General features: G+C 56.7%; 54 protein-coding genes and 1 tRNA gene (2 of these 55 only partly in view). 10 read left to right on the plus strand and 45 right to left on the minus strand.

What is annotated here, in order from left to right:
- The 9 genes from B3M52_RS10430 to prpD all read right to left on the minus strand — a co-directional run.
- Positions 1 to 647, minus strand: the 5' portion of a protein-coding gene (locus tag B3M52_RS10430) for an XrtA system polysaccharide deacetylase (RefSeq protein ID WP_075196120.1). The gene continues 259 nt to the left of window position 1, outside the view; only the first 647 of its 906 coding nucleotides appear in the window; it begins with the start codon at positions 645 to 647; the stop codon falls past the left edge of the window.
- A gap of 47 nt (positions 648 to 694) precedes the next feature.
- On the minus strand, positions 695 to 1,903 hold the full coding sequence (locus tag B3M52_RS10435) for an outer membrane beta-barrel protein (RefSeq protein ID WP_286749528.1): 1,209 nt from the start codon (positions 1,901 to 1,903) through the stop codon (positions 695 to 697).
- 76 nt (positions 1,904 to 1,979) lie between these two features.
- A complete protein-coding gene (locus B3M52_RS10440; RefSeq protein WP_041334830.1) occupies positions 1,980 to 2,894 on the minus strand; it encodes a polysaccharide biosynthesis protein in 915 nt (304 codons plus the stop codon).
- Positions 2,894 to 4,417, minus strand: a complete 1,524-nt coding sequence (locus tag B3M52_RS10445; RefSeq protein WP_075196121.1) for an XrtA system polysaccharide chain length determinant — start codon at positions 4,415 to 4,417, stop codon at positions 2,894 to 2,896. Before B3M52_RS10445 ends, B3M52_RS10440 begins: the two co-directional genes overlap by 1 nt.
- A 40-nt stretch (positions 4,418 to 4,457) precedes the next feature.
- Entirely contained in the window at positions 4,458 to 5,102 is a 645-nt protein-coding gene (locus B3M52_RS10450) for an XrtA/PEP-CTERM system exopolysaccharide export protein (protein ID WP_041336736.1), read from the minus strand.
- A gap of 62 nt (positions 5,103 to 5,164) precedes the next feature.
- Complete coding sequence (locus B3M52_RS10455) at positions 5,165 to 6,577, minus strand: TIGR03013 family XrtA/PEP-CTERM system glycosyltransferase (RefSeq protein WP_036205410.1); 1,413 nt, start codon at positions 6,575 to 6,577, stop codon at positions 5,165 to 5,167.
- Between the two features lie 193 nt (positions 6,578 to 6,770).
- Complete coding sequence (locus B3M52_RS10460) at positions 6,771 to 7,454, minus strand: PEP-CTERM sorting domain-containing protein (protein WP_051946697.1); 684 nt, start codon at positions 7,452 to 7,454, stop codon at positions 6,771 to 6,773.
- 149 nt (positions 7,455 to 7,603) lie between these two features.
- Entirely contained in the window at positions 7,604 to 8,332 is a 729-nt protein-coding gene (locus B3M52_RS10465) for a PEP-CTERM sorting domain-containing protein (RefSeq protein WP_036205409.1), read from the minus strand.
- A 175-nt stretch (positions 8,333 to 8,507) separates the two neighbouring features.
- Complete coding sequence (gene prpD / locus B3M52_RS10470; RefSeq protein ID WP_075196122.1) at positions 8,508 to 9,992, minus strand: 2-methylcitrate dehydratase; 1,485 nt, start codon at positions 9,990 to 9,992, stop codon at positions 8,508 to 8,510.
- Positions 9,993 to 10,291: 299 nt separating this feature from the next.
- Here prpD and B3M52_RS10475 point away from each other — a divergent pair, with 299 nt between their 5' ends.
- On the plus strand, positions 10,292 to 11,011 hold the full coding sequence (locus B3M52_RS10475) for a PEP-CTERM sorting domain-containing protein (RefSeq protein WP_036205406.1): 720 nt from the start codon (positions 10,292 to 10,294) through the stop codon (positions 11,009 to 11,011).
- A gap of 104 nt (positions 11,012 to 11,115) precedes the next feature.
- Here B3M52_RS10475 and B3M52_RS10480 read toward each other — a convergent pair whose 3' ends face one another.
- The 11 genes from B3M52_RS10480 to B3M52_RS10530 all read right to left on the minus strand — a co-directional run bounded on the left by B3M52_RS10480 (position 11,116) and on the right by B3M52_RS10530 (position 26,383).
- Positions 11,116 to 12,729: a hypothetical protein gene (locus B3M52_RS10480; RefSeq protein ID WP_143743860.1), complete on the minus strand. Its 1,614-nt coding sequence runs from the start codon at positions 12,727 to 12,729 to the stop codon at positions 11,116 to 11,118.
- Positions 12,730 to 12,831: 102 nt separating this feature from the next.
- A complete protein-coding gene (gene prpF / locus B3M52_RS10485) occupies positions 12,832 to 14,004 on the minus strand; it encodes a 2-methylaconitate cis-trans isomerase PrpF (RefSeq protein WP_075196125.1) in 1,173 nt (390 codons plus the stop codon).
- The gene (gene acnD / locus B3M52_RS10490; RefSeq protein ID WP_075196126.1) at positions 14,001 to 16,598 is read right to left on the minus strand and encodes a Fe/S-dependent 2-methylisocitrate dehydratase AcnD; all 2,598 of its coding nucleotides are present in this window, start codon (positions 16,596 to 16,598) and stop codon (positions 14,001 to 14,003) included. The genes prpF and acnD overlap by 4 nt, the downstream gene beginning before the upstream one ends.
- 29 nt (positions 16,599 to 16,627) lie before the next feature.
- Complete coding sequence (gene prpC / locus B3M52_RS10495; protein ID WP_036205399.1) at positions 16,628 to 17,758, minus strand: bifunctional 2-methylcitrate synthase/citrate synthase; 1,131 nt, start codon at positions 17,756 to 17,758, stop codon at positions 16,628 to 16,630.
- A gap of 32 nt (positions 17,759 to 17,790) precedes the next feature.
- Positions 17,791 to 18,678 (minus strand): methylisocitrate lyase, encoded by an 888-nt coding sequence (gene prpB / locus B3M52_RS10500; RefSeq protein WP_036205398.1) that lies wholly within the window; start codon positions 18,676 to 18,678, stop codon positions 17,791 to 17,793.
- A gap of 29 nt (positions 18,679 to 18,707) precedes the next feature.
- Positions 18,708 to 19,388, minus strand: a complete 681-nt coding sequence (locus B3M52_RS10505) for a GntR family transcriptional regulator (RefSeq protein WP_036205397.1) — start codon at positions 19,386 to 19,388, stop codon at positions 18,708 to 18,710.
- Between the two features lie 128 nt (positions 19,389 to 19,516).
- Positions 19,517 to 21,103: a glucan biosynthesis protein gene (locus B3M52_RS10510; protein WP_143743862.1), complete on the minus strand. Its 1,587-nt coding sequence runs from the start codon at positions 21,101 to 21,103 to the stop codon at positions 19,517 to 19,519.
- A gap of 28 nt (positions 21,104 to 21,131) precedes the next feature.
- Positions 21,132 to 23,243 (minus strand): glucans biosynthesis glucosyltransferase MdoH, encoded by a 2,112-nt coding sequence (gene mdoH, locus B3M52_RS10515; RefSeq protein WP_075196127.1) that lies wholly within the window; start codon positions 23,241 to 23,243, stop codon positions 21,132 to 21,134.
- Positions 23,236 to 23,493, minus strand: coding sequence for a hypothetical protein (locus B3M52_RS10520; RefSeq protein ID WP_075196128.1), 258 nt, complete (start codon positions 23,491 to 23,493; stop codon positions 23,236 to 23,238). Before B3M52_RS10520 ends, mdoH begins: the two co-directional genes overlap by 8 nt.
- A gap of 15 nt (positions 23,494 to 23,508) precedes the next feature.
- Positions 23,509 to 25,062: a glucan biosynthesis protein G gene (locus tag B3M52_RS10525; protein ID WP_075196129.1), complete on the minus strand. Its 1,554-nt coding sequence runs from the start codon at positions 25,060 to 25,062 to the stop codon at positions 23,509 to 23,511.
- Between the two features lie 145 nt (positions 25,063 to 25,207).
- Positions 25,208 to 26,383 carry a ShlB/FhaC/HecB family hemolysin secretion/activation protein gene (locus B3M52_RS10530; protein WP_036205393.1) on the minus strand — a complete coding sequence of 392 codons (1,176 nt, stop codon included), beginning with the start codon at positions 26,381 to 26,383 and terminating at the stop codon, positions 25,208 to 25,210.
- Positions 26,384 to 26,748: 365 nt separating this feature from the next.
- On the opposite strand from B3M52_RS10530, the gene galU reads away from it, so the two are divergent.
- Positions 26,749 to 27,585, plus strand: coding sequence for a UTP--glucose-1-phosphate uridylyltransferase GalU (galU, locus tag B3M52_RS10535; RefSeq protein WP_036205392.1), 837 nt, complete (start codon positions 26,749 to 26,751; stop codon positions 27,583 to 27,585).
- Positions 27,586 to 27,589: 4 nt separating this feature from the next.
- Here the strand turns inward: galU and B3M52_RS10540 are convergent, their stop codons facing one another.
- Positions 27,590 to 28,006, minus strand: a complete 417-nt coding sequence (locus tag B3M52_RS10540) for a helix-turn-helix domain-containing protein (protein WP_036205391.1) — start codon at positions 28,004 to 28,006, stop codon at positions 27,590 to 27,592.
- Positions 28,007 to 28,140: 134 nt separating this feature from the next.
- On the opposite strand from B3M52_RS10540, the gene B3M52_RS10545 reads away from it, so the two are divergent.
- Positions 28,141 to 29,013 carry a RibD family protein gene (locus B3M52_RS10545; protein WP_075196130.1) on the plus strand — a complete coding sequence of 291 codons (873 nt, stop codon included), beginning with the start codon at positions 28,141 to 28,143 and terminating at the stop codon, positions 29,011 to 29,013.
- On the opposite strand, the gene B3M52_RS10550 is transcribed toward B3M52_RS10545, so the two are convergent.
- The 4 genes from B3M52_RS10550 to B3M52_RS10565 are packed head-to-tail and all read right to left on the minus strand — an operon-like array spanning position 28,988 to position 33,281.
- Entirely contained in the window at positions 28,988 to 29,917 is a 930-nt protein-coding gene (locus B3M52_RS10550; RefSeq protein WP_256713628.1) for a lysylphosphatidylglycerol synthase transmembrane domain-containing protein, read from the minus strand. The two genes, B3M52_RS10545 and B3M52_RS10550, sit on opposite strands and share 26 nt — an antisense overlap.
- A 1-nt stretch (position 29,918) precedes the next feature.
- A complete protein-coding gene (locus B3M52_RS10555) occupies positions 29,919 to 31,865 on the minus strand; it encodes a glycosyltransferase (RefSeq protein ID WP_075196131.1) in 1,947 nt (648 codons plus the stop codon).
- On the minus strand, positions 31,852 to 32,250 hold the full coding sequence (locus B3M52_RS10560) for a 6-pyruvoyl trahydropterin synthase family protein (protein WP_036205386.1): 399 nt from the start codon (positions 32,248 to 32,250) through the stop codon (positions 31,852 to 31,854). Before B3M52_RS10560 ends, B3M52_RS10555 begins: the two co-directional genes overlap by 14 nt.
- Positions 32,251 to 32,282: 32 nt before the next feature.
- Entirely contained in the window at positions 32,283 to 33,281 is a 999-nt protein-coding gene (locus B3M52_RS10565; protein ID WP_075196132.1) for a zinc-dependent alcohol dehydrogenase, read from the minus strand.
- Between the two features lie 157 nt (positions 33,282 to 33,438).
- On the opposite strand from B3M52_RS10565, the gene B3M52_RS10570 reads away from it, so the two are divergent.
- The 7 genes from B3M52_RS10570 to B3M52_RS10600 all read left to right on the plus strand — a co-directional run bounded on the left by B3M52_RS10570 (position 33,439) and on the right by B3M52_RS10600 (position 38,676).
- A complete protein-coding gene (locus B3M52_RS10570; protein ID WP_227517908.1) occupies positions 33,439 to 34,158 on the plus strand; it encodes a CDP-alcohol phosphatidyltransferase family protein in 720 nt (239 codons plus the stop codon).
- Positions 34,155 to 34,757, plus strand: a complete 603-nt coding sequence (locus B3M52_RS10575) for a YceI family protein (protein WP_075196134.1) — start codon at positions 34,155 to 34,157, stop codon at positions 34,755 to 34,757. Before B3M52_RS10570 ends, B3M52_RS10575 begins: the two co-directional genes overlap by 4 nt.
- A 148-nt stretch (positions 34,758 to 34,905) precedes the next feature.
- Complete coding sequence (locus tag B3M52_RS10580) at positions 34,906 to 35,982, plus strand: hypothetical protein (protein ID WP_075196135.1); 1,077 nt, start codon at positions 34,906 to 34,908, stop codon at positions 35,980 to 35,982.
- A 29-nt stretch (positions 35,983 to 36,011) separates the two neighbouring features.
- A complete protein-coding gene (locus B3M52_RS10585) occupies positions 36,012 to 37,097 on the plus strand; it encodes a hypothetical protein (RefSeq protein WP_036205381.1) in 1,086 nt (361 codons plus the stop codon).
- 126 nt (positions 37,098 to 37,223) lie between these two features.
- Positions 37,224 to 38,180 carry a DMT family transporter gene (locus B3M52_RS10590; protein WP_075196136.1) on the plus strand — a complete coding sequence of 319 codons (957 nt, stop codon included), beginning with the start codon at positions 37,224 to 37,226 and terminating at the stop codon, positions 38,178 to 38,180.
- Between the two features lie 55 nt (positions 38,181 to 38,235).
- Positions 38,236 to 38,312 (plus strand) — tRNA-Val (locus tag B3M52_RS10595).
- A 121-nt stretch (positions 38,313 to 38,433) separates the two neighbouring features.
- Entirely contained in the window at positions 38,434 to 38,676 is a 243-nt protein-coding gene (locus B3M52_RS10600; RefSeq protein ID WP_075196137.1) for a hypothetical protein, read from the plus strand.
- A gap of 7 nt (positions 38,677 to 38,683) precedes the next feature.
- Here the strand turns inward: B3M52_RS10600 and B3M52_RS10605 are convergent, their stop codons facing one another.
- The 20 genes from B3M52_RS10605 to B3M52_RS10700 all read right to left on the minus strand — a co-directional run.
- Positions 38,684 to 41,254 carry a hypothetical protein gene (locus B3M52_RS10605; RefSeq protein WP_075196138.1) on the minus strand — a complete coding sequence of 857 codons (2,571 nt, stop codon included), beginning with the start codon at positions 41,252 to 41,254 and terminating at the stop codon, positions 38,684 to 38,686.
- Positions 41,254 to 42,723 (minus strand): LamG domain-containing protein, encoded by a 1,470-nt coding sequence (locus tag B3M52_RS10610; protein ID WP_075196139.1) that lies wholly within the window; start codon positions 42,721 to 42,723, stop codon positions 41,254 to 41,256. The genes B3M52_RS10605 and B3M52_RS10610 overlap by 1 nt, the downstream gene beginning before the upstream one ends.
- Positions 42,723 to 43,127: a hypothetical protein gene (locus B3M52_RS10615; protein ID WP_075196140.1), complete on the minus strand. Its 405-nt coding sequence runs from the start codon at positions 43,125 to 43,127 to the stop codon at positions 42,723 to 42,725. The genes B3M52_RS10610 and B3M52_RS10615 overlap by 1 nt, the downstream gene beginning before the upstream one ends.
- A complete protein-coding gene (locus B3M52_RS10620) occupies positions 43,124 to 43,477 on the minus strand; it encodes a hypothetical protein (RefSeq protein WP_075196141.1) in 354 nt (117 codons plus the stop codon). The genes B3M52_RS10615 and B3M52_RS10620 overlap by 4 nt, the downstream gene beginning before the upstream one ends.
- Positions 43,477 to 46,221, minus strand: a complete 2,745-nt coding sequence (locus B3M52_RS10625) for a phage tail tape measure protein (RefSeq protein ID WP_286749531.1) — start codon at positions 46,219 to 46,221, stop codon at positions 43,477 to 43,479. The genes B3M52_RS10620 and B3M52_RS10625 overlap by 1 nt, the downstream gene beginning before the upstream one ends.
- Positions 46,222 to 46,286: 65 nt before the next feature.
- Complete coding sequence (locus B3M52_RS10630; protein ID WP_075196143.1) at positions 46,287 to 46,745, minus strand: DUF4124 domain-containing protein; 459 nt, start codon at positions 46,743 to 46,745, stop codon at positions 46,287 to 46,289.
- 188 nt (positions 46,746 to 46,933) lie between these two features.
- Positions 46,934 to 47,407: a hypothetical protein gene (locus B3M52_RS10635; protein ID WP_075196144.1), complete on the minus strand. Its 474-nt coding sequence runs from the start codon at positions 47,405 to 47,407 to the stop codon at positions 46,934 to 46,936.
- The gene (locus tag B3M52_RS10640) at positions 47,407 to 48,390 is read right to left on the minus strand and encodes a hypothetical protein (protein ID WP_075196145.1); all 984 of its coding nucleotides are present in this window, start codon (positions 48,388 to 48,390) and stop codon (positions 47,407 to 47,409) included. The genes B3M52_RS10635 and B3M52_RS10640 overlap by 1 nt, the downstream gene beginning before the upstream one ends.
- A gap of 103 nt (positions 48,391 to 48,493) precedes the next feature.
- The gene (locus tag B3M52_RS10645) at positions 48,494 to 48,934 is read right to left on the minus strand and encodes a hypothetical protein (protein WP_278366871.1); all 441 of its coding nucleotides are present in this window, start codon (positions 48,932 to 48,934) and stop codon (positions 48,494 to 48,496) included.
- Entirely contained in the window at positions 48,934 to 49,506 is a 573-nt protein-coding gene (locus B3M52_RS10650) for a phage tail protein (protein ID WP_278366872.1), read from the minus strand. The genes B3M52_RS10645 and B3M52_RS10650 overlap by 1 nt, the downstream gene beginning before the upstream one ends.
- Entirely contained in the window at positions 49,506 to 49,814 is a 309-nt protein-coding gene (locus tag B3M52_RS10655; RefSeq protein WP_278366873.1) for a hypothetical protein, read from the minus strand. The genes B3M52_RS10650 and B3M52_RS10655 overlap by 1 nt, the downstream gene beginning before the upstream one ends.
- Before the next feature lie 58 nt (positions 49,815 to 49,872).
- The gene (locus B3M52_RS10660) at positions 49,873 to 50,862 is read right to left on the minus strand and encodes a major capsid protein (RefSeq protein ID WP_278366874.1); all 990 of its coding nucleotides are present in this window, start codon (positions 50,860 to 50,862) and stop codon (positions 49,873 to 49,875) included.
- 44 nt (positions 50,863 to 50,906) lie between these two features.
- Positions 50,907 to 51,242, minus strand: a complete 336-nt coding sequence (locus B3M52_RS10665) for a head decoration protein (protein WP_278366875.1) — start codon at positions 51,240 to 51,242, stop codon at positions 50,907 to 50,909.
- Positions 51,243 to 51,257: 15 nt separating this feature from the next.
- Entirely contained in the window at positions 51,258 to 52,328 is a 1,071-nt protein-coding gene (locus B3M52_RS10670) for a head maturation protease, ClpP-related (protein WP_278366876.1), read from the minus strand.
- Between the two features lie 3 nt (positions 52,329 to 52,331).
- Positions 52,332 to 53,774: a phage portal protein gene (locus B3M52_RS10675; protein ID WP_278366877.1), complete on the minus strand. Its 1,443-nt coding sequence runs from the start codon at positions 53,772 to 53,774 to the stop codon at positions 52,332 to 52,334.
- A gap of 1 nt (position 53,775) precedes the next feature.
- A complete protein-coding gene (locus B3M52_RS10680; RefSeq protein WP_278366878.1) occupies positions 53,776 to 53,985 on the minus strand; it encodes a phage head-tail joining protein in 210 nt (69 codons plus the stop codon).
- On the minus strand, positions 53,985 to 56,027 hold the full coding sequence (locus B3M52_RS10685) for a phage terminase large subunit family protein (RefSeq protein WP_278366879.1): 2,043 nt from the start codon (positions 56,025 to 56,027) through the stop codon (positions 53,985 to 53,987). The genes B3M52_RS10680 and B3M52_RS10685 overlap by 1 nt, the downstream gene beginning before the upstream one ends.
- The gene (locus B3M52_RS10690) at positions 56,024 to 56,521 is read right to left on the minus strand and encodes a DUF1441 family protein (protein WP_278366880.1); all 498 of its coding nucleotides are present in this window, start codon (positions 56,519 to 56,521) and stop codon (positions 56,024 to 56,026) included. Before B3M52_RS10690 ends, B3M52_RS10685 begins: the two co-directional genes overlap by 4 nt.
- A 186-nt stretch (positions 56,522 to 56,707) precedes the next feature.
- Positions 56,708 to 57,052, minus strand: coding sequence for a hypothetical protein (locus B3M52_RS10695; RefSeq protein WP_286749535.1), 345 nt, complete (start codon positions 57,050 to 57,052; stop codon positions 56,708 to 56,710).
- Positions 57,053 to 57,058: 6 nt separating this feature from the next.
- On the minus strand, positions 57,059 to 57,419 hold the end of the coding sequence (locus tag B3M52_RS10700) for a hypothetical protein (RefSeq protein WP_286749537.1). It continues 1,829 nt past the right edge of the window; the window shows 361 of its 2,190 coding nt (coding positions 1,830-2,190); its start codon lies off the right edge, out of view; the stop codon is at positions 57,059 to 57,061.

A 57,419-nucleotide genomic window follows, 5' to 3' on the forward strand; every position in this document is an offset into this window, starting at 1 on the left:
ATCGAGCCAAGCCCCCATTGGCTGAACCAATAGGGGAACAGACGGAAGTAGCCACCTCCGGCGATTGGAAGGGTGTAGCCCGGCAACTTCAAGGTGCTCAGCGGGAATTCGGCGATCTCCGAACCGTTGTCGGTTTTCAGGCGATGCGGCCATCTGGGTGTACCTGGCATTCCATACCGGTCATGGTGAACGGGGAAAATAGAGGAATCCCACGTGAACCCCTCTTCACACAAAATATCCAGTGCCCAGCGTGACTGGGCCGTGATGGAATAACTTGCAGCGCGATACCCGGTAACCGGTTCACCAATAATGTCTTCGAGGATAGCTCTGGATCTCCGGGTTTCCTCGCGGAACACCTCTGGCGTCTGTTTGTAGATAAGCTGATGGCTGTAACCGTGGCTCGCCACCTCGTGGCCGGCATCGTGTATACGACGGACCAGCGCGGGCGATTTTTCCGCAACCCAGCCAAGGGTAAAAAAGGTGGCTTTCGTGTTGTGATCATCCAATACGGAAAGAAGACGGTCGGTATTGGCCTCAACCCGATATTCCATATCGTGCCAGTCTTTCCGGTCGACGGCTTCGGCGAGCGCGGCTACCTGGAAATAATCTTCTACATCGATCGTAAGTGCGTTACTGATGGTGTTCATGAGTCATAGCGACGGTGCCGCCTCCTCTTGATATTCCGTGGCCAGGTTTAAAAGATCGCATAGGTGAGCCCCAGCGCTATCCAGTTCTCCGTGTATTCTCTGGAGACTAAATCACTGGTCCGTTGCTTATGACCAATCTGGCCAGACACGCTGAGATCTCTGCTTGCCTTGTAGGTTAACCCCACATTGGAATTGAACAGTTCGTCATCCTCGCCCTCATCCTCGTAGCGGTAATGCGTCATTGACGCGCCGACGTTGAAATCAAGCCTGGATCCAAGCGGGCGGGAGTAACGCAAAGATAGCCCGGCCCTTTCTTCCTTGTCGGTCGTCTGCAGGTAGTCAGACCGGCTGGCAGTAAGCCCGATATTGACCGAACTCGCATCACTGAACCGCTTACCCAGTCCGGCTTCCAGCGCTGTTACTTCAACCGTTGTCGTCTCTCGAAGATTGAATTCGAAATCATCGAACTGGATGTCAAAGTCAGAGGTCTGGTCGGTTAACTGCCTACTGGCTTGAAGATAGATTTCGGACGAAGGATTGAGCTCTCGCTCGAGCATCAGGTCACCGACGACCCCATCTGATTCCTGGCTCACGCCGCGAAACCTGCTTTCAATTCGGCTGTTGCCAACAGAACCGGACACTCGCATCGCTGGCCAGCGCTTGTTGAAAACAAGGCTGAGGGTATCCTTATCGATCTCCTCATCGGTATCCAGTTCCGCCCGATCTGTGCTGGCGCTGACCCCACCGGAAAACGTCGGACTGAACAGCCTGTTCCATGCAATTATGCCGATGAGCCGATCACTGTCGGTTTCTTCGGCCTCTTCGAATTGCGTATTTTCGTACTCGGCGGACAACTGAATACTGTCGCGAGGACTCAGTTTAATAGTGTAGTTGGGGCCGGTTCTGAAAACATTTTTTCGAGTGGTGTTGTCAGGCGTGGACGGCCCTCTGCTATCCTGGCTAACATCCCTCACATTATCGGAAACAGCCCAGTTGAGCTGGTGAGCAAGCTCGCACTCCCCGGAAAAATCGGCATTAGTGTAGGTTTCCGGATCAAAGGTATCACTGTGCCAGTAACCGTAACCCAACGTCGCTCCGAGGTTCGATGTGCAGCGACCGGGATCACTCTGATGGGACACGCTCACTCTCAAACGCGTTTCAGTGTCACTTTCCTCGTTGGATGGCGCCTCTCGGGCATTATCGCTGTGCCGATTGTCGATGCCTGCTGACATCTTTAAAGGCTCAGCGGTTGCCACCGAGGACACCGCGGTTGCGGCAGCAACGAAGAGTATAAAGGCTTCTCGCTTCCAGCGTATCGCTGAGCGGATCGTTCTAACCATTGATCACCGCTCCAACAAACTTCTCCGGTTTGAACGCAGTGGCGACATTCTCAACCGTGCCTGCTGTTACCTTGCCATGGGGCACGACGAGCATCGTGTAGTCGCAAAGCTCGGATAGAATCCGGGCGTCTGGTGAATCCGCCACGGAAGCGGTATCCAACACGATAAAGCGATCCGGATATCTACGCCGTATGGCCTGCAGAAACTGCTTCATCCTGAATGATGTGAAAAACTCAGCCGGTGTTTCCCTGCGACTACCGGCGGGAATAAGCCTGAGCCGAGGAATGCCGGTGGGGTATAGAATCCGGCTGATGTCGTAGTCGGAATCATCGAGAAAATCCGTCAGTCCCGTTTCAGGCATGATATCAAGGGTGGAATGAAGCGTTGGTTCGCGAAGATTGCAGTCGATGATTAACGCGGTTTTCGACTGGTCAAACGCAAACGCGGCCGCCAGGTTCAGAGCCACAAATGAGGCGCCTGCCTCCGCTGAAGCACCCGTTACAACCAAAGTAAAATTGTTGCCGCCAGAGTTCTCAAGCAATTTGGTACGTAATGCCCTGAATCGGTTTACCAGGTTGCGGTTCTTCGACTCAGGATAGATTATCCTGCGCTCGTCAAGATCATCAGGCGTAAGCCGACGTGGCTCCTGCATCTTTACGATCTGTTTGCTGATGACATATTTGTCAACCGCACCCGCACCCAACTCCAGCGAACTGGGCACCAACATTCTGGAGTCTTCCCACTCAGAGTATGGCAACCCGCCCTTCTCCGCCTCTTTCGCTATGTCACGCTGAGTGAACCACGATTGCTCGGAACCGGCTTCCCTGGACTGCCCGTCGCCGCTTTCACCACCGGCACGTTGCTTCTGTTCTACCGCATCGTCATCTCGATTCCTTGATTCCGACATCAAACTGCTCCCAATTCAGACGCCACAACAATAGCAACGTAAAAAGCTATCGCAATAACAGAGAGAAACCCTATGGCAATCGTGAGACGTCTGTCTTTTCTTTTTTCATAGGGCGTGCGCACATCAGGAATTTCAGCAAGCACCGGCAGGCCAATGTCTTCCTCAAGTTGCGCACGGGCGCGAATCCTGGGATCAATTTGTAGCAGTCCGGCTATGGCGCCAAACGGTGCGACAAGCCCTAACACCAGCCCTGCCATTGCAAACATCGGAAACTTCGGGCCAACCGGCGACGTGGGGTACTGGGCGGTTTCATTGATCTTGTAATTCATGCCCTGCCCTTCAATGTCCAGGGACATTGACACACGCGCCCTCTCACGGCGCTTCAGAAGATCATCGTATATGCCCTTGTTGACCTCCATATCCCTTGTGAGCTGCGAGTACTCTGTCTTGTTTTCCTGTATTCGCTCCATCCGCTCCTCCTGCTCGGCCATGAGCCTTTTCAGAGAGAGGATTCGAGTCTCAACCGTTTCCATATCAGCACGGGTGGTTGAGAGTTTTGCACTAAGTTCCTGATGCAAGGGGTTAACAATCTCATTGCCTTCCAGCGACCTTTCACCGTTATTTTCCCGATCCGCCAGCGCTGCATTGCGCTGCTTCTTCAGCTCTGCCAACTGCTCCCGCAGGATAATGATATCGGGGTAGGAGTCGTGGTACTGGAGACGGAGGCTATCGAGCCGAGACTGCAACGATGAGATTCTTTCCTGAAATTCGTCCTGAGATCGCCCTTGGTAGATGGTCGGACGCACCTGGGACAGCTGGTTTCGCAGCGATTCCAGCCGGGTAGTGAGCTCAGCGCGCTCCAACTCGGCCAGCTCAAGCTGGCTGCGGAGATTGGCCATCCTTCTGTTGGCGTCTTCTTCGGTCCCATCCTTGTTCGTTGAAAGGAACTCCTTGAGCCGGCGCTCCGCCTCTGCAAGTTGCTGTTCATAGGCTTTGACCTGGCGGTCGATAAACTCATAGGCGCTGCGGCTCTCGGCACGCTTTCGATCTCTGCTCTGTTCGATGAACAGTTGCCCAAGCCGCTGAGCCACCTTGAACGCTTCCATAGGGGATGACGAGGTGAAACCGATACTGAAAAAATTGTCACCACGTGTGCGTACGCTTAGCCCTCCCCTAATGCCAGATATTCGACTTTCCAGGCGCTCAGGCGGCAAATCGACATTATCGTACACGTCACTATCCTTCGCGAGCGTTTCCATGATACTGCGGCCAAGGAGCATTTCCCGCGCCGCAGAAGCTCTGTCATTAATCTCAGTGGTAACGGCACTGCCTTCCATCAACGGGCGGATGATATTGCTGTCATCAACGAATATCACTACTTCGGATTGATACTTGTACGGCCAGAGAAAGCCGGCGGCAAGCACCGCAAAACTAACCAGTACAAACACCAGAAATGCCAGCCACTTCTTTGACCGGACTTCTCGCAGCATTTCAACTGGTAACTGGGATAATGGAAGTGCCATAGCTCAATCCAACAGTCTGACTGTTACAGGGTTTACGTGATCAGAAATTTCGCTCGGGGACGCTCAGAATATCCCCCGGGCGCATGGCGTAGTTTGTCTCTATTTTCCCGCGGTTAAGAATGTCGTCAAGCTTTACAGGGATCGCTACCACTTCACCGTTCATTTTCCGGTAAAGCATTGACCGGTTTAGTGCGGCAAACTCGTTTCCGCCGCCAGCACTCAGGAACATATCCAATACCGTCATTCCATCCCGGTGTGGCTGCGAGACCTGCTGACGCACAGCTCCCGTCACCCGAACACGATCAGTGAACTCATGGCTTCCCATTGAGGTCACCACCACGCTTACCTGGGGTTCCCTGATATATTCGGTAAGCTCAACCCGGATGTCGTCTGCCAACTCTTCCGGCTCTTTGCCACTTGCCTGAACATCACCGATCAGTGGCACCGAGATTTTGCCATCAGGACGAATGGGGACCGAAACACTAAGATCCTCGTTTCGCCATACCGACACCCGGACGACGTCAGTGGCGCCCAGGACATAGCTATTCACACTACCTGACGGCCCAGCGGATAGAGCCTGCTGTATTTTTTCGGGGGATGAAGCAGTGGGGCCTGCACAACCGGAAGCGATAACCATCAGCGAGATGCACAGAGCAAGTCCTGGCAAAGTAGTGATCCGTGACATTTTTATTCCTCTTGAGATATCCATGCTGTATTCCGTTTATCAGTCGACGTAACTGGCTGGAATTATCTTGATCCTTTTTTGAACAATACCACCTCCACTGTCTGAATTATAATCAACAAATCCAGCAAAAGGCTTTGGTTTTTGATGTAATAAAGATCGTAACGAAGCTTCTCCCTGGTGTCCTCTTCGTTGTCAGCATAAGCGAAACAAAGCTGGGCCCAGCCTGTCAGACCAGGCTTGACCCGGTGACGCTCACTATAGAACGGTATCCTCTCGGACAATTTCTCGACAAATATGGGCCTCTCCGGACGAGGCCCTACAAATGCCATGGTTCCGTTGATCACGTTGAATATTTGAGGTAATTCGTCGATACGCACTTTTCGGATAAAGTCGCCAACCCGCGTAACTCGGGTGTCATTTTTACTCGCCCATACTGCCCCATTCTTTTCGGCATCCGTGGTCATGGAGCGAAATTTGTGAACCCTGAAAACTCTGCCGTTAAGACCGACACGTTCTTGACTATAAAATACCGGGGCTGCCAACCCATCTTCAATTTTTATCGCAATAGCAGTAAGCGCCATCAAAGGCAGACCGGCCAACAACAAGATCGTCGCGGCAAGTATATCGAGAGACCGTTTTCCAAATCCAAATACAGATGAGACTGAAAACCCGTCAGAGAACACCAGCCAACCATGGGTAACCATCTCCAAGGCAACTTTACGTGACTCCCGCTCATAGAAAGACGCCGCGTCAACTATCTTTACGCCTTCCATTTTGCACTCAAGCAAATCCTCCATCGGCAATCCTTTGCGGCGGTCATCCGCTGCCACAACTATCTCTCTGACCGGGTGTTTCCGTATATAGTCGTGAAGTGTATTGGGAAGCCTGATGAGGTGCTTTTCTTCAATCTCCGACGACTCATCCGGTAGTGGTACGAAACCCGACAGCGTGAAACCTTTGCGATTGAAAGGTGTAGTCAGGTCTTCAAGCAACTGCCTTGCACGAAACCCGGACCCAAGAACCAGCACTTTGCGCTTGAAAGAGTCCTTGCCGGTAAATGCAAAGAATATTGACCGATAAATCCCTAGAAAAAAGAAACCAAGGACAGAGGCTGAAGTGAGCAAGTCGGTAAAGCCTAGATACCACAACCATTGATCGGCCAAGAGATAAATAGACGCTGATGCCGGCACACCAATGATGAGTGAAAAAATGGTGCGAAGCATCATCCCGGACATACCCTCTTCGAGGCGTGACTGATGAACGCCAAGAGCAACCATAACCAAAAGATTTGCAAGACCGAAGGCTAACGCTGAAGGTAGTAGGAACTGAATACTTTCAAAGAAAAAAGAAGAATCGCCGAAATGGCGGAAAAAAGCGGCGATACAGAAACTAACTGCCAGGACAATTAAGTCAATAAGGCCCAGAATGACGAAGGGAACATGAATGTAGTGCTTGAACAATCTGACGTGGGCCACGCCAACTCCTTTTGCTGTTCACTTTAAACGCGCCTGCGCATCCCATGCTGCAGATCTAACAATGAACAGAGTTTACTGCATTTTAATGATACTGCAATCAGGGACAGTAGAAGGACGGCACCCGACGCGACGCCAGAAACGCAAAACACCCCGCCCCGGAGATCAAGGCAGGGTGTTCGATGGCTTACTTAGCTCAGGCTGACTTGCGACGGCGAGTCATACCGAGGCCCAGCAGGCCAAGACCAAACAAAGCGAGCGTTCCTGGCTCGGGCACCGCTTGCACGTCTGAAATACCAACGATGAGATCGTTGTAATCGAAGTCACCATCAATCAGGTCTTCGAAGGCCACAATCAGTGAGCTGCCAAAGAAGCTGCTGTTCTGGCTGCCAGTCACGTCAAAGATCCGTGTCATGTCAACGCCGCCGTTCAGGCTGGCATCTGAATAGAACGTGGTGTTGCCGCGCTGCAGATAGAAGCCGAACGTAGAGCCAATGTTGGCTGTTCCGAAGTGAGTGGAAGCCGTTCCGGCGTCCAGGTCAAATTCTACCTGGCGACCGCCAGAGCCTTCTGACCCTGAAAACACCTGAAGTGTTTCGTTGGTGTCGTTCAGGTTATAGATACCGAAGTTGTTGATGTTCGCAAAACCTGCAAATTCAAACAGCAGGAAGGCACCGGCTGAATCCTGGTTACCATCAACATCGTTCAGTTTTGCAAAAGAGGCTCCGTTGTCGTAGAACGCGCCTTCACCGAGGGTATCGGTAAACACGTCCGCGCCACCGTCTGTTTTCAGGTCGAAAACGTCCATTGGAGCGGCCTGAGCTACCGAGAACGTTCCCACCAGCATCGCCGCTGCAATCAGCTTTGAAGTCATTTTCATTTTACTGCTCCTTGTCTACATCTTATGATTCTCATCAACCACCCAAACCAATGCAGTTGTCGTGCCAATTATTTATTCGCTATTAAACAATCACTTACGTTGGCATTATTTGGGTTGCGTAAAATATACTGACACACCGCCATTGATCCTCAGCGGTTGCGCTTTGACTTCCGCGAAAGCGAAAGTCCAATCCCTAGCAGTCCCAGCGCGAACAAAGCCAGCGTACCCGGCTCTGTGACATTGGCGACTGTTATGTTGTCGATGCCGTACCCATCATCGGGGTTGTTGGAAAAAATACTGACATCCCCCAAACCCGCTGCGTCATAGAGGCTGACATAGAAAACTCTGCCGTTGCCCAGAGCGGACCCAAATATGTCGTTGAAGCTGAAATCGAACCCGCCAATCGAGAGGCGTCCGCCAGCATCGTTGGGGTCTGTCATATAGAAACCCATGGCGTTAAAACCAGTCGCTGGAGAAATAACCATCTGGCGTGCATCCATACTGTCCAACCAGTTATCCCCGGATACGGAATAGCGCCCGCTAAAGGGACTGGCGCCGGCGTTCAATACGGCAAGACCGCCATTGCAGTTATAGGGACCGCTATCGCACAACCCGCCTGAACCTGGCACCGCACTGGTAAAGGACCCAACACCCACTGAGGACGTGATGGTGCCAGCCTGGCTTCCAACGGTGTAAAAAGAATTATCATCGAACGTTTCGGTGAGATAACCGGAATGCGCAGCGTCCAGGAAGTCCTGTTCCGCGGAGGCGGCCGCTGTAGCGCCCTGGCTACTAATACTGAGAATGGGCGCAGCGCTGGCCCAGTTGCAGGCGCCAAGGAGAACCCCAATGGCGCCGACTGTTTGTAGTGTGTTCATATCAGTACTCCATATAAGCTGACAGAATCGTCTTCGATAGGGAGTAACTGCTGCATAAGACGTGCCACGGCTTCAACTGGTTCATTTTCAGTCAGTTAGAAGCCCGCACATTTTCTCAATGTAAAGTTTTTCGACAACCCCTCGCTATGCCCGGAGAGCAGGCGCTCCAATCAGTTCAGATAACAAACAGATCAACAAATTCGTGTGCGGGGGTCGACTCCAATAGCGCTTGATCTTTACACAGGTTAAAGACCTTCTCGCAGCGCTGACCAGGAAACCGGGTCGCCAGGTTATGGCGGAACTTATCCTCAAGCAGGGGAATCCCCTCCTTTCGGCGACGGCGATGGCCAATGGGATACTCAACTGCCACCTTATCCGTGCTGGTGCCGTCGGCGAAGAACACCTGAATCGCATTGGCAATTGAGCGCTTATCTGCTTCCAGATACTCACGCGTGTATCGCTCATCCTCAACCACGTCCATCTTGTCTCGGAGTTCGTCGATCATCGGATTGGCCTCATGGAAGCTGTCTTCATAATGCTCCGCTGTCAGCCCCCCAAAAATCAACGGTACAGCAGCCATGTATTGAAGGCAGTGATCCCGGTCGGCCGCGTTTGCCAATGTGCCCTGTTTCGAGATGATACGGATGGCAGATTCGTGGGTGGTGATAACGATTCGTTCGATGTCATCCAGGCGGTCTTTTACCTCGGGATGAAGTATGACCGCTGCTTCCGCCGCTGTTTGAGCATGGAACTCGGCCGGGAAGGATATCTTGAACAGAATGTTTTCCATCACGTAGGCGCCAAAAGCCTGGGGTAAAGTAAACTGACGCTTGTCCTCAGGTTTCAGTTTCTGATCTTTATTGGTTTTGCTGAACAGAATGTCGTAGAAGCCCCATTGGGGTGCCGTGAGCACCCCCGGGATGCCCATCTCTCCCCGCATTGCGATATCGGCCAGCCGCACGGCACGGGACGTTGCATCTCCCGCCGCCCAGGATTTTCGGGAGCCAGCGTTCGGCGCATGACGGTAGGTTCGCAGCGCCTGGCCGTCCACCCAGGCATGGGACAAGGCCGACAGCATTTGATCACGACTGGCACCCATCAGTTTTGCGACAACAGCGGTTGAGGCCACCTTGACGAGCACAACGTGATCCAGCCCCACCCGGTTAAACGAGTTTTCGAGTGCAAGCACCCCCTGGATTTCATGGGCCATGATCATAGCCTCCAGGACATCCCGCATGGTCAGGGGCGCCTTGCCCTCCGCCACCCGCTTCTGGGACAGATGATCCGCCACGGCCAGTATGCCCCCCAGGTTATCCGAGGGGTGGCCCCACTCCGCCGCCAGCCAGGTATCGTTGTAGTCCAGCCAGCGCACGATACAGCCAATATCCCAGGCCGCCTTTACCGGATCGAGTCTGTAAGGCGTGCCCGGAACACGGGCGCCATGGGGTACAACGGTGCCGTCAACCAGCGGCCCAAGGTGCTTGGTGCATTCAGGGAAACGCAGGGCCAGAAGGCCACAACCGAGGGTATCTATCAGGCAGTTTCTCGCGGTATTCCAAGCCTCTTTGCTTTTTATCCGATAGCCGAGAGCGTAGTCGGCGATTGCCTGCAGGACGTCGTCATAGTCGGGGCGATTGTTCTGATCAGCGTTGGAGCTCATTGCGAATCCCTTATTGGTTTTGGATCTCAGTGAGAGACTAAGAATGAAAAACAGTCATGCCAAACAGGTTAGTACATCGGCCCGGCCGGGATACAGCCATCCAGATCTTAAGCGTTGACTTTTTATACACTTTTCAATGCCTCTCCGGTGACCAGAGCATTCAGAAAATGGCAACCGGCTGTTTTAACCGAAAAATATCCAAGCTGGCTTTTTTCTTGCTAAAAACGGAGTCCGGAGACCACTCCGCAGGAAACGCGGGGTGAATATGGATATCTGTAAAAACGCAAGGAGAATGAAGTATGAAAGGATTTGACCACAAAATAGTGATTGGCCTGGGATTGGCCGCTGCAATGGCTGGGAACGCTTACGCAGCCCCCATCGTAAACGTCGTCAACTCTGACGGCGACCTCTACAACACCGAAATGCTGACCGGGTATTCAACCGACGGCTCGCTGATGGACGGCATGGAAGTCACTACTTGCTTTGCCAGCGCGGCCTGTGAAACCGTGGCATTTGACGGTACGGTCGGCAGCTCTTCCTACGGCGAAGCCATCGGTAGTGGCTGGAGCTTGTCTATCAATGGAGACACCTACAGCTCCCCGTTTACCTTCAATTCCGTTCAAGACGTCACCAGCATCGTATTGAACGGGCGTCCGGGAAACACGATCTTTGACATTGTTGGTAGCGACTCCCGCTCACCAGATTCAGCCCTAGGCAAGCCTTTTCGACTGTCCAATTCCGGCGATCTGACGGATAGCACAACCGTGAACGTTGAATACTCCGACAAGCTTTCCCTCGATGGTGTATTTTACGACGACCTGTTTACAACCATGGCTATCGATTTCGATGGCAGCCTGTTCTCAGGCATGTTCAGCTTCCTGAGCGATACTGACAACAACGATTTCGACGCCGGTAGCCCGATTACTCCGACCAACCCGGTTCCGGAGCCCAGCACCCTGGCCCTGCTGGGGCTTGGCGCCCTGGGCTTTGGACTGCGTCGCCGTAGTCGCAAGGCGTAAGTAGAGCGCTTCGGCTCCGCAAGCTCGACAGGTGTTTTGCGGAGCCGGAACGTGGGCCTCCAGGCTCGTGCTGGTGAGGCTTTCAGCTTTCCAACCATTACCCTTCAGTTTATTGCCCGCAGATCCGAGGTGACGAAACTCAATGTCCCTCTCTCTAGCTCCAGCTCTTCTATCGCGAAACCATCCTCACAGAAAGACACGACGCTGAGGTGACTGTTAATCGCATAAAGAGAGTCCAGAGAGTAACAATTGTAAGGCAGCGTCATTACCTTGCTTGTTATGTTCCCGGTGGTTTCATTGACGGCCCATATGTCGGGGTTGAGCAATCCCGCGGGGCTGAGCACATCCCTCTCGATGGAAGAGCTCATCGCCAGCACTTTTGCTCGGTCTCCGCCACGAGTCAGGTTCATCGACGTTGCATAGTAGGTTTCCGCGTTAGGCACAACCGGGCCACCGGGCCGGCCTACAATCAGGGTTCTGTTACGACCTGAGAAATCCAGGAAATTGACGAAAAGCAGTGATTCCGTTCGAGAAGCAACAAACGTAGATTCCACCGCCAGAAGCAAATCGACCTCACCCGAACTCAGATCGACGGTATAGACTTCACCGAGAGGGTCTGAGCGATCAGCACCCTGAAAAGTCGTCCATAAAGCGATGGCTTTGTCGCCCATAACGACAACATCGTCGAGCGCCCAACCATCCGCAAACTTATCTGAGAAATCAGCAAACAAAGAGGCAGATCGATTGATTTCATCGACCTTGTGCAACACGCCACGGTCCGCGATGATTGTGTATTTGTCGTCCTCGATCAAAGAGAGTGACGCCAACCTGGCAGACTCAGAAAGTCCCGACAGCACAGGTTGTGCGCCTGCAAGACCGGAGTCCAACAGCATCGCAACTGAGGTCATCAAAAACTCGCCGTCACTGAGCACACCCACAAACGTCTCATCCCGTGTGGGGCCGGGTTCTGCCATGGGGTAGACTCTCGGCACCCAGGTGCTTCCCGCCACCCGCTTCAGCTCAGCGCCTGACTCTCCATACAGGATGATCGTCCTTTCGGCATAGTTATTGGCGACCACAAAATCGATATCGCCGTCGCCGTTGAAGAATACATCCGTGTAGGATGACACCCCATCCGCTTCCCAGACCTCGAGCGTATTGGCTCCCAATGTCCACCAGTAATGCGTGTCGTCGGAATCAACCGAGAGATCGCATGTCAGATTACCGCCGGACATCGCCAGATTGACAAGTCCTGTCGACAGGTCGCTGTTCACGAAACCCTTAACGGAACAAGGTTCCTGCCCGCCACCAATATTCGACAGTTTGACACTTGTTCCATCAACGCGGCTGTGAATCGACACGCTGGTTGAGCTTGCGGTTACGGCGGCTGGAGCGAACAGATTGTCGGTAAAGACACCCCCGGCAAATACCTGCCCACCCACCTTATCTCCTGCCTGCACATAAGCCAGCGAGTGAGATTCAAGATTACGACGATAAACCCGTGGGTTCTCGTTCGTGCCTCGTAAGGAATAGTCGTGCTCAATATAGCCATCCAGTTCAGGCAGGGATTTCGCCGTCACTCCGGGACCAGCGTTGTCTTGCCCAGCTTGCGAAGAATTCGATGATGAGGAGGATCCACCGTCACCACATCCAACCAATGCCAAGGCGATTGAACAAACAATAAGAGGAAGGCCAGACGGACCGAATGGTTGCGACATTTTTCACATTCCGTTGAAATTTCAGCGTTTATCTCTTTTATTCAAAGAGCTTACAAGCGCTGAATTCTGGAATCGTGAAACCTGTCGCAACCAGCGTCACAATTAGATCAAGGGCACCCTCACCCAACCTTCCATAAGCACTCGCGCGCTGCGGCTCATGATGGCTTTGGTGGCTGTCCACTGGCCGTTGACCAGGCTGGCTTCCGCACCAACCTGCAAGGTGCCTGATGGGTGGCCGAAGGTCACGGAGGTTCTGTCACCGCCGCCAGCGGCCAGGTTAACCAGAGTTCCCGGTACGGCAGCTGCGGTAGCAATAGCAACGGCGGCTGTTCCCATCATCGCGTGGTGGAGCTTACCCATGGAAAGGGCCCGCACCAGCACATCCACATCCCCTGCCCCAATGGCTTTGCCACTGGAAGACACATAGTCAGAAGGCTTTGCCACAAACGCCACCTTGGGCGTGTGCTGGCGGCTGGCGGCCTCTTCTACGGACTGAATCAGTCCCATTTTGACAGCACCGTGGGCGCGGATGGTTTCAAACATCGCCAGGGCCTCGGGATTGCTGTTGATATCGTCCTGCAGTTCCGTGCCCTTGTAGCCAATGTCTTCTGCATTCAGGAAGATGGTGGGAATGCCGGCATTGATCATGGTGGCCTTGAGGGTGCCAACACCGGGTACGTCCAGGTCGTCCACCAGGTTGCCGGTGGGGAACATGGCGCCTTCGCCATCGGCGGGGTCCATGAATTCCACCTGGACTTCGGCAGCCGGGAAGGTCACGCCGTCCAGTTCGAAATCACCGGTTTCCTGCACTTCACCATTGGTGATGGGAATGCGGGCAACGATGGTTTTCTGGATGTTGGCCTGCCAGATGCGAACCGTGGCAATACCGTTTTCCGGAATGCGCTCTTGAGCGACGAAACCACCATTGATGGCAAATGCGCCAACGGCGGCGGTCAGGTTGCCGCAGTTCCCGCTCCAGTCGACGAACGGCTTGTCGATGGACACCTGACCGAAGAGGTAGTCCACGTCGTGGTCCGGTTGTGTCGGCTCGGCCAGGATCACGGTCTTGCTGGTGCTGGAGGTAGCACCGCCCATGCCGTCGATCTGTTTCTGGTAAGGGTCCGGGCTGCCGATCACACGCAGCAGGAGGTTATCCCGGGCTTTGCCCGGGACTTGTGCCGCTTCCGGCAGATCCTTCAACCGAAAAAACACGCCCTTGCTGGTGCCGCCACGCATGTAGGTGGCGGGGACTTTGATCTGGGGCGCGTGGGTCATGCGGCGCCCTCCGATTGCAGGAAGTCCTCGGCAAAGCGCTGAAGCACACCACCGGCACTATAAATAGACACCTCTTCCGCTGTATCCAGACGACAGATCACGGGCACACGCTCGGTGCTGCCATTGTTGCGATGGATAACCAGAGTGAGTTGCGCACGCGGTGCAGCTGTGCCCTCTACGTCATAGGTTTCAGTACCATCAATACCCAGGGTTTGCCGCGTGGTGCCTTCCTCGAACTGCAGGGGCATAACGCCCATGCCGACGAGATTGGTACGGTGAATACGTTCAAAGCCTTCAGCCACGATGGCTTCCACACCCGCCAGGGCCACGCCCTTGGCCGCCCAGTCACGGGAGGAACCCTGACCATAGTCGGCGCCAGCGATGATGATCAGTGGCTGCTTCCGCTCCATGTAGGTTTCGATGGCTTCCCACATGCGGGTGACCTTACCTTCCGGCTCAACCCTCGCCAGGGAGCCCTGCTTCACCTTGCCATTCTCGTCCCGGACCATTTCATTGAACAGTTTCGGGTTGGCAAAGGTGGCGCGCTGAGCCGTCAGGTGATCGCCCCGATGGGTGGCGTAGGAGTTGAAGTCTTCCTCAGGCACGCCCATTTTATGCAGGTATTCGCCGGCTGCGCTGTCCATCAGGATGGCATTGGACGGCGACAGGTGGTCGGTGGTGATGTTGTCCGGCAACACTGCCAGCGGGCGCATACCCTTGAGGGTTTTCTCGCCTACCATGCCACCTTCCCAGTACGGCGGGCGACGAATGTAGGTGCTCTGGGGGCGCCAGTCGTAGTTCGGGTTGGTGTTGGCGTGCGCATCCCGGGTGATGTCGAACATCGGAATATAAGTGCTGCGGAACTGCTCCGGCTTCACACTGGACTTCACGATGGCGTCAATTTCCGCATCATCCGGCCAGATGTCCTTCAAGGTAATGGGGTTGCCATCCTTGTCGTGCCCCAGGGCGTCTTTTTCGATGTCGAAGCGGATGGTGCCCGCAATCGCATAGGCCACCACAAGCGGCGGCGATGCCAGGAACGCCTGCTTGGCGTAGGGGTGAATGCGGCCGTCAAAGTTCCGGTTGCCCGAAAGCACGGCGGTGGAATACAGGTCCCGATCAACAATTTCCTTTTGGATCTTCGGGTCCAGTGCGCCACTCATGCCATTACAGGTGGTGCAGGCGAAAGCCACTACGCCGAAGCCGAGTTCTTCCAGCTCGGACATCAGGCTGGCTTCTTCCAGATACATTTTTACCGTCTTTGAGCCCGGCGCCAGGGAAGTCTTTACCCAAGGCTTGCGAGTCAGGCCCAGCTTGTTGGCATTACGGGCGATCAGGCCTGCGGCCACCATATTGCGGGGGTTACTGGTATTCGTGCAACTGGTAATCGCGGCGATGATGCACGCGCCGTCCGGCATCTTGCCCTCTTCTTTTTCCCATTTGCCGGCAACACCGCGCTCGGCCAGTTCGGAGGTGGGAAGATGCGCGTGGGGGTTAGACGGGCCCGCCAGCGTACGATGTACCTTGGACAGGTCAAATGTCAGCACTCGCTCGTATTCGGCGTTTTTCATGCTGTCGGCCCACAGGCCTGTCTCTTTGGCGTATCTCTCAACCAGGGCGACCTGTTCGTCTTCACGACCGGTCAGCTTGAGGTAATCGATGGTCTGGCCGTCGATATAGAACATCGCCGCCGTGGCACCGTATTCCGGAGTCATGTTGGAGATGGTGGCCCGGTCACCTACGGTCAGGCTGTCGGCGCCTTCGCCGTAGAATTCCAGGTAGGCACCTACCACCCTTTCCTTACGCAGGAATTCAGTGATAGCCAGCACCATGTCGGTACCGGTGATTCCTGGTTGCAGCTTGCCCTTGAGCTCCACACCCACGATGTCTGGCAGGCGCATCATGGAGGCGCGGCCCAGCATCACACTTTCGGCTTCAAGGCCGCCCACACCCACGGAGATAACCCCAAGGGCGTCTACCATGGGGGTGTGGCTGTCGGTTCCAACGCAGGTGTCCGGATACGCAATACCGTCGCGGTTCTGAACCACCGGCGACATCTTCTCCAGGTTGATCTGGTGCATGATGCCGTTGCCCGGAGGAATCACATCCACGTTCTTGAACGCCGTCTTGGTCCAGTTGATGAAGTGGAAACGGTCGTCGTTGCGGCGGTCTTCCACGGCACGGTTTTTCTCGAACGCGTCTTTCTCGAAACCAGCGTGCTCAACGGCCAGCGAGTGATCCACGATCAACTGGGTGGGCACCACCGGATTGACTTTCGCCGGATCACCACCCTTTTCCTTGATGGCATCGCGCAGGCCAGCCAGATCTACCAGGGCCGTCTGGCCAAGGATGTCATGGCAGACCACGCGGGCCGGGTACCAGGGAAAATCCAGGTCCCGTTTGCGTTCGATCAGCTGCTTGAGGGAATCCGTCAGTGCCGATGGATCACAACGACGAACTAACTGCTCCGCCAGAATCTTGGAGGTGTACGGCAGTTTGTCGTAGGCGCCAGGCTGGATGTCTTCCACAGCCTGACGGGTGTCAAAATACTCCAGGTCGGTGCCCGGGAGAGGTTTGCGGTAATCAATGTTCATGGGCGGTACTCAAATTCTGGTTTATCGGATTACGGCCGCTCGTCGATCGGCACCCACTTCGAATCCGCCGGGCCATCGTAATCGGCACTTGGGCGGATGATGCGGTTGTTCTCACGCTGCTCTTTCACGTGGGCGGTCCAACCAGACACCCGTGACATCACGAAGATGGGGGTAAACAATTCGGTCGGGATACCCATGAAGTGATAGGCGGAGGCATGGAAGAAGTCGGCGTTGCAGAACAGCTTCTTCTCGCGCCACATAACTTCCTCACAACGAACCGATACCGGGTACAGAACGGTATCACCCACTTCCTTGGCGAGCTCCTCGGACCATTTCTTGATGATGGCGTTGCGGGGATCAGACTCCCGATAGATCGCATGGCCGAAGCCCATAATCTTCTCTTTGCGCTCCAGCATGCCCAGCAGGCCTTTCTCGGCTTCGTCCGGGGTCTGGAATTTCTGGATCAGCGCCATGGCCGCCTCATTGGCGCCACCGTGAAGCGGGCCGCGCAGCGTACCAATCGCACCGGTCACGCAGCTGTGGATATCCGACAGGGTGGAAGCGCACACTCGAGCCGTGAAGGTAGAGGCGTTGAACTCATGCTCTGCATAAAGAATCAGCGACACGTTCATAACGCGCTCATGCAGTTCGCTGGGTTTCTTGCCGTGGAGCAGTTCCAGGAAATGGCCGCCAATGGAATCCACGTCGCTGGCGGTATCGATGCGCACGCCTTCATGGGCGAAGCGGTACCAGTAGGTGATGATGGCCGGGAACAGTGCCAGCATGCGATCGATTTTGTCGTCCTGCTGGCTGAAGTCGGTCTCCGTTTCCAGGTTACCCAGCATGGAGCAGCCGGTGCGCATGACGTCCATGGGGTGGGCGTCTTTGGGAATATGCTCCAGTACGGATTTCACGGCGTATGGCAGTTCACGCATACTCACAAGCTTTTTCTTGTAGTCCTCAAGCTCCTGCCGGTTAGGCAGCTTGCCGCGCAACAACAGGTAAGCCACTTCTTCAAACTGGGCGTGGTCCGCCAGATCGCTGATGTCATAGCCACGATAGGTCAGGCCGGCACCGGACTGGCCAACAGTACACAGCGACGTTACGCCAGCCACCTGGCCGCGAAGACCTGCGCCTCCGAGTTTTTTTGCTTCAGCCATGGTTTTCCCTCTCATCAATGTTTGGATTTTGATTAACCCTTTTTCTGCTGGAACAGCTCGTCCAGCTTCTGTTCGAAATCGTGGTAGTTCAGGAAATCGTACAACTCCATCCGCGTTTGCATAAGATCAACCACGTCTTTCTGGTCACCTTTCTCGAGGATGTTTTCGTAAACCGTCAGTGCAGCCTTGTTCATGGCGCGAAAGGCACTCAATGGATACAGCACCATACCGGCGCCGGCTTCTGCAAGCTCCTTGCGATTGTACAACGGCGTGGCACCGAACTCGGTAATATTGGCCAGCACCGGCACGTCCAGGGCTTCAGAGAAGGCCTTGTAGTGCTCCAACTCGGTCACCGCTTCGGCGAAAATGCCGTCGGCGCCCGCCTCTATGCAGGCCTTCGCACGCTCAATCGCGGCGTCCAGGCCTTCCTTCTGGAACGCGTCGGTACGAGCCATGATGAAGAAGTCATCGTCCTGACGGGCATCCACGGCGGCCGTGATGCGATCCACCATTTCTTCCTGGGAGACGATTTCCTTGTTCGGTCGGTGACCACAGCGTTTCTGGGCCACCTGATCTTCGATATGGACTGCCGCTGCGCCAGCGCGTTCCATTTCGCGAATTGTGCGAGCAATGTTGAAGGCGCCGCCCCACCCGGTATCGATGTCTACCAGCAGCGGGACGTCGGTGGCCGCAGTGATACGGCGGACATCCTCGACCACATCGTTCAGCGTGGTCATGCCCAGATCTGGCAAACCATAGGACGCATTAGCAACACCGCCGCCGGACAGGTAGATGGCCTGATGACCGACCTTTTCCGCCATCATGGCAGTATAGGCGTTGATGGTGCCGACGATCTGTAGGGGGTGGTTTTCTTTCAGGGCTTTGCGGAAGCGTGCGCCTGGGGATAGTGTTTTGGACATGAGTAACCTCGTTATTTGGGGTGACGGTTCTAGATCGTTAAATCGCCTTGCTGAATCTTTTTCTCGATGTTTTTGCGGGCCGCATGGATGTGTCGTTTCATCAGGAATTCCGCCAGCTCGCCGTCACGCTGGGCGATGGCTTCAACAATCCTGCGATGCTCCCCCAGCGCCATGTGAGGGCGCCCGGATGAGGTGCTCAAACGGTAACGATACATCCGGACCATATAGTAAAGATCACCCAGCAGCATTTGCGCGAGTTTGGTGTTGCGACTGCCTGTGGCAATTCGGTGATGGAAGTCGTAGTCGCCTTCCGCCTGATAGTAGGCCTGGCCCTGGGCCTGTTCGATCATTCGCTCATGGCTATCGAGGGTGGCGGACAGGTCAGCGATTTCCTGATCGGTCATCCGCTCGGCGGCCTGACGGGCGGCGAGCCCCTCCATGGTTTCGCGAATGCGGTAGAGCTCCATGAGTTCATCAGCGCTGACTGAGACCACCTTTACCCCGGCGTGGGGCCGGCGCACCAGCAACCCTCGGGATTCAAGGCGGCCAAGCGCCTCGCGAAGCGGGCCACGGGTAAGATTGAAACGGGAGCAAAGTTCGACTTCGCCGATCTTTTCGCCAGGGGCAAGGTCGCCCTTAACGATGGCCGTTTGCAGACAATCGAAGGCTTCATCGGCACGGGTATAGGTTTGGGCGATAGCTTCCGGCATATTTTGTCAACAATAGTGACTAGAATTACCGGAAATCTACGCCCTAACTCGATTATTGTCAACAATCCAGGATTACCTGGCAGCGTAATTGTTGACAGAGCGGCAGCCTTCACCGCCCAGAAGCAAGGCTAATAGAGCGTGCGCTCGTCCTTCGGAGGCGGCGTGTACTGGTACAACCAGGTTTCGGTAAGCACCTGGTTACCGAGTTTGAGCTGAAGACGCAGGTCAATCGGTTCCAGGGAGTCGTCGGGCACAAGGTCAAACATCGCCCGATAACCACCAATGGAGTCCAATGGCCGCGCAGAGGTGATTTCCACCTCCCCACGGCTGGCCGTTATCACCGGCTCTACCTCTGCATCGTCCCCCACCAGCGGCAGCGTGCCGCCGGCAAAGTCCACGGCAAACCGCCAGGAGAAATATTTTCGCTCCTGCCCGACAACGCCCCCCAATCCCGTACGTGTTGCCTGGACCGTGGCCAACTCCTCTGGCTCCATCGGCGGCTCGGCCCCCCATGACAACGTGTAGGAATAAAGATACTCCTGCCCCGGCTCCATGGGCTTCTCGGGGTGCCAGAAGGCGACGATATTGTCGAACGTCTCGTCCTTGGTGGGAATCTCCACCAGCATCACGCTGCCTTTGCCCCAGTCATCGTGAGGCGTGACCCAGGTGCTCGGACGTTTCTCGTAGAACACGCCGTCGTCCTGGTAGTTGGCAAACCGGCGGTCGCGCTGCAGCAGGCCAAAGCCACGAGGATTATTGTCAACAAACGTATTTACCCGCAGGGAGCGAGGATTGACCAGTGGCCGCCACAGCCATTCGCCCTGCCCGTTCAGGATCGACAGCCCGTCCGAATCGTGAATTTCCGGGCGCCAGTCATAGGCCATACGGCGATCATTCTCACCGGTCTGGTACATACTGGTCAGTGGCGCGACCCCCACCCGCTGAATGGGTTTTCTCGGGTATATCGCCGCATCCACGCTCATCACCATGTTCCGTCCCGGGGTCAACGTAAAGGCATAGGCACCGGTCGTGCTGGGTGAATCCAGAAGTGCATAGACCACCATGTTCTGGCTGCCCGGTTTCGGTTTCTCCAGCCAGAAGGCCGAAAACTGCGGGAACTCTTCCCCGCTTTCCAGTGCGGTGTCGATCGCCAGGCCCCTGGCGGAGAGCCCGTATTGCATCTCTGACCCAACCGCCCGGAAGTAGCTGGCGCCGAGGAAAGCGGCCAGGTCGCGCTCGTAGTCCGTGTGGAAGTGAACACGGAACCCGGCATAGCCAAGATCCTCCGGCAGGGTTCCCAGGGGTTGTTCACCCTCATATCGGAAGTATTCCGGCTTGTACGCAAGCTCCCGGGCCTCGCCATCTTCCACTTCGTGGATGCGCACCGGGGTTTTGAAGTAGAGGCCAAGATGGAAAAGCTGCACCTGGAACGCATTGTCGTCGTTACGCCAAAGCGCTTCTTCGGGGCGAAAGCCGATCGCCTGGTAATCGTCCCAGGACAGATTCTTCAACGAGCCGGGCAACTCCCCTTCATGTGACACCCAGGGTTCACCGGCCAAGGCCCGCGCATGGCCTTTCAGCCACGCGTAACTGAATGGCTTGGGCTCACCAACCTCGCCCGCCACGCTGGAACCACTGTACATCAATGCCGAGAGGGGCAGTGCCTGGGCTCCCGCCAGACTGACGAAGGTTTTGATCAGTGTGCGTCTGTCCATGTCATGCTCCCGTCTAATATTGAAGCCTTTACTCTTCAGGTTTTGTCTTGCCCAGACTGGATATTCGCCGTCCCCAGAAACTGTCCGGCGATGAACGCCAGGCAAGCTGGTGCAGTTCCGCCAGTGCCGTGCGGTCACGGAACACTTGGCTGAGTTCGTTCCGGGACAATGACTCCGGCCCTTTGTCGGCGAGTCGTCGTACCAATGGCGCCAGCAACTCCGCCCTTCTGGGTTGGCGATCGGCGCGCGCCAAAGTGAGATGAAGCTGGTTCAGTCGCGGCCGTATCACGGCGGCCTCCACAGCGGTAATCACCGGAACCTCATCACTCTCGGCCCTTGCGCGTCTGGCGTCGTTCAATACCGCGACTGGTGTAAGCTCTTCCGGTATCACCAGTAATCCTTTTTTCCGAAAGGCCCGCCCCAGCCCTACACGGCTGAGCACCACCGATGTCGGGGCCGCCAACACGAGCGGCACCGCTACGGGCAGGGACCAGAGGAAAAACATGGGGTCCAGGCTCCAGGCGAAGGCGGACCAGCCAGCGCCCACGAGCATGCCGGGAAACTGGGTCAGAAAAGCGTCCCGCCATGTCGTTTCTTCGGTACGGTTCTGCCCTGCCCAGGACAAAGAGACGTTGAGAAGAGCGCCAAGAACATATCGGCTGTGGGCCATCATCCTGACCGGAGCCAGCAGCACGGACACAACGATTTCCAGCATCACACTCAGAAATAGCCGCCAGACACCTCCGAAGCCCCGCACAAGGCCGTGGATTACAGCATCAAAGATGGCCAGAAACTTTGGCAGGAACAGCAGCGATAGAGTGCTCAACGCAAGCCCGATAGCCCATTCCGGCCGCCATTCCGGCCATAGGGGGAATAGCCCCTGATGCCCTTCCGGAAAATAATTGATGCTGGCGACCGTCATTTGCACGGCTTCAACGGTCGTTAGAATCAGGAATGCCAACCACAGTGGCGACGCAAGGTACGCCATGATGCCGTTCAGCAGTGCCATCCGGTGGGCCAGGCGCAACTTCCGCCCGAACAGAAGAATCCAGAGGTGCTGGAGGTTGCCCCTGGACCAACGATTGTCCCGCGAGAGTTCATCCGAAATGGTGGGCGGTGATTCTTCAAAGCTGTTGCCAAGCTCAGGCTCAAGCCACACCTCATAACCCGCGCGCCCCATGTAGGCCGCTTCGACGAAATCGTGACTCATGATGGGCCCGCGAAAAAGCCCGAAGCCCCGCAGCTTGCGAAGACCGCAGTGCGTCATAAAGGGCTCAACGCGCAGAATGGCGTTGTGGCCCCAGAAGGCAGCGTCTCCCATCTGTATGGCTGCCAGGCCAGTAGCGAATAACGACGAGTAAAGGCGGTTCGCGAATTGCTGCACTCTGGCAAAGAGAGACTCACCGTTGATGATGGTGGGTGCGGTCTGCAGGATACCCACGTTGGGTTCCCGCTCCATCAGTTGCACCATTTTCACGATGGTTCCCGCGCTTAGCAGGCTGTCGGCATCCAGCACAACCATATAACGGTAACGGCGGCCCCAACGCCGCAGAAAGTCCGCAACGTTGCCGCTTTTGAAATTAAGATTGACGCGCCGACGACGATAGAACAGCCGCCCTTCAGCCCCGAGCTCTTCACACAGCCGGTGCCACTCGGTCTGTTCCTGGAGCCAGACGTTCGGGTCCCTGCTGTCGGAGATAATATGAAATTCAAAGCGGTCCAGCTGCCCGGTCCGTTCAATGTCCTGATAGACCGCCTTCAACCCGCTGAGCGTCCATTTCACGGGCTCGTGGTAGATCGGCATAACGATGGCGGTTTTGGCCAACGCCGTGTTTTCCAGTTCCGACTCCGGATGGCGCTTGAGAAGGCTGTGACGATCGCCACCTATCAGCCTGAGCACGAAACCAAACACTGCCGTCCAGAATCCCACTGCAATCCACATATAAAGAAGCATAAAAAGCGCAAGCAGGCCGAGTTCTACCAATGTTCCGCCGTGATACGGCAGAATCCAGAGCAGGAAGTAACTGGCAACAACGGTTTGCCCAACCACAAACAGTGTGAGGAAAAAGCGACGGACAGTGGCGGTGCGGCGCCAGGTCCCTGAACGTTCGCCGGGAGCGGCATTAACAACCTCAGTCATGGGGGTAGTACCCCAGGTGGCCGCGCATAAGGGGTGGAATGGGCGCCGGGATCTCCATTCCCGGCCGGTTGAAGTAGTCCGGCACGAGCTCAATACACCGAGCGGGCAAATCCAGCCCACCACCGTCCTTCATGGCGTTATCGACCAAACGCAGCACCTGTCGACAGGTTTCCGCGTCCAACTCCACGCCATCGTCGCGCAGATAGGTCATGACCCTCTCGATCGCCTGCTGGCATAAGGTTTCCGGCATGAACAAATCTCCGCTCTATTGCTTCTGTGCAAGCCCGGAATCCGGGTTTATAGAATAGGTCCAGGTCTCGGTCAGTGGCTCATTATCAAGCAGGAGTTGCCCGCGGAGGACCGGGGCCTTGTCACCGACGGGGCGAACCAGCATCGACAGTCGCCAGGTGCCATCAGCCTCAACGTACTCAACGAAATGCTCTATGATCTCAACGGCATCGCTGTTTCCGCTGCCCTCACTGACCTTACTGACGATGGCTGCATTAGGCTTGAGATCGTCCAGTGGCCCTCCTGCAAAATCAACAATGATTCGGTAGGCCCCCTCTTCCGTGCCGCCTCCGGGACGATTGCCATCTCCAACAAACGTTTGCAGTGCACGCCCGGTGTCCTGCCCGGATACGTCCTTGTCGCCAAAACGAAGGCTGTAGGCAAACGCCCGATGGTCACCCTGCTTTACTGGCTCCTTCGGTTTCCAGAAGGCAACAATGTTGTCGTTGGTTTCCGCGTTGGTGGGGATTTCAACCAGCACGACCTCGCCGTTCGACCATCCCTGCCTTGGCGCAACCCACGCACTGGGCCGTTTGTCATATCGAGCCTCGGCGTCCTCAAACTGGTCAAACTGGGTATCCCGCTGCATCAAACCGAAGCCAGCCAGGCGATCAACCTGAAGGTAGCTGAGCCGGAGGCGCGATGGGTTCGTCAGAGGGCGCCACAACCATTCGCCCGCGCCCTGGTCATGAATCAGCAGTCCGCTTGAGTCGTGCACCTGGGGCCGCCATTCACCCCGGGGCCTGGCAGTATTTTCGCCGTAGTAGAACATCGACGTCAGTGGCGCCAGGCCCGGTTGATCCACCGGGTTGCGGTAGAACAACTCAGCAGTGACATCGATACGTGTGGTTTTGCCAGGCTGGATATCGAAACGGTAGGCGCCGGCGACGCTAGGGCCGTCCAACAGGCCGTAAACCCGCATACGTTCACTGCCACCTCCCGGCCGCTCAAGCCAGAATTCAACAAACGATGGCACCTCCTCTCCGGAGGGCAGTCCGGTGTCTATCGCTATACCCCGCGCCGACAGACCAAAGTGATTGTCGGCACCCACGCCCCGGAAGTAGCTTGCGCCGGCGAAGACCAGAAACTGATTCTGTTCGTCGCCACGGCCCATCGGGTACGTGAGTTTGAAGCCCGCATAGCCCAGGTCCGCGGGAACCCTTTTGGCGAGTTCCGGGTCCGGGAAGCTGAACCCGGATTTATCAAACGGGATGGGTTTTACACCGTCGGCATCCACTTCATTCAACTTGACGGTATGGGTGTAATAGCTCCCCGGTGGCACCATCATCACCTGGAAACGGGAGCGCCCTTCCCGCCAAAGGCTGGCTTGCGGATTGAAACGGATGGATTGGTAGGCTCGGTAGCTCAGGTTCCTGAGAAAGCCGGGCACCGAAGGTGGTGGCTGATACTCACCTTCAGCCCTTGCTTTGGCCTTGTCCACTATTTCCCTGAACTCAAGCGCCCCCGCCGAATGGGCGTAGAGCAGCCCCGGCAATATCAGGCCGATCAGCCATCGTTTCCCTGAATGCATGTAGCTCCTACCTCAAAAATGTCCATCGACTTTTTAATGTAGCACTTGCGACCGGCGCCGTCTCAAGTGACATCTTCGTAAGGCAGGTTGGCCGCAGGGGGCCCGAGAGGCTTCAGGAGGGAGCTAGAACGTCGTTAGCAAGCAATCAGATACCCATGGTGAGGGAAAACCGAACGTCCGGGCGTTCGGGCATCGTCATGGCCATCGTGGAAGCACGAATCATACGGCCGACGCTGACATTCGCTGTGAAAGCCCGGCCCTCGAACTTCAACGACACCTGGCCAGCAGAGGCCCGGCCGTGGCGGTCGGACTGGGTTTCAGAGTATGGAACCCAGCCGTGCAACACCGCAAAATTCACGCTGGAAAGCACACCGTCCATAAACGGCATCTGCCAGGAGGGGCTGGCGGTATCCAGGCGCAACCAGCCACCCCGAACAACCGATACGGATTGCCCGTTAAAACCGGCGATCATGGAGGGGCCTGCGACGGTCAGATACTCCGACACCGGAAGATCTTCATCAGCGAACTGGTAGCGTCCGTGAATCCGCCAGCGCCACCGATAGAGCTCCTGTTCCAGCGAAGCGGACATCGCCACTTTATAGAAGGCGTCTTCGCGACCAACATCGTCCTGCAACCGATAATCGGTCGAACTGTACTCGCGACCGCTCACCGCCAGAAGACCGGTGCTGGCCTGCAAACCATCCCAAAGCTCATGACCGCCCTGCGCCTTGAGACCGACTGAGGACAACTCGTAGCGGCTCTCCGATACCAGGCTCCCCTTCTCCATAGCGCGACTGTCTCGACCGGTATGGTGGGCAACACCATCAAACGCCAGACCAAACCGTGAAAACAGCGGCCGACTGGCCCCGACACCCACAACACTGGATTCGCCACTGGCATTGTAGCGCCTGTCACCACTGGTAACGGCGTGGCTGTAGTAAGAACTTCCGGTTTCCACGGTTACTTGGTTGGCGCCGGCCGGAAAGCGGTAGCGAAACGAGGTGGCGTTGACGTCCGAGCGGTTCTTGTGGGACCGGGCATCGCGATAATGAAACCCGATTGCATCGCTGCTACCGACCAGGCTGTCAGCAGACACACCGATGTCTCCGTCCATTCCGTCGCTGTTCAGGGAGGTTTTGCCGGAAAACTTCAATCGGGATCTTAGCCAGTGTTCACGCTCATCGCGGAACGCATTCACGGTGCCCTCAAAATTATCGGCGTAGGGTTTCCAGCCATTCCGCAACCAGGAACCCGATGATTCCGCGTACAAAGGTTGGCTGAGAACGCACCAAATCAGTGCGAACAACAGGGAATGTCTCAATGTTTCTGATCCTGCCAGTGAGTGCCGGCCGCCTGTCGCTGCGAATACCGGTTATTCTTAAAAAATCGTCACTGCGGAATGTATTGCATTAACGCCCTTAAATCCATCACTGGTTGCCAAAATTTACAAAGTTAATCTTCATAGAAAACATATGATTACAAAGACCTCTGAAAGTTTTTTCTATAGATTTCAATAGGCCGGAGATATTGAGAACTGGTGCCACTTATTACCAAATTCTACATTTCGCTACCGAGGCCTCCATTTGGGTCACTAACTTGGTTACACTTGGCACAATTCGTGAGTCAGCCTACACGGACGACTGACTTCAAACAGGCCGTGACCGAAACGAAATAAGGACGAACGTTATGATCAAGAAGTGTCTCTTCCCTGTTGCCGGCTACGGCACCCGCTTCCTGCCAGCCACCAAAGCCATGCCCAAGGAAATCCTGCCCATTGTGAACAAGCCCCTTGTTCAATACGGTGTAGAGGAAGCTGCAGAAGCGGGGGTTCACGAGTTCGGTTTCGTTACCGGTCGTGGCAAAAGGGCCATCGAGGATCACTTCGACATCAGCTATGAGCTTGAGCACCAGATTGCCGGCTCGGGCAAGGAAGACCTGCTTACCTCCATCCGGGAGCTGATCGACAATAACTCGTTCGCCTTTACCCGCCAGAACGAAATGAAAGGTCTCGGTCACGCCATTCTCACCGGTCGCAACCTTGTTGGCGACAACCCATTCGCGGTTGTACTGGCGGACGACTTCTGCGTGGCTGACGGCGCCGAAGAAGGCGTACTCGCCCAGATGGTTAAACTTTACAACCAGTTCCGCTGCTCCATCGTTGCCATTGAGGAAGTACCGGAAGACGAGACCCACAAATATGGCGTCATAGCGGGCGAGTCGATGAAAGACGGCCTCTATCGCATCACCGACATGGTTGAAAAACCATCGCCGGAGAACGCCCCCAGCAACCTTGCGATTATCGGTCGCTATATCCTCACGCCCGATATTTTTGACATCATCGAGCGCACGGCGCCCGGCAAGAACGGTGAAGTTCAGATAACGGATGCGCTGCTGGAACAGGCGAAGAACGGCTGTGTGCTGGCGTATAAATTCAAGGGCCGCCGGTTTGATTGCGGCAGTATTGACGGGTTTGTGGAAGCGACCAACTACGTTTACGAAAACATCTACAAGAAAGGTAAATAGGCGCCTATTTGCCGAGGATTTGCAGGATCATGCGCCGGTTTTCGCCGGAGGTTTTCCGGAACCGGCGCAGCAGTTCCATTTCCTCCTCTGAAAGTTGAATCCGGCTGATTTCACGCTCCAGTTCTTTCAGGGCCGTTGACAGGTCATCGCCCTGGCTGAACGCCAGGCCTGGCAACTCCAACTGGCCGGTGTCCCCGGCGTCGTCCAGATCCAGCAGGTCTTCCAGTGGGGTTTCCGTCTTCAGGCAAAAATCCAGTAACTCGGTGACACCCGGCCATGCCCGCTGCCTCGCATCAGTCGATTCCCAACTCACCACCCGCGCCTCGTCCACTCCGCACATTTCTGCCACGTCCCCGCACGACAACTGCCCGGCTTCCCGAATCTGCCGCAGGCGGCGGTTAAAGGTTTGCAGGTACCGCATAGGAGTGTTCTCTGCCGTGGTTAGTCTTGTGGCCTGATGGCACTTTCGGTGAATCAAACCGGAAATGTAACGTACATATAGCTTTACACACAATCTACCTATAATGAATCCATAAGCAACGGAAATAACTTGGTATGGCGGCAAAAGCACTGGATAAGAACACCGCATGGGAGCTGGTACTGGACGCAGTGAACCGCAGCAATGTGACACTCTCATTGCCGGGCAGTGACAAGCCAGCACTGGATATAGGCCAGAACGGCGAATGGGAACTTCGACTGCCAGCAGAGCTCGACGCACGCAACCTGCTGTCGATTTTCCTGCCTCTGTGCTGCCCGGTTGCTCAAGGCTCGCGCTCGCGGGTTGTCGGCCAGATGGGGCAGAGCCTGGACGGACGTATCGCCACGGTGACCGGCGCTTCCAAGTTCATCAATGGCGAGGATGGCATTACCCACCTGCACCGCTTGCGGGCTGTGTCGGAAGCGGTCATTGTCGGCGCCGGAACCGCATCCACCGACAATCCCAGGCTGACAGTCCGCAAGACGTCCGGCATTAATCCGGTCCGGGTGGTGATTGATCGCAACCATCGGGTTCCGGACAGCCATCACCTGTTCAGCGACGAAGCATCCCCTACGCTCCGCCTCGTCGCAGGGGACTACCACGCCGGCGACAAGCTGACACCCCGCCACGGCGTAACAGATGTGCCCTGCCTCGGGCAGGATGACACCACGGACCCTGCCCATATACTCGCGGTTCTCGCGGACTTTGGCCTTCGCAAGATTTTTGTGGAGGGCGGTGGGCTTACCGTGTCTGAATTCCTGAATGCGGACTTGCTCGACCGACTGCATGTCATGGTCGCCCCCATGATCATCGGCAGTGGGCGCCCGGCATTTTCACTGCCGGAGATCAAGAAACTCGACAGCGCCCTGCGCCCGAAGGCCCAGATGGTGGACCTGGGCAGTGACATGCTGTTTGACCTGGATTTCACTCGTTCGACTGTCGACGAGTGAACACGAACAGCACGCCCGGAAGGCTGGACAACAGAACCGCCAACCCATAGCCGACACTGAGTGCAACGCCCTGCTCTGCCGGCATCCCAGCCATGGGCCAGAGCAATGCCGCAGCACCCTCGCGCACTCCCCAGCCTGCGACAGTGACCGGAATGGCCATGACCAGCAGCAGAAGGCTGCAAAGAGAAATCAGCACCAAAGCCATGTGCGGGTCACTCCGATAACCCGCGCCCAGAGCCAGCAATGAGAACACGGCCAGGTAACTGGCCACCACACCGGCGGAAGACACCAACTGGACACCCACGGCCGGCCACTCCAACAAGGCTTTGCGCAAGTCCCGCCGCAGCGCATGGACATAGTCTTTCGCGCGCTGCCAAATACTTGTAACCAATACCACTGTGGCTGTCAGGCCTGCCAGCAATAGCAGCGCCCGTTCGCCATATTCCGAGAAGGCTTCAAGCATTCCGTATCGGTACCAGACAAGCCAAACACCCAGGCTCAGCGCCACAGCCATCATCACCAGTTGCCCGGACATTCTCTCAATCATGACGGCATGAGCGGACGCAAGGCGCTCACCGGAGTCGAGACTGTGACGCCAGGCCCGATTAACATCGCCCATCACCCCGCCAGGAAGCACCTGATTGAGAAAAGTGGCAAGGTAGTACTCCCGCACCGCAACAGCCATGGGCAAGACCAACCCAAGTCGCCGGGCGGTGTAACGCCAGCGCCAGGCTGAAAGCACCACCTGCGCAACGGACACCACCATGGCTGCCAATAACGACAGTAATGAGAACTGCGCCAGTTCCCGCCAGAGCACGCCCAGATCCAGGAAGTAGCCAGTCGCCAATAGCAACAGCAGGGTGAAACCCCAGCGCAGGTAACGGGTTCGGAGCAGGCGTCGCACGTCAGGCAACGCCGTCTCTGGCTGGCCGGGCAAACAAGTCTTCATGTTCCACGCGGATTGACAGGCTCTGCTCATCAGCCTGCTTCAGACGCAGGCCAAACCAGCGCTCGGCCCGCTGACGTTCGCTCGGCGACTGTTGCATCACCGCGTCACGCCAGCCCTCAAGCAAGGCGCGCTGAAGTGCACTTTGAGCAGGCGTCAGGCGCCACGGGCTTGGAGCAACAGACACCTGATAGTCCCGCAATTCGAGCTGTTGCTTGAGGTAATTCGTCGCCGATGGCCCCAGCGCGGCACCAGTCCCCTTATCGTTGTGCTGGTGCTCGTTGACGGTCTCGCGTATCCAGTCGTCGTCCTGGTCTGCCGGCGACAGCTCGACATTCCCCGCGTAACTCAGAACGATAAACACGCCGGCATTGTGTCTGGTGGCGGCTACCGCCAATGCCTCTAGCCAGTCTTCCGACATCAGGTCTATCAGGGCCGAAGCTGTGATCAACCGGGTGCCATCCGGAATCTGCCCGGCAAGCCGCTTGGCGTTCAAGTGACAGGCATGGGTTTCCAGCGGGACATCAAGGTGTTGCAGTCTCTCTCCGGCAAGGGCAAGCAGGTGTTCGTCCTGGTCCAGTAGCACCCAGCGCTGGGGTACCGTCATGGCCGGCACAAGGTAACGGGCGTTGGAGCCAGTGCCGGTACCCAGATCCACCACCAGCAGTGGTGGTGCGTGATGACCGCTCAGAACGCCCGGGTGACAATAGTCCTGTTCCGCCCAAACCAGCACCTCCGAGAGCAGCCTCTTGTTACGAGCAAGGTGGTCTGCCGGCTCACGCAGTGCCAGCCAGTCGCTGTCGAAGGTGGTAGGGTCCGGTGGCGGCAGCAGGTCTTCCAGTGCCCGCTGGAAGTCAATGGCGGTACTCTGCCAGCTTCTCAGGGAGCGCGCCGCCTGCTGTGCCTGGGTAGCCGCCTCGCCAAGCGCGCCGGGGTTTGTCAGCCAAGCTTCCAGGCACGCCCGCAACCCTGCGACATCGCCGGCTTGATACTGCCGGACGCCAGGCCGCAGGCCTGTGGTGGAAAGGGCACCCCCATCCGTGGTGATCACCGGCAACCCCGCGGCAATCGCCTCATCAATCACCATTCCATACCCTTCGTAAACGGACGGCAGCACAAAAACATCCGCGTTACGATAGGCGCCGGCAAGCTCAACGTCGTCCAGCTCCCCCAAAAGACTGATCCGATGTTCAAGCCCCAGGTTCGCAATGATGCCGCGAAGCTCATGGGCATAGCGCTCGTCGCGATCCAACGAACCTGCCAGGGTGCAGTGCCATGAACAGTCCCGGAGATCGCTTAACGCTTCAACCAGGTGATGCTGCGCCTTGCGCGGCGACAGGTGGGCCACACAGAGCAGATGAATCGTGCTGCCCTGGGCTCTTGATGGCTGGGTTTCAGCGCCAATACCGGCAATGGTGTCGGCGCCCGGCTCAACCACGCGGATGGCCGTGGCCGGTACGCTGTAGTCTTTCAGTCGGTGCGCGGTGTGGGCACTGGTCGTGATTACCCCGGCCACCTTTGACAGCGCCCGACGCTCTACCTGGAAAAGCCAATCCTGCAACTCTTGCGTCAGCCCCGTTTCATCCGCCAGGGCGTGGTGGACCAGCGACACAACCCGCAAACGGGATGCATGGTTGGCGATCACGTCCGGAAGCCCGCCCATGGCCAGGCCATCAAGTACCACCACCGAATCATCCGCAAGGGCGGCAAGCAACCTGTTCATGGATGCTTCCGCCATCCGGTCTGGCACCGGGAAGCTGCCACAGAGCCCGGAAACAAAGGCATCCACGCCGTTATCCCTGAGCCCTGCGACAACACGCTGAACGTACCGGTAGCCTCCGGTTTTCTGTTCAGGATCCCCCGGGACAACGAACAACACCGACGTTAATGGCTCAGAGTTCGCCATGGTAGCTGGCCCAGGCAATATGGGATTCGCCAAGGGTGACCTTCATCGAACACAGGCCTTTGCCAGTTTCACCCAGCCGGCCCTGGCGGATCGCCGCGGCCAGTCGGTCGAACACCGTCATCGCCATGAATTCGGTGGTGGTATTGCGATTGGCAAATTCCTCGATATCGTCCAGGTTCTTCATGTTGAACTCGGCAATCACCGACGACAACACCTCGGACGCCAGCCCGATATCGACGATCAGATCGTCGTTGTCGAGGGCTTCCCGCTCGAAGGAGACATCAACTACGTAGGTGGCGCCATGCAGGCCCTGGGCGGGGCCGAAAATGTCACCCTTAAAGCTGTGGGCGATCATCATGTGGTCTCTGACGGTAAGGCTGAACATGGGTTTTGGGTCCTCGATACGGATGATGGGAGTCAATTGTCGGGGTATACGATACGGTGGCAGAGAGTGTCGGAGGCCGTTCCGCCAGCTCTGTTTCCAGCAAGTGCCGGCATAACCTCCGGCAGCGATTCGAAGGTGGTTTCGCCGCTGATCAGGCAGTCCAGGACATCATCCCGCAGCAGCTCCAGGGCCAGCACCATTCGATCCCGATGGCGCCAGCGTGGCCGCTGCTCAGGATGCAGGTTACCAACCTGGCTAGACCGTATCGTCAGCCGACGGGAATGGAATGCCCGGCCCAGGGATACCGGCACTGGCTGCTCGCCGTACCAGCTCATCTCAATAATTCGCGCTTCCTGTCCCGCCAGCGCAAGAGCGGTTTCAAGACCCGTTGGGTGGCCGCTGGCGTGGATGACCAAGTCATGATCGTCCTGCCGGCACCGGGTCTGGAAATCCAGCCCCAGCGTGTGCGCAACCGCTTTACGCTGTGGATTGGTGTCCACGGCGGTAACCCGGGTACCCGGTATTCGGCTGGCAAGCCAGGCAACCAGCAGACCAACGACGCCGAGGCCAACCACTGCGACCCGCTCGCCCACTCGTGGTGAAGCATCCCACAGGCCGTTCACCGCGGTTTCCATGTTGGCGGCCAGCACTGCCCTGGATTCCGGAAGACCGGATGGAAGAGGTACCACGGCGGATGCAGGAACCTGGTAGTGCTCCTGATGAGGAAACAGGCAGAAAACCGACTGGCCAGTCAGGGCCTCGGGGCCCGAAACAACACGACCTACGCTGGCATAACCATATTTGACCGGGAAGGGAAAATCGCCTTCCTGGAACGGGGCACGCATCGAATCGTATTCCGACGGTGGCACACGGTTGTTGAAAACCAATGACTCGGTTCCACGACTGACGCCCGAGTATAGCGCTCGCACAGACACCGCTGGACTGTCAGCGTCGGTCGCCGAACAATGATCGTAGGTTGCTGGGAGAATGGCCCCTTCCCCGGGCCCGGTCACCCAAAATGCGTTTGTCATATCGTCTGTTTCCTTACAGCGCACGTAACTCACTATAGTATACGCAGGCTATAGTACACGCGGCCTTGCCAGCTATAGTGCATACAGGCGCATCCATATTTTCAGTAAGGCCCTGTTACGACCGGATGCACGCTCAATCATACGCTGGGGTTTGATGATGGATTCCCACACTCACACGTTCCGCCTGCCCCTGGCTGCCGATCTTGCCTGGTCCGGCGGACTGACGGCGCTCATGGTGACCGCCGCTGGCATCGGATTCCACCCCCCTGCCAGCTTTTACGCGCTCGCCGTGTTGCTCTGCTTGGCAATTGCGGTGCCTGTTATTCGCTTCTGGCCTGCGGAACAGGACTTCGGTTGGGCCAATCGGGCAACCCTGGTACGCGCCTCCCTCGTCATACTCCTCATCAGCCTGGCGCCGTTCACTTCCGGGTTAGGGAACTGGCTGTGGTTGTACGGGTCATTGTGTTTACTGGCGTTGATTCTTGACGGCGTGGATGGCGCAGTCGCAAGGGCCACCCGTTCAACAACGGCGTTCGGTGCCCGATTCGACATGGAACTGGATGCGCTGTTCATCCTCGGGCTGTGTGTTGCGGTCCTGGCCCAGGGCAAAGCCGGCCCATGGGTTCTCGCGTTGGGGCTGATGCGTTACGCCTTTGTGATCGCTGGCCACTGGTTTCGCTTCATGGACAGACCACTACCCGACAGCTTTCGACGCAAAACTGTCTGCGTATGGCAAATAGTCACCCTGATGGTTGCCATATTACCGATTACGCCGACCGGCTTCGCGACTGCCACACTCGCTATCGCGCTGTTACTGCTCTGTTATTCGTTTTTTACAGACCTGCGCTGGCTTTACCAAACAGGGAGAAAGACATGAAAGCGTTCCTATCCACTGCTGCACTGACCGCCTCACTGGCATTGTCCGCCCCCGTTGCCATGGCCGAGCCGGAAACCTACGTTATCGACGATGAGCATTTCTCGATGTCGTTTGAGGTGAACCACATCGGCTATGCCCCGGTAATGGGCATGTTCCGGGATGTGGAAGGAAAGTTCGGCTACGACGAGGAGACTCAACAGCTCACCTCCGGCACACTGACGTTCAAAAGCAAAAGCGTCTTCACCAATCACGATAAACGGGATGGCCACCTGCGCAACGAGGATTTTCTCAACAGTGGAAAGTTCCCGGACATCACCTTTGAGATCACCAATTTCGAAACCACCGGCGAAAACACCGGCATTGTGACCGGTGACCTGACCCTTCTGGGCAAAACCCGCCCGGTGGATGTTGATGTAACCCTTAACAAATCTGCCGACTACCCCATCGGGCACGAGGACTACACCCTCGGCATCACCGCCGAGGCCACCATTAAGCGCAGCAATTGGGGCATGACCTACGGCATTGATCAGGATCTGGTGGGTGATGACGTTCGCCTCAGGTTCGGCCTCGAAGCTGTGAAAGAGTCCGGCTGGTTATGAGGTAGTGTGAACAACATCACACCCTGGACACATTCTGTTACACATTCGGGCCATTTTTTTGCGCGAAGTCAGTTTGGCCCGTTATGTTAATACAACAACAAAAATAATGGCGTTCGCGCCATAGAATGCCTCCAACAAGGATCCAAAGATGCCACTGCGGTTGCTCTTGGCCCTAACGTTCGTTGTGTCCGGTGCCGTCGGCCTGGGATATCTACTGTCGGCCGACAATACAGTCCGGTTCTCCTGGATAACCGGTGAGAGCGAAGGTAGGAGCCCGCCCCCTTCCGGAACAGACACCACCCGCTCCAAGCCCGGGCCGGCCGAATCGCCGACCACGGAAAAGCAGGAACCCTCTGAGAATGCGATCGGCTTCATGTTGGCCAGTGCTGCAGCCCAATACAGCCAGAACATCCGCTACCCGACGTACTCCATTCCAATCTCTGACGACCAGGCCAAGGCCTACGCCGGCAACCGTTTCGACCCTGTGGAGCTGCCGCTGGACGGGGGCGGACAATTTACCGTCACGCTTGAGAAATACCGCTTCGTACAGGAAGAAGACGTTCTTGTGGCAGCGAGCATTACTGGCTCCCAGGTGGTAGGGCCAAGCCTGGACGCGACCCTGGAGTCCCCCGAGTCTCGCCAGGCGATTGCCAGTACTACACTCCAGAACGAGGCCGGTGCCCCCTACTATGAAGGCATCATTGAGGCCGACGCAGAGCCTGGCGAATATCGGTTGATCGTTGAGGCAACCATTGATGGCAAACCCGTACGCCACGTTTCAACCCTGACCATTGAGCCCGACCTGGGAGAGTTTGACGGCCTGGGCGACCCAAAGGTGACCAACAACGACCTGATCATACCGGTTCATTTCGACGCCAAAGACCCCGGCTTCTATGCCCTCTCTGCCCAGCTCTACCACAACGGCCGCGCACTCGCGCAGCTGCAGGCGGAGAAGCGACTCGACGGAACCACCGACACCCTGGAGCTCAAAGCCCATGGCTCGGTGCTCGCCCATCGTGAGATTAGCGGTAACCTGGAACTGCGCAACCTGCAGATCCGGCGCCTGCCGGCCTCGCCCGGAGACCGCACCGACTATGGCTATGGCCCTGATGATGGCTACTCGTTTTCGCCACCGGACCTGGACGGATTGACCGACAGCCCGGCAGGTGACCCCGAATCAGAGCAACGTGCTGCGCTGCTGCAAAGGCTGGCAGACAAGTTCTGATACAACAATAAAACAAAGACGGAGCCTTTATGAAAACAAGAAAGAGAAGTGCCTGTAAGACCGCCCTTGCGGTGGCCATCGCCGGCGGCTTGTTCGCCGGCACCGCCCACGCCCAGCTTGCGGGCCACAACGTGATCCTGGTTCACGGCTTCCAGCAGGAAGACCTGGCCAATCCACCTGCCAACCTTAATGAGGTAAAAAGTGCTGGCGAGGACTACTGGCGTACCTTCTGGCTGTCCCGTTCCGACGCCCGTGTAGATTGGGGCAGCGATGGCCGTGTGGAGGGCAACATCGCCCAGCAGGCCTATCAGCAGCTACGTGACATCAGCCAGCAGGGGCTATGCAACGATTTCTGCATTGTGGTTTCCCATTCCACCGGTGACCTGGTTACCCGATATCTTCTGGAAAACCAGGCACGCTGGCTTCAGGCCGACGGACTGCAGCCGCTGAAAATACTCGCTGCGATCGACTACTCCGGTGCCGGCGGCGGTACAGAACTGGCCGATCTGGCCCTCAATGTTGCCTACAACGACAGCTGGTACAACTGGCCGCTCAAACAGGCGGTACGTGCCTTCACCGGCATCACCCCTGAGCCAGGCAGCCTTGGCGTGGTCAATGACCTGCAAACCAACACGGCACGCAACCTCGCCGTCAGTCCCAATAATATTCCGCGCCTGCGGTTTGTGGCCGGCGGCTCCTCCTACGGCGGCATCACCAAGCCGTTCATTGCCGGCACCGATGATGGCGTGGTACCAACCCACTCGGCCTGTGGCGCCACCACCAGCAACGGTATCGACTCCTGTAGCTCGAACCTGAGCCTGGCGGGCAAGGTGTCCAGCCAGAACGGGCCGTCGGACCTGTACTACAATCACTTTCCGATCCTGATGAACGAGGGTGCTTCCCACAGCGGCGTTCTGGGCTCGGAAACCGGCAACATTTCCGTCCCCGTAGTGAATGACACAACCCTCAATGGACTGCGTGTCGATTTCGCCAGCCGCACCTACAACAAGCGCGCCTGGTGGCAGTGGTGGGGTTCCGGTGACCGATATGTTGAAGTACCCGGTTCGGACCAGACCGATATGTCGACACTGGTCTACAACACACTCAACAACTAAAAATACCAAGATGGACCCAACCGTCTGAAGGAGCACCAACCGGCTCATGGAAGAGCCATTCTTACCTGCCCGTGATAAACTCCGCCGCTGTCGCTCTAAAGCCTATCCACTCTATGGCGGTCTTGAATGCCCCTCTCGAACACTCATAAATCCGACCTGTTACTGGTGGTTGTCACCCTGATGGCAGCCATTAGCTGGATATTTTCCAAGGAAGCCGTATTACTGATGCCGCCGCTGATGTTCATGGCCCTTCGGTTCCTGTTGGCCGGTTCGGTACTGGCGGTCATAGCCTGGCCTTCGCTGAAACGACTAAGCCTGGACCAATTCAAGCGCAGTGCTGGCGTGGGGCTGGTGTTCGGAGTGGCCATGAGCTTCTGGGTGATGGGGCTGTTTCACGTCACCCACATAGGTGAAGGTGCCTTCCTGACCAGCCTTGGCGTGGTCATCGTGCCAGTGATTGCCCGGGTGATCTTCCAGGAGGCACAGCCTTTGAGCACCTGGTTTGCAATTCCGGTCGCGGTGGGCGGGCTCGCGCTGCTGTCGCTCAAAAATGGATTCCGGCCCGAAATCGGTCAGGTTTTCTTCGTGGTGGCTGCGTTTATCTTTGCGCTGTATTTCACCCTTAACACCCGCGCGGCCAACCAGCGCACGGTGATCAACCGCCGGGGAGAGTCCGTGGAAAAACACCGCGTCCCCGCCCTGCCCCTCACGACCATTGCGCTGCTCACCGTAGGCACCGTCACCTTGACCGAGTCAGTGCTGCTGGAACCCTGGACACCGACTCTCGAGAACTTCTCCGGCATTCTCGCCGGCTGGGTGATTGCCAGTGCCGTGGTAGGCACGGCAGGCCGCTTCCTGCTGCAGACCTATGCCCAAAGCCTGGCCACCCACAGCCACGGAGTTGTAATCCTTGTGTTGGAGCCGGTATGGGTCGCACTGTTCGCTGCAGGCTGGTTCAGCGAATCCATGTCCACCACACAACTCGCCGGTTGCGGCCTGATATTCCTCGCACTGCTGATCAATCGGTGGGGAGTGCTCAGCAAGGCCATAAAAGGCTGGGCCAGAAAGCAGAAAACCGCCTGAAAGAGGTTGACCACGCCCATCGGAATCAGTATATTTCCACCCCGTTGCAGGACATAGGACCATAGCTCAGTTGGTTAGAGCGCTGCCTTGACATGGCAGAGGTCGGCAGTTCAAATCTGCCTGGTCCTACCATTTAATCAACTACTTGCAGCCCTTCCTGATATCCCCTTGGCAAAATTTTGGCAATAGATTGGCAAAATAAATCCGTATACAGTACCTGTCCAGATCTATAAATCAGCCAAGAATAATCACCATGAGAATCACCACTGACATGCTCCGCGAACTGGAGGAAGCCATTGCCCCAGACGCTGAAGCGGAAATTCGAATCTATGCTGGCGGCTGCGATATTCGCGTGTGCTGGAACGGAGGCCTGAAGCAGGTCAACCAAAACCTGGGTGTTGTGCAGCTATCGGAGATCGTGGAGTACCGAGACGAGAAGATGCGACGGGCCTGGGATAAGGTGATCAAGAAGTTCAGAAGGCTGGCAGCCCAGTAGCCCCTGTTTAGATAAGGCCAACAGAACAGAGAAGATATCCACTAGCTTCAGTGCGTTCCAGTATCTCCTCAACAGGGTCATCGTAGCCGCTAACCTCATTGAATGTGACAAGGCTCCGCTGATCAAACGCGACCGGATAGTTCATGGCGATACCGGATATTGAATGTGGGCCGGTAGTGTATGACGCTGCGGTCATCAAAAACTTACTGCCAACCTCCAGGGGCATCTGGGGGAGAACATCAATAGTGGTATTCGTGTTGGACCCAGTAATGCCCACCTGAGACGCGATGTCTACTCCGTAACTTTTATGCGTAATACCTGACGGCAGCGTAAGGGCCTCGATCTCTTTTATGCGCTCCCCATTTCGCCAGATCTCTACTTTCTCTCTCATGGGCTCAGAATCAATGCTTCCAGAAGCGGTCAGGTATCCGCCGTTCGCATCCTGAGCAGTGTATGTGTCATCAATGCTCTCATTCAGGCTGTAGGTAAACCCGCCCACCACGACAGCGCAAAATCCAAAGCGGACATCGATGGCCAGTAGATTCTCGCCCCAGTCGATTCCCCCCCGCTTCTCCGACTCCGAGTTGGTGACGGATACACTATCCCCGGCACCGCCCCTGAGAGTTCTCATGTGCAGGTCGGTATTGATGAAGGCGGGCTCGCTTTCGCTGAACAATGTAACCGCATCGCTGGTGATGATCTCGAAAGCCGAGTCTCTTTGTACGCTTGTAACCCTGGTTCCTGTTGTGTCAAACCCAGGCCCCTCGATATCAATCCAATCGGAATCAATAGAGGTCACACTGCCAGACCGGCGCTCATAAGCAATGACTTCTCGATCCCCGACGTAGTCACAGTATATTGGCACGTCATGCGAGACGACTTGCTGGGAAACATCCACTGTTCCCGTCTTTATCACGGACGCAGGAGATGGCGGATCGCTATCGACGACATAGGTGTCAACGGTTGTTCGTGACCCAACAGGCTCCGCCCTGGTCCATAGTTGCTCTAGCGAAAATCCGGAGTTGATGTCATACCGGACCAAGTCGATGTGCAGGTTTTCGTCATCTTCCAGATCGCCAACAATCGTGCAAACAGCCTTGGTTCCATCTTCAGAAAAATAGAAATGGCTCTGCGGAGCCATCCCTGTCAAAAGCGTGGTTTCGTGCATGAACTGTAGGAGCCCGAACGGTTGAAGTAAGGCATCTACCGTTATCCGAAAAACCTTAAAGGTCTGGCCAGTTGCGTAGGATTCGTCGGACGCCACCACCACGAGCCACCGCTGGCCACCTACGTCTTCGTATATGGAGGCGCCATGGACGTTGACAAATGCCCCCGCTTCAATCTGTTCCGACAGGTCAAGAATTACCTCGAGGTCATGGTAAACATTGGGGCCAGCTTTCCATGCCGCCAAGAATCCATTGAAGCTAACATCTATTTGGTCAAGGCGGTGCGCTCTACCAGGCGGGCCGTCCCAAGATAGAACAAGCTTTTCAGTATTGAACCAGTTTTTGTTTCCGTAGCTCCTGGCATTGCCGCGCTGAACAACCAGATCGCCCGAGTCTGGCGTGGCGGTCCATGCGCTGTTGGAGCCATCTTCGGTTCCAAGCGGCGAATTGATTTGACCATTCATATCCTCGAATGGCTCGCCATACGTCTTCTTTGGTGCTTGATAGGTGGGAGCGGGCCCAGCCTCCCATTTTGCCGGCTCGAACACGAACCCAAACAAAGAGCACGGAACCGGATCTGACTCAAACCCAATGACCAACGGGCCATTGTCGGTAAACCGCACAACAACGCGGTCACCTTCGGTAAAAGCCGAGCCATTGCAGTCCATGTACACGATTGGGACGCCGGAAAGAATCTCAGTTTGATTGATTGGCAAATCCTGCGCACTGGACTTCGCGCTATCCAGCGTTACATCGCAAAGATCAACCTGAAGGCGGGTTATCTGACCGACACGGTAGCGGGGCATCCACTTCTGGACACCTGGCAAAACGGCTGCGTTGAAATAGATCTGAGCGCCGGACTGGCCCAGATTCGGGAATAGAGCTCCATCCCGAAAGGCATCATAAGCGCCTTCGCCCCCGTATCCGGGCTGGATGACAACGCCCTGGCCGCCCTCGTCGTTAATGTCCACCAGCCCCACATTGCCGGCCAGATCAAGCGTGTAATCCGTGCACCAGGCTTCGATCTCTCTGCCTTCGGGTACGGCCTCAAGCTGGCCCCGGCGCTTCAAAGCTGAAAGATTCTCTGCAATCAGCTCCGAAACCTTCAGTTCGGATATCCGAACGTCTGCTTGCAGCTGTATCAATTCTGTTTGGAGCTTGGTTATTTGCTCCCGGGCGCCTTCCTCTCCGGCCTGCAGGTCATCAATGAGCAAATCGATTTCACGCGCCTTATCCTGCACAGCGGTTTGCGCCTGTAACAACGCGAGCTTTTCGGTTGGGATCTTAACCGCCAGCTCAGCAATGCGCTCATTGAGTTTGGCAATACTCTCGTTGATTCGATCAACGGCCAATTTCTGCCTGACTCGATATAGGCCCTCGCCGAGGTGGCTGACAATCTCACCCTTAGACATTAACGCTCACTCACTTCGCAGAACTTGTCCGTATCATTCACGTAGTAGTTGATGTAATCAGCGGTGAATGTTTCGTCCAGCGCAGTGACTGTCATCCCCGGCTGCAGGAACAGGTCGATATTGCAGCGAACCCGCCGCTGGCCATTGCTGGTGCTGATACTGCGGATTCCGGTTAGCGCCCGCGTCCCCGTAGACGTGGGCTTGTTCTTCATGTACCCCGACACAGTAATGGTAAGCGCCCTCTGCCCCCTGTCCGGCCTAAGGGAATCAAAGCCAGATCTCATGATCTCGTCGTATTGGACCTGACCATCGGCAAACCGGTAGCCCTTCTGGATGACAAGTTCGCCCTTCTGGCGTGCCGAAATATCGTCCAGATACTGATCTGCGGCGGGTATAACGGCTTGAACATAGGATGATCGCCCGCCCGCTTGGTTTGTTGCCTGCCAACTGGAGATGCCGCCGATGTAGAGGTCGTCCAGGCCGGCAGGAGCACCGGTTATAACGAGCCGGTAAACCTCCTGGAGCTGGATAGGCGGGATCTTTGAAACCCAATCCTGAAATGCTGCAGCCTGTAAGCGGATTGGGAAGACAGCATCTAGCGCGGCGACGACGGGATTTACGTAAACGCTGAACTCCGCCTGGATGGGCAGAGTGGCATTTATAGCCGCATCGTAAGTGATTGGGGAGGTATCGGTTACAAGAGGCTCGGAGATTCCAGCAGTGTTTAAATCGGTAATCTCTTGCTCGGTCAGTTTGCGATCCCAGATCGAAGCATCCTGGAAGATCCCGTCCACAGTCGTGCCAAGCAAATAGTATTCACCATCTGGGCTGGCCCCGAAGAACGATCTAGCTGTGTAGCTGGCCGTGTTATAAATCAGGAAACTGCTGGCCCCGGGAAGTGAGTAAATCAGACTCCCGTTGACGTAGAGCCCGGTGCCGTTCACGTCCCCCGCAACCACTACGTCGTGCCATTCGCCAACCTCAAAAGGATCCGGAATGACATCGGAACCACTATTAAGGTCGCCTGCTGCAAAGAATACCTGGCCACTCTCGACGCTGATCAGAATCCCGTAATTGTTGACCTGGCCAAGCTGGAAAAGGCTCATCGAGTGAGACGAATTAACGTCCTCGACCAACGAGGTGTGAAAGTAGCGGATTCTGACAGTAATGGCTGAAAATGCTGGTAATAGCTCTGACTGAGGCAGTCGCAATGTGGCGATCTTCTCAAGATCGCCAGATGTCCCGTTCCAGTTCACAGCCATGTCTCGGCCGAGACCTCCGGGGGTGGCCACCACCGTGGCATCATATTCTGCAGGGCTGAGCTCCGGGCCCGAGAAGCTATCTCCAAAGCACTCGGCATTCCATCCGTCAACCACGTCGGCAACCCCAGTGCCGCTGGCCTCGTCCATCGGCCAATGGTGAACTATTCCATCTGTGGTGGCTGAGGCGAGATCCGCGTACTTAGCCATCAGACGGGCATCCGGATCACGCCAGAGGTAAGGTTGACTGGCTCACCAGAAACAACCGTCAGTGGACTCACGATAACGGACGCTCCGCTGCCCGATCCGCCGGCCGACAGGTACATGATTTCTGTGCCGCTTTTGTTAAGCAGTCTCGCCCAGCCCACGGCGCCACCAGCGGGAGCGGAATCCTCATCGGTCCACCCGCTGAAAGTGATCACACCGTTTGACTCAGTGCCCACTGTGGAGCTCAGCGTAAAGGTTGCCAGCAGCGTATCTGTGATGGTATTGCCCAGGCTCGCAGGCATAGCCCCGGTGTATAGCTCTATTTTTGGGTCGGATCCAGATCCGGTCACCATGTCCGCCAGCACGGCCTGCGCCAGTGTTTGTCCGAGCGATACGCGAATCTTCATTGATCAAGCCTCTTTTCAACCAGGAACTGGAATTGCGCTTCGCCGTTGCTTAGATTGAACGGGCCGGGTGCGCCGAGATAACAGCCTTCTTCGGTGGAAACGATTAGGCGCGGGTAACTCTTGGCCAGGCGCCTGACCGTCTCGACGGCCGCTTTACTGCGAGCCCTCCAGCGGATATCAAACGTCCTATCGGATTCCGAATAACCGAAGTCGGGAATTGCCGCGCCACCATCCAAAGTGGCGATACGATTGTTTCGGCGCTCAAATCCGGCCAAACCATCGGGGGAAACTTTTGTGAGAGACACGGTTCCATCCAGATCGAAAATCGGTGCGCTTATGAACACATTCATCAGTTAAGCCCCAGCAGCATTTCTTCACCGTCCGCATTCACGCGAACCTGGAGTTCTCTCAAAATCTCAAACATGAAGGCTTCGAGGTGCGGCTGAAGTCCAGCCCCATCAACCTTGATCAACGCATCCCCACGGGCCAGCTGGCGGGTTTTTTCCCTGATGAACTCAATCTCGGCCTTGGTAAGGGCGCTCTGATCGTCAAGTGCCTGCTGCCTGAACTCTTGCTCTTTGCGGATCTGACTGGCTATCTCGATCTGGGTTGAACGGCTGGCGTCATCGAATCCGCCGAAAAGGTCGGAAATAACGGATCCGGTATTGGAGAACGTGTCACTGATCGTTTGTGCAATCGCCTCTACCCTGTCTGCACCAGCCTCGACCTCGGCGATGTCCAGGGAAACCTTGGCCTCGATCTGCTTAATAAACTCGTTACTGTTGAGCTCCAGAAGCTTGATCTGGTAAGCCTCGGTTTGCTTTACGACTTCCTCGGTTTTCTTCGCAGCATCTTCCAGCGCCTTGTTGCTGTTGACGATGGTCCCGGAAAAGCTGTTGATCTTGCCGCTTGTCTCGTCGTATCCAAGCTGCAGCGACTTGTTATTCTTCGCCAGCTCTTCGGTTGTCTTCGAAACATTGCCCAGCGCGCCACCGCTGGCCTCAATACTGCGGCTCAGCTCTTCCACTGCGTCGGTTATGCCCCGCTGAGAACCGCTAAACTCTTCCGTTTTCTTGGAGTTCTCGACGAGCTGGGCTGCATACCGGTTAAACTCCGCCCGCTGCTCTTCCGTGATTTCAGTGGTGTAGCCCATGGTTTGCCCCAGGGCTTGGTTCATCTCGTCATAGCGCCCGCTTATCTGACGGAGCTCTTCGGTTTCCTCGCCGAGCTTCTTCGCCTCGCCGGCCAGTGGTGCGAATGCCTGTGCGATCTCTCTCAGCTCGTCCGCGTTGAAGTACTCAAAAAGCCTTTGGCCGAGGCCGTCCAATTCTTCCTCGAAAATCTCATTGATGAATGAGCCCAGGCCAACACCACCGGTCAAGGCGAGGCCAATCAGCCCGCCCTTCCCAGCTGTCGATGTGGCAATAGCCTTGATGCTTCCCAAGTTGCCGATCAGAGCCTTGAAGCCCTGAGCACCCGCCAGCGCAGTGAGGCCTGTACCAATGGACTCAAGCCCGCCAGCCAGGCCTCCGATCGCCGGGAGCACTGTATTGATCGTTTTAGCCAGGCCAAGGATTTCGCCGGCGGACTTCTTAGTTTCCTCGTCCAGGGACTGGAATTTCTCGATGCCGGTGCCAATGGCTATAAATAGCGGCTCAAGCCCGTTGGCGATGCCTGCTGACACATTGGTAAGTGCCGTGAAGGCATCAACGACCTGCTGCATTGCGTCCCGCAACCCTTCAACGGTGCTCAGGTCGACATCGCCAAATACAGCGCCAAACAGGTCTCCCAGCTCACTACCGAGATCATCGAATGCTGCCAGCAAGTCTGTGAACTCAAGACCCTCGAAGGCTTCCGGCAAGTTCTTAGCAATGGTGTCGACCTGCTGCGCAAAGCTGTCCAAGCCATTGCGCAGAGCCTCAAAGAGAACGTCTGCGTTGTCGCCCTGGATGGCCTCGCGGAAGGAGTCAACGAGGCTACTGGTGGCCTGCGTCACCGCCTTGGTTTGGTCGATATATTCGAGCCCGGCTGTTGCGGCGGCTGTTGTGAAGGCTGACCGCAGTTGCTTCAGCGCAAACTCTGCGGACTGTGTCTTAACCTCGAATTCCTCAAGCGCCGAGCCACTGGAGTTCAACGCAATCTGTAGTATTTCCTCGGAACGCTCCGCCCCATTCAGCACCGCAATAAAGCGGCTCATCTGCTCCGCTCCAGCGATAACCGTGGCAACGCGTTGCTTCTCGTTGTTGTCCAGGTCCTGCGTAGCAGCAATCAGGTCATACAGAACATCCTTGGTATCACGGCGCTGGCCATCGATCTCAAGCTGAATGCCCAGCTCGTCTTCAAGTAGCTCTTTGCGTTCCTTGGTGGGTTTGATCAGGTTGCTGATCGCCGTCTTGAGGGCGTTGGCCGACTCTGTTCCCGATCGTGTGACTTCCACGACCGGCGTCAGCAGGGCCGCCGTCTCTTCAAAAGAAAGCCCGAGGGTGTTGGCCACCGGGGCCAGAATGCGGAAGCCGTCGCCCAGCTGCTGAACTGAGGCGCCTGCTTTGTTCGAAACACCGTTCAGCACGTCCAGAAGACTGGCCGCCCTCGAGGCGGGAGCCTGGAAGCCCGCCAACGTACCGATGAGAAGTTCGCTGGACTGCTGTGTGGTCAGGTCCGCCGCATTCACGGCCAGCAATGATTGCTCAACCAGCGTCAGGGAATCGCTGATATTGAAGCCTGCCTGCCGGAAATCAGCCGTGCTTTGAATGATGGCGTCGGCGCTCACGCCAAATCGTGATGAGAGATCGCTGAATTGGTCTGAGTAGTCGCTGGCGCTGCCCTCGCTCTCGTCGAGTACCTTCTGCAGATCGATCAGCGCGGCCTCGAAAGTCACCGCTTCCTTGGTGGCGAAGGCCAGAGCGGCGACACCTACAGCAACCAGAGCGGCATCCAGCTTGATAATGCTGTCGGTAACGCTCGCCATAGGCCCGGTGATATCTCCAGCCTTGTTGACCAGAGAGTCCAGATTGCGGCCAACGGAGGTAATCGTTGAGCCCGTCTTATCTACACCACCGAAAATGATCTCAACGGTTTTTGTGGTATCGGCCACGTTTCCTCCGGGCATAAAAAAACCCTGCCGGAGCAGGGTTCTGTGGGATTCGTTTGTTTATCTGTCTACCGGCACAAATTGTCCCGGTGCATTTCCTCGCGCTTTATGTCTCTTTCAAGACTCGTCCTTTCACTGATCGTGTAGCCTTGGCGCTTCAACTCTTCCATATCCTCGTAGAGCAGCTTTATTCGATTGTTTATGCCTGTGCAGACATAGTTCGGGCGCTGCTCTTCGTCATCCTGGAGATCAGCCAGCGTATCCACGTATTTCTGTCGGGCCTTCTCCATTCTTTTTTCGGACTCCCGCAGCTTCCTCTCCTCGAGCTCCCGTGCCTGCCTGATAATATCGGACTCGGGGGCCGGTTCATTTGAACTTGCAGAACTAGCCCGAATCTTGACCTCTTCCTGTTGGCCAGGCGGGGGCTGGGTGCCGAAGTGAACATTTCCCTGGGCGTCCGTCCATTTATAGACCTCGGCGAAAGCAGGGAATGAAAATGCGGTGAGCAGGATGAGAATTAGGCGCATGGCTACCTCCGTGTGATCTACCTAGTTTAGGGTAGCATAGGCCTTTTACGCAGACCTCCCCGGAAAAAGGGGTTATTTTTGCCTGTACCACATGCCCCACAAGCTCATTTCTGTCTCAGTGAGATAGCCCTCCGGAAATACATCAGGCCGCGTCTCGTAGAGGTAGCGGCCTTTTCTGTCTGCAAGGGCTAGGCTTGCTTGGATGTGGCTTTCTTTCCAGAGGGCTTTTGCTTTACCTGGGCGACCTGCCCTTTTCCGGTGAGCGAATAGATTGCCCGGGCGACCTGGCCGAACTCGATTGGAAACGCCTCGGCAAGCTTTGTCACATCATCAAGCCCCATTTCCGGCTCAACCATGCCGTATCGTACGTGGCACATCTTTCTTGCCAGCGCCTGAGGCACCTGGTTGCTACCGACGCCGAGGCCGTCCAGCAACCCTTCCAGTTTCTCCCTGGAAGTGCCTGCCAGCTTTTCGGCAACACCCATGAGCACCTTGCTGCGATCGCTTTCCTCCTCTGCCTCCGCCAGCTCGGCCGCAGTCAGGCTGCGTATTTTCACAACACCGTCGCCGAAGCCCGCCTCCTTCAGAGCCTCCAGCGTGAGCTCCATCTCACGCGGGGCGAACTGAGCCTTCTGGAAGGCCTTCAGGTCGAAGCCAGCCATTACGCGGCCACGTCCGAACCATCAGACTCGGGAGAGATGGTGCAGGATGCCTGAATCTCGTCACCAGCAGGGAAAGTTCGAGCGATGCCAAGCTTGCCCTGATCCAGCCGGTAGTTGCTCTGGAACTTGTTGGGGAAGAACTTGAACCACAGGAACTCGTTTTTCAGGCGCACAAGGCTGTCACTGATACCGTCATTCAGGAATGCGGTGAAGCTGCCCTGGTTCAACGTGGAGCTGGTTGAACCGATAGTGCTGCCGTAGATCTGCGTGGAGCTGGTGCTGTGAGAAGTCTCCGCCGGCACGTAGTCGGTGCCTCGAGGAACATCTGCAAAGATCGGCTCGGCGTAGGAGGCGAAAACTTTCTTCGGTACGGTGGCGGTGTGAATCAGCGGCAGAGCTGAGTTGAACACAACGTTGCCGTTACGGTAATCCACTTCCCAGATCGGGAAGTCATACCGCTCCTGGTGAACACCAACCACCTGCTTGATATCAGCGGCAGTGACAGGGGCTGCCGTGGTACCAGCAAGACGCACCTGGCCGATCTCGATCTTGGTCACTGCGATCAAGGCGGGGCCGCCAGCTGCGGCACGAGTCTCGCTAAATGAGGTTGAACCGGTACCGGCCGCTGCAGCGATTGTTCCAGAGCTGTCTACAGTGATCGAGTGGACGATGTGGGTGTTGCTGGAAACGGCGCGAGAACAGGTTACGTCCGTTGCGGCCGAGAAGGCCACGAGCTGTCCGCCCACGTATGCGGTACCGGCTGACACGTCGACCACGTTGTCGTCACCTGACGCAGCGGGTGTAACCACACCGCCCGTAATCAGGCCATCAGGGCGAATCACCGGCTCAAAACCGGTACGACGAGACCAAAGGGCCGCGCCTGATTCAAAGGTAGTTGCATCGCCAGAGTCAGTCAGCGCACTCAAAGGTGACTGGTTCTGACCGCCCTCGTATTGGATCTTTGCATTTTCAGCGTTTGCCATGGTTTTCTCTCCGGGGTGCTGATGCCCATATCGGGCGGTTTACGAATGGTTCGGGCACAAAAAAGCCCGCTCAGTGGCGGGCTTGCTCTGCGTTGGTTGATGGCTATTGGGTGAACGGGTCGCCGTTCTTCGTTTCGTACATGACCTCAAAAGTCACAGAGCAGCCTGTAACCTTCAGGCCTGGCTCAGGGGTAAGGGACAATGAGGAAGTCTCGCCGATGCTCGTTGCTAGGCCGCCAAGGGTCGGATCAGGTTCGCCGCTGCTGATATCGTTGGCGATGGCCGTGACCAGCTGGCCGTACATCTCATTGGCAGCGGATGAATATGGCTTCACAGCGCTGTTTGTCAGGTACTCAATGACGACCTGAAGCGTGTTCATCTGACTGCCGTACTTGGTCTTTTCGCTCTCTTGTTCGAGATCCCAGACGCAGACAAAGACATCATCGTCGTCATATTGCTCGCTTCGGAGGACCGGCGTTCCGGGAACAATAGTTTCTGCTCTGGCAACGATCGCCTTAACGACTTTCTCGCGGATGGTATCCATTAAACCCCTCGGTTCAGCAGGTCAATTTGGCGGGCCAGCTCTTTCAGCATCTCTTCACCAGCCTGGTTCTCAGCCTTTCTGGCCAGTCCAGGAGTTTTGTCGTAGATATTCGGAACAGCCGGTCCCCGCTTCGTCCTCAACGGCGTTCGGCCGTCATAATTGGGATCCGATATGTTCCGCTCATAAACGTCCTCGGAGGGCGATCCGCTCAGCCTTGTGATGAAGGCGTGCCGGTATCTCTCGCGCTTTCCATCCTTCCAGAGCCTGAATGTCACCCCTTTCTTGGTCTGCCGGGCGCCGTATTTCATCAGTGAAACCGAGCCACCCTTGATAACTAGCTTTGCGGTCAGGGTGCTGAGGCTCGCGAAGTAGAGACTGGTCGCAGCGCGGAGGTCCTTCTTTTTGAGGGCCGATTTTTTCGACATCTCATCTACGGAGATTTTCCGGCCCTGCTTTGCGCCATGATTGACTGATCGCTGCAAGGCCTTTTGTCCGCCAGCCCGGTAGGCTTGCAACAAGTTCAGCACATCGTTCAGGCCCTTCGGGTCAATACGCGCGTATGCTTGTGCCATCAGTCACTCACTATCACTCGAATGGTGTAGCCGTCATTGGCAATCTTCTTTGCAACTGTCCACTGCTCGGTGCTGGTTTCGATCACGTCGCGCTTTTTCAGATCACCGACCTGCTCCACGAGCATTTCGGCTTCATTGCGCAATTCCGTGGTCTCCGAGTTCCCAGGGGAAACCACCTCCACATCGCGGGAGATGTGCACCAGGCATTCTTCAATGACGGCGCCGCCGTTGTGCTGCGTCACCGTGCAAGCCTCACCCAGCCGGGCCAGTATCCGTTTAGCCGATCGCTTGAAAGTCTTGTCGCTCATAGGTCAATCTCCACAAACTGAAACGGCCCCGGATGGGGCCGCTTGGGTTTGCAGGCTGTTACACCTTCACAACAGCATTCGGCCTAGTGCAAAGGAACAGCGGGTTGGATTGAGACTCGGCCTTTACGCCCTTGTTCATCGAGAGAGGCTCGATCTTGGTGTAGTACGGCAGGCCGTTGGTGCCGACGGTCTCCATGTAGTTGGCAGGCGCAAACCGGCCAATGAAGAGATCGGGCACGCCTTCAGGGAACACGTAGCCATCGGTGTCGCCTACGAACTTCACGCTGCCCACTTGGCCGCGATATTGCTCCCAAATAATGCCGCCGAACTCGAAGCCGCCGCGCACATCGTCACGAAGTGCCGCCCCATCCATCCAGCGCTGGTAAGCGTCTTTCACGTCCGGATGGTCAACGAATTGCTTAAACTTTGTGCGGCCAAGCACGCCGCGAACCGACGTGAACGAGACGCCACCGAGCTGATCTTCGATCTTGTCGAGAATTTCGAGGCACTTCGTTCTGACCTTGGTTCCGGCTGTGCCAAGAACCAGATCCTGCGTGGTTTGCGTGATTCCGAAGGCGGTGAAAGTATTCACCAAGGGCGTGGTTCCGTCCGAGTCCATGATGATGCCCTTGAGCGCACCGATCTTCAGGTGCTCCATGGTGGCATCCAGCTGACGGCGATGTTTTGCCTGGCGCTTAGCAACGTAGTTGGCTACCGCTTCCACCTCAGACTCGGAGCCGAAGGCGCGAAGTCCTTGGATCTCGTCTGCCATGATAGTGGACTCTTGCGGCAGGTGCAGGGTGTTGAAGGGAATCAGGGTGCGCTTGTCGCCGGAAACCTGAAGCCCAGGAGCTCCGCGGTCAGCAGCAGGCACCAGCGCCAGGGTCGCGCCGTCTTTCTCAATGCTAAGGTGAGTGGTGTTGATACCCTCGTTGTTGAACAGGCCCAAAGCGCCCAGGCGCCCCGGCACATACGGGGTTTCGTTGATGGCCGCAGTCAGACTCGAAAGGCTGAATGCGTCGTCGTTGAAAATATCCAGTGAAGCCATGTTATTTCTCCTGATCTCAGGTTTGGTTCAGCGTTTCAGGCTGATTAGCGGGCGATGATGCCGATGGCGGCAAGATCAGTGATTGCGTCTGCGTCGTCACCGGTGAGCAGCGCCTCGTCAATCTCTGCATCACGAACAACGCCAACGGCGGTTACGTCTGCAGATGAACCGTCAGCGGCTGCGTAAAGAACTCCAGCTGCTGTCTGGGTGCCATTGCTAGCGCCAGAGGCATAAGCGGTGTACTTGCCAGAAGCGGTGATTTTGCCAAGCACCTGGCCGGCCACATATGGGCCACCGGTTACGGTGATGGTTTCGCGGGAACGCTTGCCGTTAGCTTCTGAGACCAGAAATTCACCGGCACGGGTAGTTTCAGTTTTCATGGTTAACCTCCAGGGTTACGCTTGGTTGTTCAGCTGGGAATAAGCCTTTCTTGCGTCAGGCTGTTTCTGATTGCCCGGGCCGGGCGTGTGGTGATGATCCAGATCCTGATCGCCAAGTGCTTTTGCTTCGGCAATCGCATCGCGGATCATCTGGGTTGGGTTGCTGAGGCTCTTGAGCATTACCGCCTCGTCGATTCCAGAGGCCTTGGCAATGTCCTTGATTTCGCCGGCCATCTTGAGCCGGGACTCAACGGCCGCCAGAGGAAGCTTCTCTTTCGCCATCGCGACAGCCATGGACTCGAAGCCGGCTGCCTCACACTTGGCAATGACTTCATCGGCGGTTGCCGCAATCGGATTCTTGAAGGCTTCCAGCTCCGCGGTCAGATCCTCGATCGCTTTGTTCTTGATCTCGATCTGGGCCTTGGCGCCTTCGGCCTCTTGCTGGGCAGATCGGACCTCGCCCTGCATCTTGATCTGCATCTGGTATGTGGCGGGATCTGCACTGGCGACAGCCTTCAGCTTGGCGTCCTTGTCTGTGGCGAAGCCCCATTCAATGGCTTCTTCCGCCCCCATGTACTGGTCGCCCTTGTCCAGCAGCCCGTTGATTTCATCGGCACTCTTGCCGGTGCGGGCAACGTAAGCTGACACAATGGCGTCGTCGATCGCGGAAATACCGGCCGCGTGCTCTTCAAGTTCCTTCTTGTTGTAGTAGCCGATCATCAGGGTTGAGGCGCGGTGCGTCATGATGCTCGTACCGACGCCCATGGTGCGGGTGTCGCCCGCCAGCATGATCACCGTGGCGATGCTGGCCGCCATGCCGGTGACCTTCACGTGAACTTCAGCTGGATGATCAATCAGGTAGTTCATGATCCGTACGCCGGAAGCGACATCGCCACCAGGGCTATTGATCTCAAGATCAATCCGATCGAGCTCGCCCAGGGCGTCTACCGCCTCGATGAATTCTCGGGCCGGCTTCTCGCCGGTAAAGTCTGCAATCCAGTCCGGAGCCCAGTCCGAACCAATGGCGCGGTCAATACTCAGCTTGGCCGTCCGGTCTCCGGAAGCCTGTGCGGTGAACCACTTCATGGTTTATTCCTCTTCGGTGAGCTCCGCTTTCTGGAGCATGTCGGCTTTGCGTTTTTTCGCGTTGACGTTGGCCTGCTGAACATCAACAGCCCGGTAACCGCGTTTGGCGACCAGGGCGTCGAGGCTTTCGAGGTCGTTGTTGAGTTCGAGGACTGCGGCCTGTGCGTCTTGGGTTGGGTGGATGTGCGGCCAGCGCTGGGTGCGCCAGTCCCGCCTGTTGTAGTCGTCGTACCGATCTGCATAGCCAGGAGCGCGAACCTTGCCGGTCAGCACCGCGGCATCGGTGAACCAGAATCCGGCCCGCTCGCATATCTGGTGAATGGTCAGGTGGTCCTGGGCCATTTCGATTTCACGCCTGTACTCTGTGATCATGGCGCGATAGGTCCGGTCGTTGATCTTTGACCAGTCGCCGGTGACCAGTTCATAGAGAGACTTGGCGCCGGCGGCGATGGCCAACTTCTGCTGCTCCTGGAAGTCGGTGTAGCCAGAGCCGGTGTTGTCACCATCGAACAGGGTCAGCTTCTCACCAGCCGCACCGGTCAGGATCGTGCCGGGCTGGGCGCTAATTTCTGGCAGCGGTTCATCTTCTGCCATCGGCTCGCCGGTGATCGGGTCGTACTTCCAGTCGGCATCGCCCTGGTATTCCTTCTGCAGCCAGCCGGTGAACGGTGCGCGTGTTTCCTTGCGAACCAGTTCGCTGTCTTCATAGCTGTCATAGGTCTTGGCGCGAAGCAGGGCCTGAACTATGTCCGGCTCTCCCCTTACCTGTCCCGGCCGCAGCGGCAGGTAATGGTGAATAACCTGGTTGGCCGGGATCCGCAACAGCTTGGCGGTGGAGAAAGAGGCACCGTTGGAATCCTGCGGGTGCTCCGGATACATCCATACGGCGACACGCTGGCCGCGCTTGTTGAACTCGATACCAGCGATGATCTTGTTGCCGTTCCTGCGCGTCCGGTTCTCTGTCTCCGGTACGTGGTGAGGCTCGATCACCTGCAGCTGAATCGGCACAGTCATGCCGAAGGAAGCTGGGCGCGGCCTGAGCCGAATGAACACCTCCCCTTCGGTTCTGCGGCACCGTACCGCCTGAGACAGCTGGCCGTAAAAATCGAGAATGCCGTCCGGGGAGGCCTGGCCTGTCCATGGCAGCCAAAGCTGAGACAGCGCCTCATTGAACCCATCGTCGCTGGACTCAAAGATTGGCGTGATGCCGGTACCAACCTCGTTGACGACGTTGCGACTGATTGCCCGCTCAAGCCATTGGTTGTTCCGGACGCCCTGAAGCGAACGATTTCGCAGCGTGTTAAGGGATCCGTTCAAGGCCCGGTTCGGACCAGTCGCCGGCGCATTCCAGCCAGCTGCTCGCCGGCCGCTGGTTGCGCCTTCGTATGCCTGCGCCCGGTAGTTGGGAGTCTCTCCGGCACGAACGCGCAGCCTTGGCTTGCTCATATCAGACCCCTTTGCAGACGTTTACGCGCACACCGCGACGAGGCGGCTTGCCGGATTCCTTGAATATCTCGTTCTCGATGTGCTGCTTTGATTTCATCAGCTGCTCAACAGAGCGGTACCGGACGCGTTTACCGTCAGCGAACTGAACCTCCAGCTCACCGGTGGCGATCGCCTCGTTGATCACATCAAGGTCGTCTTGAGTAAATGCCATTAGGATTGGAACCTGATTCTGGAGCGCCTGCGCTGGCGTTGAGCCGGCGGCACTGTTGATTTTGAAACGGACTGTTCGCCACCCGCCTGGATCTCGCTGTTGCTATCCCAGATCCGCGCCCAAGGGGGCGGTGATTGCCAGTTGATCTTGTCGTAGCCTTTTTTGGTGGCCGCGCAGTCGATGTACCCGAACAGGTCAAATGCTTCGTTGTCGCCCTTGCCTGGCTTCTTCCAGCGGCCCTGCATGTCCCGCTGCTCATAGGTCAATTCGGCATAGAACCATTCGCCCAGCCATTCCGGGAAGTGGATGTATCCCGGCCCTGGCTCTTCCCGCTCAAGGCGGTTGGAAATGGTGTCCTTAATCAGATTGGTGTTCAGCACGTACAGCGGGATATCACCCTTGCTGCTGGCGTGCCGATCTTTACGGCCGGTACTGTCGGGGAAGGTCTCGCGCATCCGGGGCGAATTGATCGTGCTGCCACCTTTGACCAGCATCGTCTTGCGGTGCAGCCCTTGGCGCTTCAACTTCCGATAGAACTGATAGGCGTTTTCAGTAACGCCGGCCTCACCGCCGGTATCGATGGCCGTCATCAGAACCGGCATCTCTCGCCCGCTCTCATCCGCCAGCGGATACTTGCGGGAGATCACGAAATTGATTAGCAGCTCCCAGTCTTCAGGGTGGCCGGCCGGATCAATCCGAACCTTCTCGCCGTCCTCATCCTTCCGTTCCGCCTTTCTCAGGGAGAAGCGGTCAACTAGCCAGCGTTCACCATGCTCGCCGTAACCCACCACCTGGATAACGAAGCGCCGGCGTTTGCCGGCCTGGACGTCCACGGCGGCGAACAGGCAGCGAGCACCCTCGGGCACCACCCGATCTCCCAGGTTCTCGGAACGTTGCTGAATAACCTCAAGGCTCCGAACGTTCTCGGCCTTGCGGTACTGGTAAGGTCTACCCCAGTCCGTATTGATCTTTGATTTCAGGGTTTCCTGGGATCCGGTCTGCTCATAGATCTCTTCGGCCTGGCGCAACATTTGGGCCAGACTGGCCCAGGTCTGAAACGTGGCCGCCGGGCCCTCCATCCAAAAGGAGGCAATCCGGCTTTCCCGCGGTGTCCCGACGAGTTCGCCACCAGGTGTTAATTCGCAACCTTCCGGCACCCACTCACATTTCCCGTTGAGTGCTCGCTTGCGCGCAGTATCAACCAGGGTTCCGCAATGGGGGCAGAATGGCCGGGCCGCATCCATGTTGAAGTGCTCCATGATCGGCTGATACCACTCGCTGCAGCTGTCGCACTGCCAGTAAAGGCGCTCCCGGGTTCCGAGGTTGTAAAGTGAAAGCGCCCCCTTGGTAGGAGGCGCCATGTGTGGGTGTTTCGGGTCCGGCTTGTAGTCCGGATCGGTTATCTCCCAGCCCGGCGAAGTCTCCACCAGAGTCATACCGGAAGACATGAAGGTCTGCGTTCGTTTCGAGGCCAGGCTAAACGGGTCGCCTTCACCGTTCAGGTCCTCATCCAGCCGGTCATAGTCCGTCAGAGCGACGAACCGGTAATCGGAACTGGACAGCACGTTCACCGTGGGCCACTTGATGCCCAGATAGTTGCCGGCCCTGAACGTCTTGTCATGCACGTTGTTGTCATGGCCGTGCGGGCTCATCATCGGCGCCAGCTTCGGAGAGTTCCGAAGCATCCGATCGATACGCTTTTTGCTGTACTCCCGCGCTTTATCCTCGCTGATCTGCACTATCAGCATGTCGCCAGGGTCGCAGCTGACTACGTAAGCAACCCACCCATCCAGCAGGCAGTTGGTTTTCCCTGACCGGGCTGGGCCGACAAATACCACCGCGTCGTACATGCGACTGGCCAGGCAGTCCATCGGCCGGTTCATGTACGGGGTTAGGTCCTTCCGAAAGCGGTCGATCTTCCCGCCGCCATCCACAACCATCATGTTCTCTGCCACGGCGTCGCTGACCTTGATTCGCCTCGGTGGCTTCATCAGCCTGGCAACCTCCCGCTTTATCTGGGCTGCAGATGCCAGAGAGGTCATTCGTCGTCGTCCTCGTCGATCACCAGGAGATAGAGCTTTTCACGCAATCCATCAATGCTGCTCTGTACCCGCTCAATTCTGTCAGGGTCCAGGTCGCAATCTCTCTCGAGGATGTCAGGCAAGCTGTCCAGGGTAGTGGTTACGGCCTTGGCCAGCTTGCTCATTTCCAGGTGGACTTCATCGGCCGGTATCAGTTGCCTGAGCTGAACCTCAAGCTTTACCCGCTCGTTCTCTGACTGGTACCAGGCCTTTCGATCGGAGGGAGGATACTTGGACGGATCCTCGTCAGGGTCGTAATAGACCTGGTCCGCGTAGATCGCCGGTGCCGCATCCTTCAACGCGTATGTTGGATACCCCCCCTTCTTTCCGGCCGGGCTTATCCCTGCGTCTTCGATCCTCCGGGCGATCGTCTTTCGATCCATCCCGAAGGCTCGGGCGAGCTGACTGATCGACCAGTTGTAAGCATCAGCAATGCTGTTTACTTCTCCGGCCACTATTCGTTACCTGCTGCTTTTAATAACCAGACAGAACAGAATCAACTCATTGATTAGTAAATGGTTATAACCGGCGACTGGTGAGGCTCAATGTGGGGCCAAAAATTTCGCGAAAACCGCGTGGTTGCTCCGGCCCCGCGGGCTGGCCAGAGGCCCAGGGGCCCCGCCGTTCTGCACCAATATGGGTCACGCCGTCACCGTGAACTGACAGCTGGCGGTTGCCACACAGCGGATCGCAGTTACAGTATTCGACATAGCGCTGGCGGCGTACGCGGATACATCGCCGTCATCCCAGGGCTTAGCGTCCGCCGTCCCATCATTTACCTCAGAGACACTTCCTTGGGTGTACTCCACCCGGGCGGTTCCGGAGGCTGGCTCAACACTCACCAGAAGTTCGTCGAAGCTCGCTGGAAGAATGACCCACTCCCCAGTAGCTGCGTTTACGGTTTCAGTGTGGCGATACCGCTGGCGGGCTTCCGCGTTTTCCTGGAACTCGGTATCGGTGGTGTCCGGAGAAAGTGTTATCGCCATGAGGAATCACCTAAATAGATTTTTGAAAGTAGATTTTTTGTTCGCCCGGAACAGCGGCCTGAACAAACCATTCCCAGCAGCCACGATCTCATCAACAACAGTCAGCACCGCTTGAGCCTCAACCGCCACATTCCCCGCCGCATCCTGCCCGTTCAGAGTCATGGGGTAGGTATCGAGCGCCAGTTCTGGAAGCTGCTGGCTCCATGTACCACCGGAGGGGGTTGGGTTGTAGGTAACGCTATTGACTACCAGGGTGAGGCTTGTGGCATCCCCTGCACTGCCATTAACCACCGGAGTGATGTCTGTGGTCGTCAGGGCGTTGATGGAGACAACAGGCGCTACGCCATCCACAAGGACGCCAGAGGTA

The sequence above is a fragment of the Marinobacter sp. UBA2688 genome, assembly GCF_002352785.1.
In the GTDB taxonomy this organism is placed as follows: domain Bacteria; phylum Pseudomonadota; class Gammaproteobacteria; order Pseudomonadales; family Oleiphilaceae; genus Marinobacter; species Marinobacter salarius.

Excerpts from the sequence above, each read along its gene's own strand:
- B3M52_RS10555 (WP_075196131.1), bottom strand. The coding sequence starts at position 31,865 with ATGGCGAACTCTGAGCCATTAACGTCGGTGTTGTTCGTTGTCCCGGGG.
- B3M52_RS10615 (WP_075196140.1), bottom strand. The coding sequence starts at position 43,127 with ATGAAGATTCGCGTATCGCTCGGACAAACACTGGCGCAGGCCGTGCTG.
- B3M52_RS10585 (WP_036205381.1), top strand. The coding sequence starts at position 36,012 with ATGAAAACAAGAAAGAGAAGTGCCTGTAAGACCGCCCTTGCGGTGGCC.
- B3M52_RS10605 (WP_075196138.1), bottom strand. The coding sequence starts at position 41,254 with ATGTCTAAGGGTGAGATTGTCAGCCACCTCGGCGAGGGCCTATATCGA.
- B3M52_RS10610 (WP_075196139.1), bottom strand. The coding sequence starts at position 42,723 with ATGGCTAAGTACGCGGATCTCGCCTCAGCCACCACAGATGGAATAGTT.
- B3M52_RS10475 (WP_036205406.1), top strand. The coding sequence starts at position 10,292 with ATGAAAGGATTTGACCACAAAATAGTGATTGGCCTGGGATTGGCCGCT.
- acnD (WP_075196126.1), bottom strand. The coding sequence starts at position 16,598 with ATGAACATTGATTACCGCAAACCTCTCCCGGGCACCGACCTGGAGTAT.
- B3M52_RS10510 (WP_143743862.1), bottom strand. The coding sequence starts at position 21,103 with ATGGACAGACGCACACTGATCAAAACCTTCGTCAGTCTGGCGGGAGCC.
- B3M52_RS10545 (WP_075196130.1), top strand. The coding sequence starts at position 28,141 with ATGGCGGCAAAAGCACTGGATAAGAACACCGCATGGGAGCTGGTACTG.
- B3M52_RS10580 (WP_075196135.1), top strand. The coding sequence starts at position 34,906 with ATGCCACTGCGGTTGCTCTTGGCCCTAACGTTCGTTGTGTCCGGTGCC.
- B3M52_RS10695 (WP_286749535.1), bottom strand. The coding sequence starts at position 57,052 with ATGGCGATAACACTTTCTCCGGACACCACCGATACCGAGTTCCAGGAA.
- B3M52_RS10540 (WP_036205391.1), bottom strand. The coding sequence starts at position 28,006 with ATGCGGTACCTGCAAACCTTTAACCGCCGCCTGCGGCAGATTCGGGAA.
- galU (WP_036205392.1), top strand. The coding sequence starts at position 26,749 with ATGATCAAGAAGTGTCTCTTCCCTGTTGCCGGCTACGGCACCCGCTTC.
- B3M52_RS10445 (WP_075196121.1), bottom strand. The coding sequence starts at position 4,417 with ATGGCACTTCCATTATCCCAGTTACCAGTTGAAATGCTGCGAGAAGTC.
- B3M52_RS10665 (WP_278366875.1), bottom strand. The coding sequence starts at position 51,242 with ATGAAAACTGAAACTACCCGTGCCGGTGAATTTCTGGTCTCAGAAGCT.
- B3M52_RS10645 (WP_278366871.1), bottom strand. The coding sequence starts at position 48,934 with ATGGATACCATCCGCGAGAAAGTCGTTAAGGCGATCGTTGCCAGAGCA.
- B3M52_RS10560 (WP_036205386.1), bottom strand. The coding sequence starts at position 32,250 with ATGTTCAGCCTTACCGTCAGAGACCACATGATGATCGCCCACAGCTTT.
- B3M52_RS10505 (WP_036205397.1), bottom strand. The coding sequence starts at position 19,388 with ATGCCGGAAGCTATCGCCCAAACCTATACCCGTGCCGATGAAGCCTTC.
- mdoH (WP_075196127.1), bottom strand. The coding sequence starts at position 23,243 with ATGACTGAGGTTGTTAATGCCGCTCCCGGCGAACGTTCAGGGACCTGG.
- B3M52_RS10685 (WP_278366879.1), bottom strand. The coding sequence starts at position 56,027 with ATGACCTCTCTGGCATCTGCAGCCCAGATAAAGCGGGAGGTTGCCAGG.
- prpF (WP_075196125.1), bottom strand. The coding sequence starts at position 14,004 with ATGACCCACGCGCCCCAGATCAAAGTCCCCGCCACCTACATGCGTGGC.
- B3M52_RS10440 (WP_041334830.1), bottom strand. The coding sequence starts at position 2,894 with ATGTCGGAATCAAGGAATCGAGATGACGATGCGGTAGAACAGAAGCAA.
- B3M52_RS10630 (WP_075196143.1), bottom strand. The coding sequence starts at position 46,745 with ATGCGCCTAATTCTCATCCTGCTCACCGCATTTTCATTCCCTGCTTTC.
- prpC (WP_036205399.1), bottom strand. The coding sequence starts at position 17,758 with ATGGCTGAAGCAAAAAAACTCGGAGGCGCAGGTCTTCGCGGCCAGGTG.
- B3M52_RS10450 (WP_041336736.1), bottom strand. The coding sequence starts at position 5,102 with ATGTCACGGATCACTACTTTGCCAGGACTTGCTCTGTGCATCTCGCTG.
- B3M52_RS10570 (WP_227517908.1), top strand. The coding sequence starts at position 33,439 with ATGGATTCCCACACTCACACGTTCCGCCTGCCCCTGGCTGCCGATCTT.
- B3M52_RS10565 (WP_075196132.1), bottom strand. The coding sequence starts at position 33,281 with ATGACAAACGCATTTTGGGTGACCGGGCCCGGGGAAGGGGCCATTCTC.
- B3M52_RS10680 (WP_278366878.1), bottom strand. The coding sequence starts at position 53,985 with ATGGCATTTACTCAAGACGACCTTGATGTGATCAACGAGGCGATCGCC.
- B3M52_RS10465 (WP_036205409.1), bottom strand. The coding sequence starts at position 8,332 with ATGAACACACTACAAACAGTCGGCGCCATTGGGGTTCTCCTTGGCGCC.
- B3M52_RS10655 (WP_278366873.1), bottom strand. The coding sequence starts at position 49,814 with ATGAGCGACAAGACTTTCAAGCGATCGGCTAAACGGATACTGGCCCGG.
- B3M52_RS10640 (WP_075196145.1), bottom strand. The coding sequence starts at position 48,390 with ATGGCAAACGCTGAAAATGCAAAGATCCAATACGAGGGCGGTCAGAAC.
- B3M52_RS10660 (WP_278366874.1), bottom strand. The coding sequence starts at position 50,862 with ATGGCTTCACTGGATATTTTCAACGACGACGCATTCAGCCTTTCGAGT.
- B3M52_RS10590 (WP_075196136.1), top strand. The coding sequence starts at position 37,224 with ATGCCCCTCTCGAACACTCATAAATCCGACCTGTTACTGGTGGTTGTC.
- prpB (WP_036205398.1), bottom strand. The coding sequence starts at position 18,678 with ATGTCCAAAACACTATCCCCAGGCGCACGCTTCCGCAAAGCCCTGAAA.
- prpD (WP_075196122.1), bottom strand. The coding sequence starts at position 9,992 with ATGAGCTCCAACGCTGATCAGAACAATCGCCCCGACTATGACGACGTC.
- B3M52_RS10670 (WP_278366876.1), bottom strand. The coding sequence starts at position 52,328 with ATGAAGTGGTTCACCGCACAGGCTTCCGGAGACCGGACGGCCAAGCTG.
- B3M52_RS10460 (WP_051946697.1), bottom strand. The coding sequence starts at position 7,454 with ATGAAAATGACTTCAAAGCTGATTGCAGCGGCGATGCTGGTGGGAACG.
- B3M52_RS10675 (WP_278366877.1), bottom strand. The coding sequence starts at position 53,774 with ATGAGCAAGCCAAGGCTGCGCGTTCGTGCCGGAGAGACTCCCAACTAC.
- B3M52_RS10525 (WP_075196129.1), bottom strand. The coding sequence starts at position 25,062 with ATGCATTCAGGGAAACGATGGCTGATCGGCCTGATATTGCCGGGGCTG.
- B3M52_RS10600 (WP_075196137.1), top strand. The coding sequence starts at position 38,434 with ATGAGAATCACCACTGACATGCTCCGCGAACTGGAGGAAGCCATTGCC.
- B3M52_RS10480 (WP_143743860.1), bottom strand. The coding sequence starts at position 12,729 with ATGTCGCAACCATTCGGTCCGTCTGGCCTTCCTCTTATTGTTTGTTCA.
- B3M52_RS10650 (WP_278366872.1), bottom strand. The coding sequence starts at position 49,506 with ATGGCACAAGCATACGCGCGTATTGACCCGAAGGGCCTGAACGATGTG.
- B3M52_RS10620 (WP_075196141.1), bottom strand. The coding sequence starts at position 43,477 with ATGAATGTGTTCATAAGCGCACCGATTTTCGATCTGGATGGAACCGTG.
- B3M52_RS10520 (WP_075196128.1), bottom strand. The coding sequence starts at position 23,493 with ATGCCGGAAACCTTATGCCAGCAGGCGATCGAGAGGGTCATGACCTAT.
- B3M52_RS10575 (WP_075196134.1), top strand. The coding sequence starts at position 34,155 with ATGAAAGCGTTCCTATCCACTGCTGCACTGACCGCCTCACTGGCATTG.
- B3M52_RS10635 (WP_075196144.1), bottom strand. The coding sequence starts at position 47,407 with ATGGCTGGCTTCGACCTGAAGGCCTTCCAGAAGGCTCAGTTCGCCCCG.